The 57,671-nt window shown below is 62.0% G+C and carries 43 protein-coding genes (2 of these 43 cut by a window edge); 11 read left to right on the top strand and 32 right to left on the bottom strand.

The window, feature by feature from the left end; all coding sequences use genetic code 11:
* Window positions 1-479, top strand: partial view of a DNA polymerase IV gene (gene dinB / locus PQQ95_RS25760; RefSeq protein ID WP_408442247.1) — the final stretch only. Its footprint begins 688 nt before the window's first position; 479 of the gene's 1,167 nt are visible here — the last part of the coding sequence; the start codon falls outside the window, past its left edge; its stop codon occupies window positions 477-479.
* On the opposite strand, the gene PQQ95_RS25755 is transcribed toward dinB, so the two are convergent.
* From PQQ95_RS25755 to PQQ95_RS25730, 6 genes are all read right to left on the bottom strand, one after another.
* The gene (locus tag PQQ95_RS25755; RefSeq protein ID WP_408442244.1) at window positions 476-1,900 is read right to left on the bottom strand and encodes a heavy metal sensor histidine kinase; all 1,425 of its coding nucleotides are present in this window, start codon (window positions 1,898-1,900) and stop codon (window positions 476-478) included. The genes dinB and PQQ95_RS25755 overlap by 4 nt on opposite strands.
* Entirely contained in the window at window positions 1,897-2,583 is a 687-nt protein-coding gene (locus tag PQQ95_RS25750; RefSeq protein WP_091802526.1) for a heavy metal response regulator transcription factor, read from the bottom strand. The genes PQQ95_RS25755 and PQQ95_RS25750 overlap by 4 nt, the downstream gene beginning before the upstream one ends.
* Before the next feature lie 78 nt (window positions 2,584-2,661).
* On the bottom strand, window positions 2,662-4,197 hold the full coding sequence (locus PQQ95_RS25745; RefSeq protein ID WP_408442350.1) for an efflux transporter outer membrane subunit: 1,536 nt from the start codon (window positions 4,195-4,197) through the stop codon (window positions 2,662-2,664).
* A complete protein-coding gene (locus PQQ95_RS25740; protein WP_408442241.1) occupies window positions 4,197-5,420 on the bottom strand; it encodes an efflux RND transporter periplasmic adaptor subunit in 1,224 nt (407 codons plus the stop codon). The genes PQQ95_RS25745 and PQQ95_RS25740 overlap by 1 nt, the downstream gene beginning before the upstream one ends.
* A gap of 48 nt (window positions 5,421-5,468) precedes the next feature.
* Window positions 5,469-8,693 (bottom strand): efflux RND transporter permease subunit, encoded by a 3,225-nt coding sequence (locus PQQ95_RS25735; RefSeq protein WP_408442238.1) that lies wholly within the window; start codon window positions 8,691-8,693, stop codon window positions 5,469-5,471.
* 318 nt (window positions 8,694-9,011) lie between these two features.
* The gene (locus PQQ95_RS25730) at window positions 9,012-9,446 is read right to left on the bottom strand and encodes a VOC family protein (RefSeq protein WP_408442235.1); all 435 of its coding nucleotides are present in this window, start codon (window positions 9,444-9,446) and stop codon (window positions 9,012-9,014) included.
* 168 nt (window positions 9,447-9,614) lie between these two features.
* Between PQQ95_RS25730 and PQQ95_RS25725 the strand changes: the two genes are divergently transcribed.
* The 3 genes from PQQ95_RS25725 to PQQ95_RS25715 all read left to right on the top strand — a co-directional run bounded on the left by PQQ95_RS25725 (window position 9,615) and on the right by PQQ95_RS25715 (window position 11,851).
* Window positions 9,615-10,490 (top strand): LysR family transcriptional regulator, encoded by an 876-nt coding sequence (locus PQQ95_RS25725; RefSeq protein ID WP_408442347.1) that lies wholly within the window; start codon window positions 9,615-9,617, stop codon window positions 10,488-10,490.
* Between the two features lie 293 nt (window positions 10,491-10,783).
* Entirely contained in the window at window positions 10,784-11,422 is a 639-nt protein-coding gene (locus tag PQQ95_RS25720) for a LysE family translocator (protein WP_408442232.1), read from the top strand.
* 69 nt (window positions 11,423-11,491) lie between these two features.
* Window positions 11,492-11,851 (top strand): hypothetical protein, encoded by a 360-nt coding sequence (locus PQQ95_RS25715; RefSeq protein ID WP_408442229.1) that lies wholly within the window; start codon window positions 11,492-11,494, stop codon window positions 11,849-11,851.
* Between the two features lie 29 nt (window positions 11,852-11,880).
* Here PQQ95_RS25715 and PQQ95_RS25710 read toward each other — a convergent pair whose 3' ends face one another.
* Complete coding sequence (locus tag PQQ95_RS25710) at window positions 11,881-13,593, bottom strand: SulP family inorganic anion transporter (protein WP_408442227.1); 1,713 nt, start codon at window positions 13,591-13,593, stop codon at window positions 11,881-11,883.
* 475 nt (window positions 13,594-14,068) lie between these two features.
* Here PQQ95_RS25710 and PQQ95_RS25705 point away from each other — a divergent pair, with 475 nt between their 5' ends.
* The gene (locus PQQ95_RS25705; RefSeq protein WP_408442225.1) at window positions 14,069-14,434 is read left to right on the top strand and encodes an antibiotic biosynthesis monooxygenase family protein; all 366 of its coding nucleotides are present in this window, start codon (window positions 14,069-14,071) and stop codon (window positions 14,432-14,434) included.
* Window positions 14,435-14,444: 10 nt separating this feature from the next.
* Here PQQ95_RS25705 and PQQ95_RS25700 read toward each other — a convergent pair whose 3' ends face one another.
* The 3 genes from PQQ95_RS25700 to PQQ95_RS25690 all read right to left on the bottom strand — a co-directional run bounded on the left by PQQ95_RS25700 (window position 14,445) and on the right by PQQ95_RS25690 (window position 18,257).
* On the bottom strand, window positions 14,445-15,761 hold the full coding sequence (locus PQQ95_RS25700) for an MFS transporter (protein WP_408442223.1): 1,317 nt from the start codon (window positions 15,759-15,761) through the stop codon (window positions 14,445-14,447).
* Window positions 15,762-15,774: 13 nt separating this feature from the next.
* A complete protein-coding gene (locus tag PQQ95_RS25695) occupies window positions 15,775-16,944 on the bottom strand; it encodes a porin (RefSeq protein ID WP_408442220.1) in 1,170 nt (389 codons plus the stop codon).
* A 125-nt stretch (window positions 16,945-17,069) separates the two neighbouring features.
* Window positions 17,070-18,257 carry a M20 aminoacylase family protein gene (locus tag PQQ95_RS25690; RefSeq protein WP_408442218.1) on the bottom strand — a complete coding sequence of 396 codons (1,188 nt, stop codon included), beginning with the start codon at window positions 18,255-18,257 and terminating at the stop codon, window positions 17,070-17,072.
* A 127-nt stretch (window positions 18,258-18,384) separates the two neighbouring features.
* Here PQQ95_RS25690 and PQQ95_RS25685 point away from each other — a divergent pair, with 127 nt between their 5' ends.
* The 4 genes from PQQ95_RS25685 to PQQ95_RS25670 all read left to right on the top strand — a co-directional run bounded on the left by PQQ95_RS25685 (window position 18,385) and on the right by PQQ95_RS25670 (window position 22,157).
* Window positions 18,385-19,293: a LysR family transcriptional regulator gene (locus PQQ95_RS25685; RefSeq protein ID WP_408442215.1), complete on the top strand. Its 909-nt coding sequence runs from the start codon at window positions 18,385-18,387 to the stop codon at window positions 19,291-19,293.
* 244 nt (window positions 19,294-19,537) lie between these two features.
* Entirely contained in the window at window positions 19,538-19,876 is a 339-nt protein-coding gene (locus PQQ95_RS25680; RefSeq protein WP_408442214.1) for a helix-turn-helix domain-containing protein, read from the top strand.
* Window positions 19,863-21,119: a type II toxin-antitoxin system HipA family toxin gene (locus PQQ95_RS25675; protein ID WP_408442211.1), complete on the top strand. Its 1,257-nt coding sequence runs from the start codon at window positions 19,863-19,865 to the stop codon at window positions 21,117-21,119. Before PQQ95_RS25680 ends, PQQ95_RS25675 begins: the two co-directional genes overlap by 14 nt.
* A 180-nt stretch (window positions 21,120-21,299) precedes the next feature.
* Window positions 21,300-22,157, top strand: coding sequence for a PA4780 family RIO1-like protein kinase (locus PQQ95_RS25670; protein ID WP_408442209.1), 858 nt, complete (start codon window positions 21,300-21,302; stop codon window positions 22,155-22,157).
* Window positions 22,158-22,274: 117 nt separating this feature from the next.
* Here the strand turns inward: PQQ95_RS25670 and PQQ95_RS25665 are convergent, their stop codons facing one another.
* The 15 genes from PQQ95_RS25665 to PQQ95_RS25595 form a co-directional block, all read right to left on the bottom strand.
* A complete protein-coding gene (locus PQQ95_RS25665) occupies window positions 22,275-23,333 on the bottom strand; it encodes a LacI family DNA-binding transcriptional regulator (RefSeq protein ID WP_408442207.1) in 1,059 nt (352 codons plus the stop codon).
* Between the two features lie 48 nt (window positions 23,334-23,381).
* Window positions 23,382-24,560, bottom strand: a complete 1,179-nt coding sequence (locus PQQ95_RS25660) for an ABC transporter ATP-binding protein (RefSeq protein WP_408442204.1) — start codon at window positions 24,558-24,560, stop codon at window positions 23,382-23,384.
* Window positions 24,561-24,601: 41 nt separating this feature from the next.
* Complete coding sequence (locus tag PQQ95_RS25655; protein ID WP_408442202.1) at window positions 24,602-25,522, bottom strand: carbohydrate ABC transporter permease; 921 nt, start codon at window positions 25,520-25,522, stop codon at window positions 24,602-24,604.
* Window positions 25,522-26,463, bottom strand: coding sequence for a carbohydrate ABC transporter permease (locus PQQ95_RS25650; protein ID WP_408442199.1), 942 nt, complete (start codon window positions 26,461-26,463; stop codon window positions 25,522-25,524). The genes PQQ95_RS25655 and PQQ95_RS25650 overlap by 1 nt, the downstream gene beginning before the upstream one ends.
* Window positions 26,464-26,472: 9 nt before the next feature.
* A complete protein-coding gene (locus tag PQQ95_RS25645) occupies window positions 26,473-27,711 on the bottom strand; it encodes an ABC transporter substrate-binding protein (protein WP_408442196.1) in 1,239 nt (412 codons plus the stop codon).
* Between the two features lie 168 nt (window positions 27,712-27,879).
* A complete protein-coding gene (locus PQQ95_RS25640; protein WP_408442195.1) occupies window positions 27,880-29,289 on the bottom strand; it encodes a GH1 family beta-glucosidase in 1,410 nt (469 codons plus the stop codon).
* Between the two features lie 297 nt (window positions 29,290-29,586).
* Window positions 29,587-30,384, bottom strand: a complete 798-nt coding sequence (locus tag PQQ95_RS25635) for a YfaP family protein (protein ID WP_408442193.1) — start codon at window positions 30,382-30,384, stop codon at window positions 29,587-29,589.
* Between the two features lie 15 nt (window positions 30,385-30,399).
* On the bottom strand, window positions 30,400-32,265 hold the full coding sequence (locus tag PQQ95_RS25630) for a DUF2300 domain-containing protein (RefSeq protein WP_408442190.1): 1,866 nt from the start codon (window positions 32,263-32,265) through the stop codon (window positions 30,400-30,402).
* Between the two features lie 11 nt (window positions 32,266-32,276).
* Window positions 32,277-37,118 carry an alpha-2-macroglobulin family protein gene (locus tag PQQ95_RS25625; protein ID WP_408442187.1) on the bottom strand — a complete coding sequence of 1,614 codons (4,842 nt, stop codon included), beginning with the start codon at window positions 37,116-37,118 and terminating at the stop codon, window positions 32,277-32,279.
* A complete protein-coding gene (locus PQQ95_RS25620) occupies window positions 37,115-37,891 on the bottom strand; it encodes a DUF1175 domain-containing protein (protein WP_408442184.1) in 777 nt (258 codons plus the stop codon). Before PQQ95_RS25620 ends, PQQ95_RS25625 begins: the two co-directional genes overlap by 4 nt.
* A gap of 72 nt (window positions 37,892-37,963) precedes the next feature.
* Window positions 37,964-39,763 (bottom strand): DUF2138 domain-containing protein, encoded by a 1,800-nt coding sequence (locus PQQ95_RS25615; RefSeq protein WP_408442181.1) that lies wholly within the window; start codon window positions 39,761-39,763, stop codon window positions 37,964-37,966.
* Window positions 39,764-40,261: 498 nt separating this feature from the next.
* Window positions 40,262-41,470: an aminotransferase-like domain-containing protein gene (locus tag PQQ95_RS25610; RefSeq protein ID WP_408442180.1), complete on the bottom strand. Its 1,209-nt coding sequence runs from the start codon at window positions 41,468-41,470 to the stop codon at window positions 40,262-40,264.
* A gap of 123 nt (window positions 41,471-41,593) precedes the next feature.
* The gene (locus PQQ95_RS25605; protein WP_408442179.1) at window positions 41,594-42,766 is read right to left on the bottom strand and encodes an NAD(P)/FAD-dependent oxidoreductase; all 1,173 of its coding nucleotides are present in this window, start codon (window positions 42,764-42,766) and stop codon (window positions 41,594-41,596) included.
* Window positions 42,767-42,922: 156 nt separating this feature from the next.
* Entirely contained in the window at window positions 42,923-44,422 is a 1,500-nt protein-coding gene (gene amaB / locus PQQ95_RS25600; protein WP_408442177.1) for an L-piperidine-6-carboxylate dehydrogenase, read from the bottom strand.
* A gap of 277 nt (window positions 44,423-44,699) precedes the next feature.
* The gene (locus PQQ95_RS25595; protein ID WP_408442175.1) at window positions 44,700-45,542 is read right to left on the bottom strand and encodes an HTD2 family dehydratase; all 843 of its coding nucleotides are present in this window, start codon (window positions 45,540-45,542) and stop codon (window positions 44,700-44,702) included.
* 262 nt (window positions 45,543-45,804) lie between these two features.
* On the opposite strand from PQQ95_RS25595, the gene PQQ95_RS25590 reads away from it, so the two are divergent.
* Both PQQ95_RS25590 and PQQ95_RS25585 read left to right on the top strand, forming a co-directional pair.
* Window positions 45,805-46,623 (top strand): 2OG-Fe(II) oxygenase, encoded by an 819-nt coding sequence (locus PQQ95_RS25590; protein WP_408442172.1) that lies wholly within the window; start codon window positions 45,805-45,807, stop codon window positions 46,621-46,623.
* Window positions 46,624-47,111: 488 nt separating this feature from the next.
* Complete coding sequence (locus PQQ95_RS25585; protein WP_408442170.1) at window positions 47,112-49,037, top strand: FUSC family protein; 1,926 nt, start codon at window positions 47,112-47,114, stop codon at window positions 49,035-49,037.
* A 128-nt stretch (window positions 49,038-49,165) separates the two neighbouring features.
* On the opposite strand, the gene PQQ95_RS25580 is transcribed toward PQQ95_RS25585, so the two are convergent.
* The 7 genes from PQQ95_RS25580 to ftrA all read right to left on the bottom strand — a co-directional run.
* Window positions 49,166-49,438: a hypothetical protein gene (locus tag PQQ95_RS25580; protein WP_408442167.1), complete on the bottom strand. Its 273-nt coding sequence runs from the start codon at window positions 49,436-49,438 to the stop codon at window positions 49,166-49,168.
* Entirely contained in the window at window positions 49,438-51,825 is a 2,388-nt protein-coding gene (locus PQQ95_RS25575) for a DUF6531 domain-containing protein (protein WP_408442164.1), read from the bottom strand. The genes PQQ95_RS25580 and PQQ95_RS25575 overlap by 1 nt, the downstream gene beginning before the upstream one ends.
* A gap of 1,237 nt (window positions 51,826-53,062) precedes the next feature.
* Entirely contained in the window at window positions 53,063-53,437 is a 375-nt protein-coding gene (locus PQQ95_RS25570; RefSeq protein ID WP_408442161.1) for a DUF6984 family protein, read from the bottom strand.
* A gap of 199 nt (window positions 53,438-53,636) precedes the next feature.
* Entirely contained in the window at window positions 53,637-53,978 is a 342-nt protein-coding gene (locus PQQ95_RS25565; RefSeq protein WP_408442158.1) for a hypothetical protein, read from the bottom strand.
* Between the two features lie 710 nt (window positions 53,979-54,688).
* Entirely contained in the window at window positions 54,689-55,906 is a 1,218-nt protein-coding gene (locus tag PQQ95_RS25560; RefSeq protein ID WP_408442156.1) for a DUF2252 domain-containing protein, read from the bottom strand.
* Window positions 55,907-55,984: 78 nt separating this feature from the next.
* The gene (locus PQQ95_RS25555; protein ID WP_408442154.1) at window positions 55,985-56,935 is read right to left on the bottom strand and encodes a hypothetical protein; all 951 of its coding nucleotides are present in this window, start codon (window positions 56,933-56,935) and stop codon (window positions 55,985-55,987) included.
* A gap of 201 nt (window positions 56,936-57,136) precedes the next feature.
* Window positions 57,137-57,671, bottom strand: the 3' portion of a protein-coding gene (gene ftrA / locus PQQ95_RS25550; protein WP_408442151.1) for a transcriptional regulator FtrA. The gene runs 443 nt beyond the window's last position; 535 of the gene's 978 nt are visible here — the last part of the coding sequence; the start codon falls outside the window, past its right edge; it ends in the stop codon at window positions 57,137-57,139.

Genomic DNA, 57,671 nt, shown 5'->3' with positions numbered 1-57,671 from the left:
GTCTGCTGCAGGACCACTTCGGGCGCAGTTACTCGGCGTGGCTCATGCAAGTCGCGCAAGGCTACGACGAGCGGCCGGTGGTGGTCGAATCGGAGCCCAAGTCGATGAGCCGTGAGACGACCTTCGAACGCGATCTGCATCCACGTCATGACCGCCCGGCGCTGTCCAGTTCGTTTACCGGCTTGTGCGTGCGGGTCGCGGAAGATCTGGTGCGCAAGGGCTATGTGGGCCGCACCGTGGGCATCAAGCTGCGCTACGACGACTTCCGCACGGTCACGCGCGACCTGACGCTCGACGAACCGACCGCCGACGCCACCGAAATCCGGCGCGCCGCAACCGAGTGTCTAAGACGGGTGGAATTGAACCGCAAGCTGCGGCTGCTAGGCGTGCGCGTGAGCGCCTTGACGCCGGCCAACGCGCAACCGGCAAAGCAGCGCATACCGGTTCAGGCCGACTTGCCGTTTACCGGCGACGATTAACCCGCTGCTTCCGCAGGAACACCGGCATTCGCACGCACCGGCGGCAGGATAGTTTCCACACTCGACGCCGCGATCGAAAACGCAAACGTATTGATCCCGTTCGCGCTTTCCACCGACACCGTGCCGCGATGCATCTCGGCAATTGCCTTCACGATCGCGAGACCCAATCCGTGGTTTTCGCGGCTATTGGTGCGAGACGCTTCCGCGCGATAGAAGCGGTCGAACAGGTGTTCGAGCACGGCCGGCTCGATCGGCTCGCCCGGGTTGGCCACCGCTACGCGCAACTGATTGGCCACCTCCGAGATCGTCACCGTAATCGCCGCGCCAGGCGCGCAGTGCTGGATCGCGTTCATCAGCAGATTCGTGCAGGCGCGGCCGAACAGCGAGCGGTTCACCCGCGCCACCGCATCGCCGCGCAATTGCGCATGCACCCGCGCTTCTTCCAGCGGAATCTCCAGAAACTCCAGCGTATGCGCGACTTCCGCGGCGAGCGACACTTCGACGAGGCCCGTTGCGCGCTCACCCTGATCGGCGCGAGCGAGGAACAGCATGTCGTTGATGATCGCGCGCATCCGTTCGAACTCTTCGAGATTCGATTGCAGCGTATGGCGCAGATCGTCGACCGAACGGTTACGTGTCAGCGCCACTTCGGTCTGGCCGATCAGAATCGTCACCGGCGTACGCAGTTCATGGGCGACGTCCGCGTTGAACGATTCGAGGCGGCCGTATGCACCGTCCAGACGTTCGAGCGCACCGTTGAACGAGTTGGCCAGATCGTTCAACTCGGGTGGCAGCGAGGCCGTGTTCAGCCGCTGCGAGCGGTTATTCGGACTCACCGCGGACGCATCTCGCGTCAGGCGCGTCAACGGCGCGAGGCCGAGCCGCGTCACCGAGTAACTCAGCAGCAGCACGGCAAGACTGCCCAACGCGGACAGCGCGGCGAGCGCCGCGCCGAATACGCGCATGGTGCGGGTGTTCGGCGAACAGCTGGCGGCGACCTGCAATTGCACGGGTGGGCGGGCCCCGTAAGCCGGTATCGTGACCGCGATGGTCAGCATGTCCGCGCCGCCGCCGACCGGCGAAACCCTCGTGTAGCCGCCGGGCCAGCTCGACACCACGGGCCCTTCGATGGGCTTGCCATATTGGAAATACGGATCGGTGCTCGACACCGCATACACGGTGCTGCCGTCGTGCGGCATCATGTCGGTGAGTTTTTCGCGGGCCATGCGCCACTTCTCCGGCGTCACCGCATGATAGACGATGATGCGCGCGATCTCGGTGCGGTCGTCGAGCGACTCACGCAAATGGTGTTCGAGTTGCGTGCGCAACACCAGAAACAGGCCGGTGCCGACCAGCGTGAACACCAATAGCGCCACGAATGCGAACATCAACGCAAGGCGGCGCGCGATTGAACGGTTCATGATTGCTCTGCCTCTTCACGCACTTCGAGCACGTAGCCCATTCCGCGCACGGTGTGCAGCAGCTTCGAGGAAAACGGGCCGTCGAGCTTGGCGCGCAGCCGTTTGATCGCGGTTTCCACCACGTTCGTATGGCTGTCGAAGTTGACGTCCCACACGAGTTCGGTAATGGCGGTCTTCGACAGGATATCCCCTTGCCGGCGCGCCAGCACGCTCAGCAACTGGAATTCCTTGGCGGTCAGATCGAGGCGCACGCCGTCGCGGGTGGCGCGCCGGCCGATCAGATCGACGAACAGATCGCCGACGGAAATCAGCGTCGACTCCTGCGAACGCGTGCGGCGCGCCAGCGCGTGCAGCCGCTCGACCAGTTCGAGAAAGGAAAAGGGTTTGGTGAGGTAGTCGTCGGCGCCTTCGCGCAGACCGCGCACGCGGTCGTTCACGTGGTCGCGGGCGGTCAGCATGATGACCGGCGTCGACTTGCGCATGCGCAACGCCTTCAGCACGCTGAAGCCGTCGCGTTTGGGCAGCATGACGTCGAGGACGATGACGTCGTAATCGAATTCAGTGGCCAGATGCATGCCTTCCTCGCCGTCGAGCGCAACGTCGACAACCCAGCCCTGCTCTGTCAAGCCGGAGCGCAGGTAGTCCACCACCTTGTGCTCGTCTTCAACGATCAGCAATTTCATGCGCGTCCCCTTGTATCTGCATTATACGAAACGCCTCGTTTTCCTTTTTCCTGTCTGGCCGTGTCATTGTCGGGCGGCTCACTTCGCGGGAGCCATCGCCTCCTTCGTGTCCGCTGTATTCGAGGCATTGACGGACGGCTGCGCGCCCGCTACGTCCGTGCCGGCATCCCAGCCGCCGCCCAGCGCCTTCACCAGGGAAACCGAGAGGGTCATCTGCTGGCCGTGGATCTGCACGTCCTGACGCTCGCTGGTGAGCAGCGACTGCTGCGCGGTGATGACGTCGAGGTAGGCGACGAGGCCGCCCGAATAACGGTCGTTGGCAAGCGCCAGCAAATGCTGCGCATCGGTCACCGCCTCGTGCGACTGCTTCGACGCGCCGTCCAGTACCGACAGCCCTGTGATGCCGTCCTGCACCTGCTGGAACGCGTTGAGCACGGTCTGCCGGTAGGTCGCCTCGGTGGCCTTGTAGCCTTCGCTTGCGAACTGCACATTCGCCGCCCGGCGGCCGCCGTCGAACAACACCTGCCCGACTGCCGCGCCGAGCGTCCACATCAGGGTCGGCGCGCTCAACAAGCTTGCGAACTGCGTGCTTTCCCAACCGATGCTCGGCGTCAGCGTCAGGCTGGGGAAGAACGCCGCCTTGGCGACGCCGATCTGCGCATTGGCCGCGGCCATCGCGCGCTCCGCCGAGGCGATATCCGGACGGCGTTGCAATACGTCGCTCGGCAAACCCAGCGGAATCGACGGCACCTGCACGGCAAGCACCTTGGATTCGATGGTGAACTGCGGCGCGGGCACACCAACCAGCGCGGCAATCGCATGTTCAAACTGCGCGCGCTGATTCAACAGGAGTTGCGCCTGCACGCGCGTCGAATCGAGAAGCGATTTCTGCTGCAACACGTCGAGCCCGGACACCGAGCCGAGATCGTGCTCGGTCGTGACGTAATCGAGCGCCTTTTGCTGCAGTTTCACCGACTGATTCAGCACGTCGATCTCGGCGTCGAGTTCACGCAGTGAGAAATAGTCGGTGGCGAGATCGGTGGTGAGGACGAGCCGTGCGTTGGCGAGATCGTCAGCCGATTGCTGCGCGGAGGCCGCGGCGCCTTCCACTTCACGACGTATCCGGCCGAATAGATCGGTGTCGTAGTTGATCGTCGGACCGAGTTGCACGTTGTTCTGTACCGTCGACGTGGTCGGCGTGCCGTAGTTGGTCAGCGGGCGATCATGTGAAATCCTGAAGCGCGACCCGGACGCGCCCAGATCGACTTCAGGAATCTGCTGCGCGCTGGTGTTCGCCAGCGTCGCTTTGGCCTGCGCATAGTGCGCGCTCGCCGCAGCCAGTGTCTGATTCTGCGCGAGCGCCTGCGTTTCCAGCGTACCGAGCGTCGGATCGCCGAAGGCGCTCCACCAGTCCAGCGAAATCGGCGCGTGTGAAGGCGCCGCGACGCGCCAGTACGAATCAGTTTGCCACGTCGGCGGCACCTCGGCTTGCGGCCGCTGATAATCCGGACCGACCGTACACGCGCCCAGCAACGCCGCACTCGCGGTGGCCGCCAGCGTCACAAGGGACGTTAGCGTTGTTCGTGCCCGATAAGCGCCCGCCTGCTTCGCGATCACGACGCCCCCTTGCCGTTTTTCTGCGGCTGCGTGATCTGCACGTGATCGCCGTCCGCGATCGAATCGCTAGGGTTGATGATGACCTTGTCGTTCGCTTCGATCCCGCTTTCGATTTCCAGCGACTGCCCCAGGTCCTGCGCGATCACGATCTTGCGCAGCGCCACAGTGCCGTTCGCATCGACCACCGCGACTCGCGGACCTTCGGCGCGGAACAGCAACGCATTGCCCGGCACCATCAATTGCGCATGGGCCACCGCCGGCACCGACACCTGCACGTACGCACCAGGCCGCAGCTTGTCGTCGGGATTCGGCAGGGTCACTTCGACTTGCAGCGAGCGCGTCGGCACGTCGATCGCGCCGGAGATGTGCGTGATCGTGCCGTGGAACTGCTGACCCGGCAATTCAGCTTGCGTGACCACCACCTTCTGCCCGACCGACACGTTTTGCGCGTAGGCCTGCGGCAGTTGTACATAGACCCGCAACGGATCCGACTGCGCCAGCGCGAACAACGCACGGCTCGTGCCGCTGCCCGCGTCGATCAGATCGCCGACGTCGACATTGCGCTGCGTGACCACGCCCGCAAACGGCGCGACGATACGCTTGAACGATTCGAGTTGCTGCAGGCGTTTCACGTTGGCGTCGGCGGCGGCGAGATTGGCGACATCCTGTGTGTAGGTGCTGCGCCGCTCGTCGAGTTCCTGCTGCGAGACCGCATCGCGTTGCCGCAATTGCTGCCAGCGTTCCATCGAGCTTTTCGCAAGGCCCAGGCTCGAACTGGTTTGCTCGCGCTGGGCCAACGCCTGCGCGAGTTCCTGATCGATCTCAGGCGTATCCAGATCGGCGAGCAACTGCCCCTGCTTCACGCGCGTGCCGATATCGGCGTACCAGTGCAGCAGATAACCAGTGGAGCGCGCGTAGATCGGCGATTCGACAAAGCCGCGCAAGGTGCCTGGCAACAGGGTGTTGCCACCTCCTTCCGCTTGCGTCGGGCTCACCACGTTCACATACTGCGTGGCGTTCTGCCGGGTCGTCTCGGCGACCGAGCGGTTTTGCAGCACATTCGCGATCACCGTGCGCAACGCGCCCACGGCGAGCAGCGCCAGCACGATCCAGATAGCGATTTTGGCGCGCTTCCATTCGCGATGGCGCGGCGGCAAGACGTGGCCGCCTTCGGTCTCTCGCGCGGGAATCGCCAGCGATGCATGGGTTTTTTCGGTCATCTCAGTCAGCCATCTCAGTCAGCCGTAAATGTCGGCCGTCAATTAACGTTACGCGGGCTTGCCTTCGCCGCCATGGTCCGGCGCGTGGCCGTCGTTGCCGTGGCCGCCCGTGGTATTCGTGTCGTCATCGTCGCGGTGGCGCCGCGCGAGGCGGGTATGAATGCCTGCGAACACCAGCGGCACGAAAAACAGCGTGGACACGGTGGCGAACAGCAATCCACCGATCACCGCGCGGCCGAGTGGCGCGTTCTGCTCGGCGCCTTCACCGAGTCCGAGCGCCATCGGAATCATGCCGATGATCATCGCGAATGCCGTCATCAGCACTGGCCTGATCCGGCTCGCACCCGCTTCGAGCGCGGCGGTGAGCGGCGGCGCACCGCCGGAAAGCCGCTGACGCGCGAACGACACCATCAGAATACTGTTGGCGGTGGCGACGCCCATTGTCATGATCGCGCCCGTCAATGCCGGCACGCTCAGGTGCGTGCCGGTCAGGAACAGCATCCATACGATGCCCGCCAGTGCCGCGGGCAACGCGCTGATAATGATCAGCGGATCGACCCACGACTGGAAATTCACCACGATCAGCAGGTACACCAGCACGATAGCCATCGCCACGCCGAGCCCGAGACCGAAGAACGAACTGCGCATGGTCTGCACCTGCCCGCGCAAAGTGATCTGACTGCCGCGCGGCAGTGAGGCCCGCACGTTGTTCACCAGTTTGTCGACCTGAGTGGCCACGCTGCCCAGGTCGCGCTTTTCGACGCTCACATACAGGTCGATCACCGGCCTGATATTGTAGTGCGTGACCTCCGCGAACTGGGTCTGTGGCGAGACCCGCACGAGGTTGCCGAGCAGTTGCGTCGGCCCGTTGGCGGAACCCGAGACCGGCGTGCGCAACAGTTCATCGATCGAGGAGATCTGATACTGCGGCGTTTGCACCGCGACGTTGTATTCAACGCCGTTCTTGTTGTTGAACCAGAAACCCGGCGAAGTCTGCGAACTGCCCGATAGGGAAATGAGCACATTTTGCGCCACATTGCTCGCGCTCAGGTTGAGTTGTTGCAGGCGCGTGCGATCCATCTGAAGATTGATCGCCGGTTCGTCCAGTTTCTGCTGGATGTGGGTGTCGACGGTGCCGGGAATCATCCGCACCTGCTTCAGCAGCTTGCGCGCGACGTCGAAGTTACCCTGCTGATCCGCACCGGAAATCTGCACGTCCACGGCGGCGGGCAGGCCGAAGTTGAGAATCTGCGTGACGATGTCGGCCGGTTGAAAGAAGAACTCGACGCCCGGAAAGCGCTGCGGCAGGATCGCGCGCAGTTTGTCCATGTAGATTTGCGTCGGGTGATGGTCTTCATTAAGAGCCACCTGAATTTCGCCGTCGAGCGTGCCGATCGTGCCCGCGTTGCTATACGAAAGATTGATACCGCTATACGGCAAACCGAGGTTGTCGAGAATCGTGCCGAGTTCCTCGGGTGGCACGACCTCGCGAATCACCTTCTCGACTTCGTCCGCGAGACGTGCGGTTTCCTCGATGCGCGTGCCGGTCGGCGCACGCATGTGAAGACGAATGTCGCCTGCGTCGACGCTCGGAAAGAAGTCTTCGCCGAGCACGAAAACCAGACTCATCGACAGCACGCAGAAACCGAGAAACAGGCTGCCGAACATGCCGCGACGCACCAGCACGCTGCTCAGAATCATGATGTAGGTGGACCGCATGCGCTCGAAGCCGCTATCGAAACGCAGATAGACGCGCCGGAACAGACCCGGCCTGGCATTGGGCTTCGGTTTGTGCGCGTGGCCCATCAGCAGCATCGCCAGCGTCGGCACCAGCGTACGCGACAGAATGTACGAGGCAAGCATCGCGAACACCACCGCTTCGGCAAGCGGCACGAACAGATAACGCGCGACACCGGTCAGGAAGAACATCGGCACGAACACGATACAGATACACAGCGTCGAGACGAGCGCGGGTATCGCGATTTCGCCGGCGCCGTCGAGAATCGCATCGTGCAGATTCGTGCCCATATGCAGATGCCGTTCGATGTTCTCGATCGTCACCGTTGCATCGTCGACCAGAATCCCGACTGCCAGCGCAAGGCCGCCCAGCGTCATGATGTTGATGGTTTGCCCGAGCGCGTGCAGGGCGATCAGCGAGGACAGAATCGACAGCGGAATCGAAATCGCGATGATGCAGGTGCTGCGCCAGTTGCCGAGGAACAGCAGAATCATCGCCGCAGTCAGCGCGGCGGCAACGAGTGCCTCACGCACCACGCCCTGCACTGCCGCTTTCACGAATACCGACTGGTCGAACAGCGCTGTGATGTGCAGGTCCGGCGGCAACGCGGCGCGCGCGGAAGGCAGCAGACCTTGCAGCGTATTGACGATCGAAAGTGTCGACGCACTGCCGTTCTTCAGCACCGACATCAGCACGCCGCGGTGTCCGTCCTGCCGCACGATATTGGTCTGCGGCGAGAAGCCGTCGCGCACGTGCGCCACTTCGCGCAGATAAGTCGTCGCGCCATTGAGCGTGCGCACCGGAATGTCGTTGAGCCCTTCCACCGTGGCGGGCGAGCCATTCATATTGATCGTGTATTCCTTCGGCCCGATCTTGGCCGTGCCGGTCGGCAGAATCAGGTTTTGCGCATTGAACGCGCTAACGACATCCGAAGGCGTCAGCCCTTTGGCGAGCAATGCGCGCGTATCGAGGTCGACCGAGATCAGCCGCGATTTGCCGCCGTACGGATACGGCACAGCCGCCCCCGGAATCGTCACCAGCTGCGGGCGCAGGAAATTCAGCGCCGTGTCGTTGAGCGCCTGCTCGGAGAGCTTCGGGCTCGACAAGCCGAGCTGGATCACCGGAATGCTGGAGGCGGAATAGCTGATCACCAATGGCGGCGTCGCGCCCGGCGGCATCTGTTTGAGCTGTGCCTGTTCGACCGCCACGGTTTGCGCGATCGCAGTCTGGATGTTCGCGCTCGGCTGCAGGAACACCTTGAGAATCGTGATGCCCGCCAGCGATTGCGATTCGATGTGCTCGATGTCATTGACCGTGGTGGTCAGACTGCGCTCGTTGACGGACGTGATGCGGTTGGCCATATCTTCGGCCGACAAACCCGTGTAAGTCCAGATGATGCTGACCACCGGAATGTTGATTTCCGGCAGCACGTCGACCGGCGTGGTGAACAGCACGAATGGTGTCGCCAGCAAGATCAGAATGGCCATCACGATGAACGTGTATGGCCGCTTAAGCGCTACGTTGACGATCCACATGAAACGCGCCCGAGAGAATGCTGATAAGGAATTGGAGAATCGGGCCTATGCTAGATCGATAGCGCCAACGCCTGCATGGCGCCAAAATGGCTAAATTGTCAGGAAGGCTAATGTAAGGATAGACGGCGCTTCGGACGCACGCAACATCACGCGGAGCAAACGTTTGATGAGGTGGAGATAGGCGATTTTAAGGGGGTGATTAAAGGCATGTCTCGCCGGACTCAGGCGAGACATGCCTTTAGATTTTATTGCGCAATGCTAATACCTTACACGCGGATTTGCTTCGCGCGGATACCTTGCACGGCTAGTGCGCCAACATCACTTCGCAAACAACGACGACATATCCGCAAACGCCTTGAATTCCAGCGCGTTACCCGACGGATCGAGAAAGAACATCGTCGCCTGTTCGCCGACCTCGCCCTTGAAGCGCACATGCGGTTCGATGATGAAATCGATACCGGCCTTTTGCAGCTTGTCCGCGGCGGCCTGCCATTGTTCCATCGAAAGCACCGCGCCGAAGTGGCGCACCGGCACCGCGTCGCCGTCGACCTTGCTGGTTTGCCGGTGGCCGATTTCCTCTGGCGCGAGGTGCGCGACGATCTGATGGCCGTAGAAGTTGAAGTCGACCCAGTCCGGGGAACTGCGCCCTTCGGGACAGCCGAGCAGCTCGCCATAGAACTCGCGGGCAGCGGCAAGACTATGCACGGGGAACGCCAGATGGAACGGCGGCAAAACGGTATCGGCAACGCTCATGATGGAAAAACTCGCAGAAAGGAAAGTGGGTTCGTGTACCGGCCTCATGACACGATCAATGAAGCGCTCCATGAAGGTTCACGCGTGGGGCAAATTTTAACCATGACTAAAAATGGTGAGAAACGATATATATTTGACCTGACCAACACCAAATTCGATCAATCGATTGTGCTCAACGAACTCAGAACGTTTATCGCCGTCAGTCAGTACGGCACGTTTTCCGGCGCAGGCGCGCGCATCGGCCTGACGCAATCCGCCGTCAGCGCGCAAATGCAGCGGCTCGAAGAGGAACTCGGTTTCCCGCTGTTCGATCGTACTGGCCGGTCCGCCACCCTCAACGACGCCGGCCGCGAAACGCTCGCGCTCGCCGAAGAAATGATGATGCTCTATGCACGGCTCTCGGAACGCGGCGCGGGCGCGGCCGAAAGCGGCATGCTGAGGGTGGGCGCAATTGCGTCCGCGCAGGTGTCGTTTCTCGCCGATGCGCTGGCCCGCTTTCGCGACGACCGCCCCGGCTGGCGGATTCGCGTCGTGCCCGGCGTGTCGCTGGGGCTGCTCGGGCAGGTCGACTCGGGCGAGCTCGATCTCGCCGTCATTATCAAACCGCCGTTTGCACTGCCGTCTGAACTCGAATGGCGCACGCTCGTCACCGAACCGTTCGTGCTGCTGGTGCCCAAGGCGCTTGCGCGTGGCAAACGGCCCTGGCGCGAGCTGCTCAGGAGCGAACCGTTCATCCGCTACGACCGCACATCGTTCGGCGGCCGACTGGTGGACCGTTTCCTGCGGCGCGCGCGGCTGAATGTGCATGACGTGATCGAGCTGGACGAGTTGCAGGCTATCGCGCAACTGGTCGCGCGCGGTATCGGCGTGGCGCTGATTCCGAATACGGCGGGACTCGGCAAGTGGCCCGCTAACGTCGCCGCGCTCGAACTCGGTGACGCGACGTTTCACCGTGAAATCGGACTCGTGCAGCGTCCGCGGCATAGCCGGCAGGCGGTGGCGGGAGCGCTGGCGGATTGCATCGGAATAGCCGCGGGGCGCTGAGTTGGCTGAGTTGGCTGAGTTGGCTGAGTTGGCTGAGTTGGCTGAGTTGGCTGAGTTGGCTGAGTTGGCTGAGTTGGCTGAGTTGGCTGAGTTGGCTGAGTGCCCGGCCTGAGTTGCCCTGCGTTGCCTGAGCGCCTCGTTAAACGCGCGATTGTGCCGCCGCACAGGCCATCAACTGTATCTGTGAGATTCGCACACGGACGAGCAGAATCGTTGTTCGCGCATCGATCCACGCGATTCGTCTGTGCCGCAGCGAGCGGCGCAGTTTGCCCGCCGCCGAGATTTACACGCCCATGACCGCCAGCTCCCTCCTCACCGCCGATATCCTGTTCGCCTATAGCGCCTACTTTGTCGGCACGGCGAGTCCGGGGCCGAGTAATCTCGCGATCATGTCGCTCGCCATGAGCGCCGGCAGAAAATCCGCGCTGACCTTCGCGCTCGGCGTGGTGTCCGGTTCCTTCTTCTGGGCGTTGCTGGCGTCGCTAGGTTTGTCGGCGGTGCTCGCCACTTACTCGGAATGTCTGGTGGCGATCAGGATTGCCGGCGGACTTTATCTGCTGTGGCTCGGCTTCAAATCCGCGCGTTCGGCATTCAGCGCGGAGCAACTGCCCACGACTACCGCACGCGAAGGCGAACCGCTCAAACGGCTCTATCTGCGTGGCCTGCTGCTGCATCTCACCAATCCGAAAGCAATTCTGGTGTGGCTCTCGATCGTTTCGCTGGCTATGTCGCCGGCAAACGGCGCGTCGCACACCGCACCGGTGGTGCTCGGCTGCATGGTGATTGGCGTATCCGTGTTCAGCAGCTACGCAGTGCTGTTTTCAACCGCCTCCGCACGGCGCGTTTACGTCGCGATCCGTCGCTGGCTGGACGGGTCGCTCGCGATCATGTTCGGCATTGCGGGGATCAAGCTGCTGACGTCGAAAAGCTAGCCACACCTGCTGGGTGCGCCCGCTCTGCGATACTGTCACCCTGATAACCCGAGCGGGCACACGAACACGATGAGCGGTGGCAATAACCTGAATCCGGCAGCGAAGCGCTTGCCCATGCAAAAACGGCTTTATCTGGCGGGCGCCGTCGTGTTGCTCGCCGGCCTGGTCGCCGCGGCGATCATCTATGCCATGGCGCCGGCGCCAGACAGCGCCGTCTCCATGTACAGCATCGCAGACCCACGCTATCAGATCGAATTGCAGCGTATCGGCGGCAACGCGGCGGTGGTGATGGCGCAGCTTCATCAGTGGTTCGATGGTCTTTGGCACGGTACCGCGCTCGCCTATACGGTGGCCGCGCTTGGCGCCCTGCTCGCGGGCGCCTGCTTTTTTATAGGCTACTTCTTTGCCGACGAAGAGTCGCAGGTCTGAAGCAACTCGTCGCATCCGCTCAAACAGCCCTACGTTGCTTCTTTCACATGTTTGCCAGGCTGCTCCACGCCCGCGGTGCTTAGCGCTTCATGCAGCGTGCTGAAGATACGCCGCGTTTCGACGATCGGCGTGATTCCATGCCGGTCCATATCAGAGCGCAAATACTGGTTCACGCGCGCGAAAATCACGTCGATGCCACTGCGCTTTAGCGACTCGCACAACTCGCCCACCGATCGCGCCGCCGAATAATCGAGGTCGGTGATCGCGCTCGCGTCGATCACCAACCAGCGCACCGCGCTCGGCGCGCGGTCGATCAGGCGGCGAATGTCTTCGACGAAAAAGTGGTCGTTCGCATAGAACAGATCGGCGCCAAAGCGATAAACGATCAGCCCCGGCGAGGTCTGAAGTCCGGGCGCGGCCGGCACCGGCACCCAGATGCTGTCGTCACCGGGAGCGAGAATCATGGTGTGCGGCCGATAACTGTGCCGCACATGCCGCAGCAGCGATAACGCCACCGCCACCAGAATGCCGTGCTCGACACCGATCAACACCACGGCCGCCGCGGTGAACACAGCCAGCGTGAATTCGCCGGGACTTTCGCGACGAATCGAAAACAGCGTCTTCAGATTGATCAGGCCGATGGCAATCGTAAACACGATGCTGGCCAGAATGCAGTGCGGCAGGTACTGCAAAAATCGGCTGAAAAACAGCAGCACTACCACGACCACCGCTGCGAATACGATCTGCGCGAACTGGCTGCGCGTACCGGCGCGATCGGCCATGGCGGTTTGCGTCGGACTGCCGTTCACCACGAAGGCGCCGGAAAACGCCGCGGCGGCATTGGCAGCAGCAATACCCAGCAAGTCGGCATTGGTATCGACGGCTTCGTGATATCGCTCGGCGAATACGCGACTCGCGGCGGCGCTTTGCGCGACGATCATCACAAAGCACGAGGCGGCGACCGGCAGCAGATCGAGCATCTGCGGCCACGTGACCGACGGCATGCGCAGCGGCGGCAGCCCGCCCGCCACCGGCCCCAATATTGAAATGCCGTGGGCCGCGAAACCGTAAATATCGCTTGCGGCAATACCCGCCACCACCGCGATCAACGGCACCGGCACGCCTGGCAAAAAGCGCTTGCAGACCAGAATGGAGACCACGACCAGCGCAGAAATGACGAGCGTAGGCAGATTGATCTGCGCCGATTCGCGCACCACGAGCGCGAGTTGGTCGACGCTGCTCGCGGCATGTCCCGGAACGCCGAACATGTCGCCCAGCATAGCGATGCCAACCTGCACGCCGACGCCGGCGAGAAAACCGACCAGCACCGTACGCGAGAGAAAGTCAGCGAGAAAACCGAGCTTGAAGATCCGCGCGATGAGCAGAAGCGCAGCCGTCAGCAAAGCGACCATCCCCGCGAGCGCCGCATATTCCGCGCTCGAAGCCGGCGCCATGGTCGAGAGGCGGCTCGCGAAAATGGTGGCCGTGGCGGAGTCGGCAGCCACGACGAGGTGCCGCGAGGCGCCGAAGAACGCAAACGCGATAAGCGGCAGAAAGACGGTGTAAAGACCGGTAACGGCCGGCATACCGGCAATGCGCGCATAGCCGAGCACTTGCGGAATATCCATCGACGCAAGCTGCACGCCGGCTAGTGCATCGCGCGCCGCCGCGGCACGGCTCAAAGGAAGCACGCCTTTCAATACGCCAAGGCGTGCAGTGATGTTTGCCAGAAAATCTCGCATGCGCGATAGTGCCCCAATCTTAGGTTATCGCGCATCGTGCCGTGACTCGGCCTGTCAAAGCAAGGGTTGAGGCTTTAATCGGCTGGAGAAAATGGTTAAAACCAGCAATGGCTCGAACACTATCGCCGAAACCGGCCCTTCTTGGGTCTACCGCCTGAATTGCCCTGTCAGCGGATCCACGTGCCGCGCGAAACCGAACAGCGCGGCGATGCAAATCGGACAGGCGATGATGAACGCTGCCAACATCTCGCACCCCGTAACAAATTGTTACCGCCAAGTTTAAGCGATTGCCGTGCGAAATGAATGAGGGAAAACGCAATACACTGTTGCGGACTATTACAACGTCATTACTGCCGCGGGCCGAACGGGTCGTGAAAATGCACCTGAAAACACGGCACATAATGTGAAAAAATACGCGTCGAACGCCACGCGCCATGATGCGCAAACGTTCGCGCATCTATAAATCGGTCATGCCATGTACATCTCCACTTTCATCTTCGCGACACGGCAATTAGACGAACGGTTCTACCGGCTCGACGAGACCATCGCCACTGCTGCCAAGGCCATTCCCGGCTATCTCGGCGAAGAGACGTGGGAAAACGCGTCGACTGGACTGACGTCGAATGTGTACTACTGGGCGTCGCTCGACGCATTGCAGGCGTTGATGCAGCACCCCGCGCATCTGGAAGCGAAAGCGGAGCAGGCAAACTGGCTCGATGGCTATCAGGTGATCATCTCCGAGGTGCTGCGTACTTACGGCGATGCAGGTTTTGCGCATCCCGCAGCGGCCCATCCGGTACAAGACGGACTGGCTGCTCGAGTCACATCGTCCGCACCATGAAAGTACGGCTCTATTTCGCCTCCTTGAACAGCACCACGCCGGCGAAACTCACCAGCCCGCACGCCCGCACGTACCACGCCGGTGCGTAAAAACTACCGGAGATACGCCATAACGCGCTGACGATCAACTGCGCGAAACCGCCGAAAATCGTCACACCCAACGCGTAGATGATGCCGAGCGAAGTCGCCCGTACTTCGGGTTTGAACGCTTCGAGAATCAACACGAAGGCGGCTGGACTCGAGAGCGTCATCAAGCCGATCAGCACGAACACGACCAGCACCACCGTGTAGATCGACGGCCAGGTTTTGATCGCGTGAAACGCCGGCAGCAACACGATCAGCGACACGACCGACGCCGCATACAGCAACGTCTTGCGACGCGGCATGTGGTCTGCGAGACGGCCGGCGAACGGCGAGCCGATCAGCAGCACGAGGCCCGCCGTGCAACCAGCCAGCAACGACACCGCAGCGGGCATGCCGGTCGTCAGCGTCAGGAACGATGGCAGGAAAAACACGATCACGTACATCGACGACGTGCCGCCGATCACCAGCATGGTGCCTGCCACGATCTGCCGCCATTCGATGCGAGCCTTCGGCCGGGCCGCATCAGGTGAGACCGTTTTCGCTGCATGCGCGGCAGGCAAGGTCTCGTCCAGATGTTTGCGCAGATAGAAACCGAGCGGACCGATCAGGAGCCCAATCAGAAACGGCACGCGCCATCCCCATGCAAGCAATGCCTCGTGCGACAGGCTGCGCGAAAGCGTCGCCGCCACCAGCGCGCCGATCAGCGCCGCGCCGCCCTGCGAGGCCATCTGCCAGCTCACCAGCGAACCGCGCCGCCCCGCGCTGCCCGACTCCATGAGCAAGGTGGTCGCCGCGCCCACTTCGCCGCCCGCCGAAAAACCCTGCAGCAAACGGCCCAGCACGATGATCGCCGGCGCCGCCAGACCGATCGTCGCGTAAGTCGGCGCGAGGCCGATCATGCCGGTGCCGAGCGCCATCAGCGACACGGTGAGCACGAGGGCCTGCTTGCGGCCCGCGCGGTCGGCATACGCGCCGATCACGATACTGCCGAGCGGCCGCACCACGAAGCCGACGCCGAAAGTCGCAAGCGACATCATCAGCGCACCGAGCTCGCTGCCGACCGGAAAGAACAGCTTGCCGATCAGCGCGGCGAAAAAGCTATACACCGTGAAGTCGAAAAACTCCAGACCGTTGCCGAGCGCCGCGGCGAAGATGGTCCGGCGCAACGTGCGCGGCTCTATCGCGTGGGTCGCGCCGGTCGCGTCTGCCGCTACGGCGCCAGCGTTGTGTTGGATTGCATTCATAGGGGAATCGCGCCTAGAAGTTGTGATACATGCCCAGCGACACCGTGACCGGCGTCGTGCCGAGTTCCGGTGCGGTACTGCCGGTCTGCGTCGGCAGCGGATTATTGTTCAGCAGTACGGTGGAGATGCCGAAGTTGCGGATGAAACCAGCGCGCGCATAGAGTCCCGTGCGTTTGGAGAGGGTGTAGTCGTAGCCGAGCATCACGCCGAATGCCGAATCTTTCGCGGGATTCTTCGCCGAGTCGTGCACGCCGGACGTATCGCGATACACGACAGAAGCGCGGAACGCATTGCGCCCAACCGGCCAGATCGTGCCGAGCGTATAGACGCGCGCGATGCCGTCGTTGGCGAGCTTCGGTGCGTACTGGTCGAACGCACCGGACAATACGATCCTGCCGGTGTCGACCACCACGCCCAGGCCGTACAGGTCGTTGCGCACGGTGCTCGTACCGTTCGCTCCCCACACCTGGTTGTAGGTGCCGGTCAAATAGGTCGTGCCGTCATACCACTGCAACAGCGCACCCTGCGCTGCCGCGGTCGGCGACTGCCCGGCCACGTTGCTCGGCGCGTACATCAGTTCCGTGCTGAAACCCGCAAAGCTCGGCGACAGATACGTGATCGCGTTGTTCACCCGCGCGGCCAGTTGCGTCGCGCCCGCGCCAAGGTCGCTGTTGTAGCCGACGCCCTTCGGCGTCTGCACGACAGCGGTGCCGAGCCACGTATAAGCCGAATTGGTGCCCACCGTGCCGAACACGTCGACAAAAAGCGGCAAGCCCGTGCCGATCTGCTTGCCGAAGCGCACGCGTCCATACGTCGACGAGTTCAGTCCCACCCACGCTTCGCGATTGAAGAACGACGTGCTGTCCTGCATGGCGCCGTTATTGGCGAGAAAGCCGCTTTCCAGGTTGAACTCGGCGCGCAGACCACCGCCCAGATCTTCCCGTCCGAAGAAACCCAATTTCGAGGTCCATTCGCCGCCGCTCTGCGTCTGCACCAGTGACTTGCCGCCCACGGTCTGATAGTTGATACCCATATCGACCGACCCGTACAGCGCCACGCCTTCGCGCAGGCTGCCGTTGAACTCCGGCAGCGCGGCCAGCAAGGTCGCCTGATACGGTTCGGCGTGCGCCGTGCCAGTCCCGAGCGCCAGCAGTGCCGCGCTCATCGCGATGCATTTCTTCATGGGTCTCCCTACTCCTCGCGTGCGTTTGATGAATTGATGTCTGGAAATGAAAGTGCAAAAAGGAACTGCCAACGGACCCGGCGCCGCGGCCGCCGGATCGAAACCTCGCAGACCGATCAGGCCAATCAGGCCGCGCTCAGATAACGCTCGGTGAGTCCGACGAAATAAGCGGCCCCCCAGCTGATCGCCGCGTCGTTGAAGTCGTATTCCGGGTTGTGGACCGCGCACCCGCCTGTCGAATCGACGCCGTTGCCGAGCACCACGTAGCAGCCCGGCACTACTTCCGTCATCCACGAGAAGTCTTCGCTGCCCATCACTGCATCGGGCATCAGCGTGTAGCCCTGCGGGCCCGCGAGGGCTTCGATGGTTTCGATCGCGAGGTCGGCCGCGCCGCGATGATTGACGAGCGGGCGCGAGATCTGCCGGTAGTCGACAACGGCCGTAGCGCCGTAGCTTTGCGCCTGCAATTGGGCGATGCTGCGGATCCGCGCTTCGACCTTGTCGCGCGTGTCCGAATCGAGCGCGCGCACCGAGAGCTTCAGCGTCGCGGTTTCGGGGATCACGTTGGGGGCGGTGCCGGCGTGGATCGTCCCGACCGTCACCACGGCCGCGTGAGTCGGCTCGATGTTGCGCGCGACGATCGATTGCAAGGCCAGCACGATGTTGGCCGCCGCAACGATCGGATCGCAGCCCAACTGCGGCATCGCGCCATGCGTGCCCTTGCCCGTCACGGTGATCGTCACCGAATCGGACGAGGCCATCATGCAGCCGTGACGCAGCGCGAAATGACCGACCGGCAGGCCGGGCGCGTTGTGCAACGCGAACACCTGGTCGCAGGGAAAGCGCGTGAAGAGACCGTCCGCGATCATCTTCGAGGCGCCGCCCAGTCCCTCTTCCGCGGGCTGGAAGATCACGTTCAGCGTGCCGTCGAATTCGCCCCGGGTCGCGAGGCGGTGCGCGGCGGCCAGCAGGATCGCGGTGTGACCGTCGTGGCCGCACGCATGCATGGTCTGCGCGACGGTGCTCGCGTACGGCAGGCCGGTGGCTTCCTGGATCGGCAGTGCGTCCATATCGGCGCGCAGGCCGATCGTGCGGCTCGACGCGCCGCGCCGCAATTGGCCGACCACACCTGTGCCGCCCACACCCGTCGTCACGTCATAGCCCCATTCGGCGAGCTTGCGCGCGACCAGTTCGGCGGTGCGCGTTTCAGCGAAGCCGAGTTCGGGATGGGCGTGGATGTCGTGGCGAATCGAAATGAATTCGTGCTCGGTCTCGCGCAGTTCGGCGAGAAGCTGGGGAAAAGACTGCGCCATTCGTTGTGCTCCGATGAGTAAGCCGGCTGTCGTTTCGCAACCGTCGAAGCACAGCGTAAAGATCGGGCCCGAAAACAAAAAAGCACAAATTTTGATGCGCATAACCACCAGTGCTATATTCCGCATCATGAAAATTCATCATCTGCGAGCGCTGGTGGCTATTGCTTCGACCGGCAGCATCAACGGCGCGGCAAAAGCGTTGTATGTGACGCAACCGGCCATCACGAAGGCGGTGCGGGAACTGGAGACCGAGTTCGGCGTGCGCCTGCTGGAGCGCAACCAGTGGGGCGTGGTGCCGACGGCCGAAGGCGCGGCGCTGGTCAGCCGGGCGCGCACCGTGGTACGCGAGATGGAGCGCGCCGAGGAAGATATGGCGCACCTGAAAGGGTTGCGCGACGGCAACCTGGTGATCGGCATCACGCCGATTGCCGGCACGACGGGGCTCACCGAAGCCTTCGTCGAATTTCGCAAACGCTGGCCGAAGGTGACGGTGGAATTCCGCGAACTGGGTTTCAACCAGTTGCACGAACAACTCCGCAATCGCACGCTGGATCTGGCATTCGCCGCATTCGCGCGGCCCGTGAGCGATCTGGGCAGTGTGAAGCGGATGGTCTCGTTCGAGACCGTATTCGTGACGCGCGCGCAGAGTCCTTACGCGGACGCGGCGTCGCTCGAGGCCGTGCAGGAAGCCGAGTGGATTCACACTGACGTGACGGACACCTACCCGGGTTTTCTCCGCGCGATGTTCGAATGCGCTGGACTCACGCCACCCCAGCGAATCACGCGCTGCACGTCGTACGCGCTGTTTTACAGCCTGACGGTCAGCACCGACGCGATCTTCGCATGGACCACGCATTCGCTCGCGGAGACCTCGCTCGGGCAGAGCTTCGTGCGCCTCGCGCTGCCCGTCGCGCCGCCGCCGTTGCAGTTGTATCTGCTGTCGCCGCAGGAATCGCAGCTGACGCGGCCGGCGGAGTATTTCGTCCACTGCATCGAGCAGGCGATCGGGCCGTTGTTGAAGAGGCCGGTGGCGTAGGGTGCGAGTTTTGAGACGTTGCGCCGATCATTGACCATCTTATTTTGTACGATACTTTAGGCTAAATGAATAAAATTGCCTTAAGTATCGTACAAATCGCAGAGATTTTTGCGCCAACCCTATACTTCAGAGGTTCCTGATTCAGGATGTTTGTCCGATACTTTTGACATATTCTGGATATTTGCCTAATCTATCGGACATGCCTCGTACCTTTCAACGCCCCTTTCCGTCGGTCGAGAAGCAGATGCGTGCGCTCGGCGAACGGCTAAAACTCGCCCGTCTGCGGCGTGAACTCCCAACCGTTCTGTTCGCCGAAAGGTTGGGCATTTCGCGCGACACGCTGAGCCGCCTCGAAAAAGGCGATCCGAATATTGCGCTCGGCACCTATATGCGGGCGCTTCGCGTGCTGGGCCTGGACAAAGACATGGACGGCGTCGCTCGCGACGACGAACTCGGCCGCAAGTTGCAGGATCTCAAGTTGCCGGGCCAGCGAAAACCGCGCACGAACACGCGCGGCGCCGCGCCTCTCAAAACCGGGCAACCAACAAAAAAACACCCAAAGAAATCAGATGGTCAGCAATAAACCTCGAGATGCGTTCAAGGTATTTCTCGACGCAACCGAACTGAGCGACCTGCAACAGGTCGGCACCTTGTATCGCCAGACTGCGCGCACCGACTTGCCGGCATCGTTTGCCTATGCGAAGAGCTGGGTAGAAGGGCGTAACGCATTCATGCTCGACCCGCGCCTCGAGTTATGGACCGACGAGCAATATCCGCCGGCGAAGTCTGCCGCATTCGGCGTATTCATGGACTCGGCGCCGGACCGCTGGGGGCGCGTGCTGATGGAGCGCCGCGAGGCCGCAGCGGCAGATCGAGAAGACCGGCCCATGCGTAGTCTGCAGGAGATCGATTTTCTACTTGGCGTGCACGACCTGACACGCGTCGGCGCGCTGCGGTTTCAGGACGTGGACGGACATTTTCTCGACAACAGCGCCGACGCCGCACCGCCGGTCACCGATCTCGCGACCCTGGCGTATATCAGCCTGCGCATTGAAGAGGCGGATATCGAAAAACTGCCCGAGTACGAGCAGTGGCTTGCGATGCTGATCGCACCTGGCACCTCGCTCGGCGGCGCGCGCCCGAAAGCCAACTTCACCAGCCTCGGCAATGATCTCTGGATCGCCAAGTTCCCCGCGAAAGACGACCGTTATGACATCGGCGCGTGGGAATACATCGCTCACCGGCTGGCGAGGAACGCCGGCATCTGGGTGCCGCGGTCCGAACTCAAGTATGTCGGCACACGTTATGGCACGTTCTGCGTCGAACGATTCGATCGCCGCGAAGGCAGCCGGCGCATGTACACCTCAGCCATGACCCTGCTCGAACGTCAGGATGGCGAATCGGGAGCCAGCTACCTGGACATTGCCGAGTACCTCGCCGACAACGGCGCACAAGGTCATATCGACGAAGATCTCGCCCAACTCTTCAGAAGAGTCGTCTTCAACGTACTCGTGGGAAACCGGGACGATCACCTACGCAATCACGGCTTCATTCGCGCGGCCTCGGGCTGGCGGCTCTCGCCAGCGTTCGATATGAATCCCAACCCGGGCAAGCGGGAACACGCGCTCACCCTGGACGGTATCAGCGCCCTGCCGGATCTTGAAACCGCGATCGACACCGCTGAGTTTTATCGGCTCGACGACGCAGAAGCGCGCCGCATCACTGCGGAAGTTCAAGACGCCGTCAACACGTGGCGGGAAGAAGCCGCCGCGCTGAATCTACCGCGCCCCGAAATACAGCGAATGGAGTCTGTATTTCAGGCGTGAGGGCTTCGCGTAGCCGCCACAGGTCCAAGGCGTGCCAGTCGCATCCGGCACCTGAACGCTTGCGTTCGGGCACTTGTCGCCACACCCTTTATAATCCGGCATGATCCGAATCCCGCACCACCTCCCCTCGCAATCGGCCGCATACGGCCGATCAGCCCTCCACCGCGCTCCGGTGGTCGCATGAAAACACCTAAACGTCTGCTCCCGCTCGTAGAAGAGGGCCTGATCGACGAAGTCATCTCGCAGTTGATGAGCGGCAAGGAAGCCACCGTCTACGTGGTCCGCAGCGGCGAATCCACGCGCTGCGCGAAAGTCTATAAGGACGCCAAACAGCGCAGTTTCCGCCAGGCCGCGTCCTATCAGCAGGGCCGCAAGGTCAAGAACAGCCGCCAGCAGCGCGCCATGGAAAAAGGCAGCCGCTACGGCCGCGAAGTGCAGGAACAGGCGTGGCAGAACGCGGAAGTCGATGCGCTGTTCCAGCTCGCCAACGCCGGCGTGCGCGTGCCGCAGCCCTTTATCTGCACCGACGGCGTGTTGCTGATGGAATTGGTGACCGATGCGGACGGCAACGTCGCGCCGCGTCTGAACGATGTCGAGATGACCGAAGCACGCGCGCTCGAACTGCACGCGCTGCTGCTCAACCAGGTGGTGCGCATGCTGTGCGCCGGCATGATTCACGGCGACCTGTCCGAATACAACATCCTGCTCGCAACGGACGGCCCGGTGATCATCGACCTGCCGCAAGCCGTGAATGCCGCCGGCAACCTGGAAGCGCCGGCCATGCTGGAGCGCGACGTGAACAACCTCGCCACGTATTTCGGCCGTTTCGCGCCCGCGTTGCTCGATACGCACTACGGCAAGGAAATCTGGTCGCTGTACGAAGCGGGCGCCTTGCACGTGGATAGCAAATTGACCGGCCGTGTCGAACTCGACACCACGCCGATCGATCTCGAAGGCGTGCTACAGGAACTCGAAGACACGCGCCTCGACGAAGAAGCGCGTCTGCGCTACGAACAGTCGCTGCGCAGCGGGACGTAAGCGGCCGCTTAGCGAACGCCTGACGGGCCCCTAAGCTGGGCCGAAGCAGCGACCACGCAATGCACAAACGGTCGATAAGCGCGCCCCGGCGCACCTGCGCGCCGCTTCGCAAACAAGCTACGAAGCAACGCGGCAACCGGCCGCCTTGATCCTGGCCGACGAAGCCGTACCCGGCGCCGGCCCCACCGATTCCCGCATCGTCACGCTCACCGGAAATTCGCGGATGATCTCCCACGAAGTCCGGTAGCACTGATTGACCAGCCAGCGCACCGCGTTCTGCGTCAACTCCGCCGTCGGGATATGCACCGAGGTGAGTCCAGGCGCGGCATAAGCGGCCGAATAATCGTCGTCGTAGCCGATCACCGAGACTTCATGCGGTACGGCAATGCCCGCCTGATGGAAGCGCGCCAGCGCACTCACCGCCATCGTGTCGTTCGCGCAAAAGAGGCCGGTGAAGCGCCGCTTCGAATCGAGCAGCTTCTGCGCGGCAACGTAGCCGCCTTCCGGCGAGAAATCCGATTCGATCAGCGTGACGTTCTCGCGTGCAATGCCCTCGCGCGCCAATTCAGCAAAGAAGCCTTCGAGCCGGATCTGATTGTCCGAGGCGCTGAACGGCCCGGAAATCACCGCGATATCCCGATGCCCATGATCGAGCAGCGTGCGTGCCGCCAGTTCACCGCCGCGCCGATGATCCGCGCAGAACGACGCCTCCGGCAACTGATCGAACGCGCGATTCAGAAACACCATCTTCGGATGCATGCGATGCAGCATGTCCAGATCCTCGTCGTGCAGATCGTGGCTGATCACCACCACGCCATCGCAATCGCGGCCGATCAGAAAACGCACCGCCTCGATAGCCTGCTCGCGCGGCGACACTTCTCCGCAACCGGTCGCCACCACCACATGACGGCGCACCGCGCGCAGTTCGGTATCGGTCTGCTTGAGAATCGTGCCGTAGTAGGAGCCAAAAAAGGTCGGCACGAAAATGCCGATGATGCCGAGCGATTGCGTCGCCATCGCGCGGCCGATGGACGACGGTCGGAAATTCAGCGTTTCGATCGCGGCCTTCACACGCGCGGCGGCATCGGCTGAAATGGGTCCCTTACCGGAAATGGCTCGTGAGGCAGTCGACATGCCGACGCCGGCCAGTGCCGCGACATCCTTGAGTGTTGCCACGCGGTTCTCCGTCAAGCCTGTTGTATTCAACGACGCTGCATCCTGTCACTACAGACGCGCGCCGCCGTCTTCCTCGAACAGAGAAATATGCGCCCTATCGAACGAGAACGTCGCGGCATCGCCTATCGCCACCGGTGTCTTCGTCTGGTCGATCGACGCGATTTGCACTCCATGATAGTCGAGCCAGATGACACGGTGGTTGCCCATCGGCTCGATCAGTGAAATGTTCGCGCGTTCGCTCATTTCCGTACGCAAACCGTCGCCCACATGCACGTCTTCGGCCCGTACGCCGAGTATGCAAGACAGACGATCCGCCGGCAGCTTTTTGAAAGGATAGTGCGACACATCGAGCTGCAAATGCGCCGTGCAAAAGTGTAGCGCGCCGTCGCGCGGCTCAAGCGTGCCTTTGAGCACATTCATCGCGGGCGAGCCCAGAAACGTCGCGACAAACAGATTGTTCGGCCGCGCATAGACTTCGGCCGGCGTGCCGAACTGCTGGATCACGCCACCGCGCATGACCGCCATGCGCGTGGCGAGCGTCATGGCTTCGACCTGATCGTGCGTCACATAGATCATCGTCGCGCCCAGACGCTGGTGCAGTTGCTTGAGCTCGCGACGCAATTCGGTGCGCAATTTGGCGTCGAGATTCGAGAGCGGTTCGTCGAACAGGAATACGTCGGCCTCGCGCACGATCGCACGGCCGATCGCCACGCGCTGCCGTTGGCCACCGGAGAGTTGCGCGGGTTTGCGCTTGAGCAGCGGGCCGAGTTGCAGCATCTCGGAGGCCCGCGCCACACGCCGCTCGATTTCCGCCTTCGGCGTGCCGTTGATACGCAACGCAAACGACAGATTGCGCTCGACGCTCATGGTCGGATACAACGCATAAGACTGGAACACCAGCGCGATACGGCGATCTTTCGGATCGGCCCAGGTCATGTCAACGCCCGCAATCTCGATGCTGCCGTCGGTCACGTCGATCAGGCCCGCGATGCTGTGCAGCAAGGTGGATTTGCCGCAGCCCGAGGGGCCGAGCAGCACCACGAACTCACCCGCGCGCACGTCGAGATCGAGATTCTCGATCACCGTATTCGCGCCCAGCTGGATCTTCAGGTTGCGCACCGATACATTGGCCGGATTCGACAGACCCGCTGCATCCGCCACGTGGCCGAGGTTCGCCGCATCTGCCGGGTTAGTCACGTCTGCCGAGTTTTCCAGCGTATTTGCCATCGCGTTTTCCACGTTCACCCGATTTGTCATGCCCTATCGCCCTATCCCTTGACGGCGCCGGACGCAATGCCGCGCACAAACCAGCGGCCCGAAATGAAGTAGACCGCAAGCGGCACCATCGAGGTCAGAATGGTCGCCGCCATATTGACGTTATAGAGCTTCTCGCCAGTCGTCGTATTGATGATGTTGTTCAATTGCACCGTCATCGGCAGGTTTTTTGTGCCGGCGAACACGAGGCCGAGAATGAAGTCGTTCCAGATGCCCGTCACCTGCATGATGACCGCGACGACGATGATCGGCGTGGACATCGGCAGCATCAGTTGCAAAAAGATGCGCCAGAAACCGCCGCCGTCGATGCGCGCCGCCTTGAACAGCTCCTGCGGAATCGACGCGTAATAGTTGCGAAACAGCAGCGTCATCACCGGCATGCCGAAGATCGTGTGAATCACCACAATACCCGGCAGCGAACTGAACAGATGCACGCTCGCTAGCACGCGCACGAGCGGATAGACCATCACCTGCACCGGAATGAAGGCGCCCATCAACAGCACACCGAATAGCAGCCCGGCGCCGCGCGGCCGCCAGAACGACAGCGCGTAGCCGTTCACCGCGCCGATCATGATCGACAACACCGTGCTCGGCACGACGATACGCACCGAATTCCAGAAACCGACCCGGATGCCGTTGCAATCGAGCCCCGTGCAGGCGGATTGCCACGCGGCGCTCCATGCGTCGAGGGTGAAATGCGCAGGGAATGCGAGCAGATTGCCGAGGCGAATCTCGCTCATCGGTTTCACCGACGTGACGAGCATCACGTACAACGGCAACAGAAAGAACAACGCGGCGGTGAGCAGAAACGCGTAAACGCCCAGACGTGCAGGCGTAAACGTACGGCGCGCACGGCGGCGCCGGCGGCTACGGCTCGGCGAGCCGCCTTTCAGTGGCGGACTGAGCGTGTTCATCACACCTCCTTGCGCAACGCAGCGCGGCTGCGGGCATAGAAGAACGGCGCGAGAATCGCCAGCACCGTGGCGAGCAGCACGATCGACGCGGCCGACGCGAGGCCGATGTTCGCGCGGCCAAACAGGTAGTCCATGATGAACTTCGCCGGCACTTCGCTCGCGGTGCCGGGGCCGCCTTGCGTCATCGCGACCACGGCGTCGTAAAGCTTCACGACCATCACGAAGAGCAGCACGAAAGCGGTGGACATGGACGGTCCGAGCATCGGCACGACAATGCTCGCATACACGCGCCAACGCGGAATCCCGTCGATACGCGCGGCTTTCCACAGTTCGTCGTCGATACCGCGCAGGCCGGCCAGCAGCAGCGCCATCACGAGACCGGATGCCTGCCACACCGTCGCGATGACGATGGTGTAGATCACCCAGTCCTGATCGACGATCCAGTCGAAGCGCGCATGCGCGAAACCGAGCTTGTGCAACACGGCTTGCGCACCCAGCTCAGGATTCAGAATCCACTGCCAGACCAGACCCGTAGCGACGAAGGACATCGCATACGGATAGAGAAACACCGTGCGCAACGCGCCTTCGGCCACCACGCGCTGATCGATGAAAATCGCCAGCAGCAGGCCGATCACCATGCACGCCACAATGAAGCACGCGCCGTAGATCACGATGTTTTGCAGCGACAGCAGCCAGCGGTCGTTATTGAAGAGCCGCGCGTACTGCGTGAGACCCGCGAAGTCGCCGGAAGGAAACGTGCGCGAGTTGCTGAGGGACACGCGCGCGGTCCAGACCATCGTGCCGAGATACGCGAACACGACGGTCAGGACCATCGGCAGCAAGGCCAGCCATGCCGCTATTGGCCAACGCTTTTTTAGCGGCTTTTTCAGCGGCTTCTTGCGTGGTTTGGAACCGGCAGCCTGCAGCTTGAGCGCGTGCATGGCGAGCGCCTAGCTCTTCAACGCACTGGCAAACGCCTTCTGCGCGTCGTCGACCGACTGGTTCTTGTTCCAGAAGTTCGTGATGACGTCGATCAACGCGCCCTGCGTGTCAGGCGATAGCAGCATCTCCGGGTTCGGCAACTGACGCGACTTGTCCTTCATGATCGCCATGCCCTCCTTCGCGCAGATGTCGAGACTGCTCACATCCACATCGGGGCGAATCGGAATCGAGCCCTTCTTCGCGCTGAATGCAACTTGCGCGGCCGGCGAGGTCATCACCGTGGCAAGCAGATTCTGCGCCTTGATTGCGTTGGCATTGTCGGTTTTCGGGAAGACGAATACGTCGCCCGCGACCAGATACGGCGAGTGCGGACCGAAACCCGGGAAGCAGCCGAAGTCTTTGCCGGCAGTCTGATTGGCCGCGGAGAATTCGCCCTTGGCCCAGTCGCCCATGATCTGCACACCGGCCTTGCCGGAGATCACCAGTGCGGTGGCGTCGTTCCAGTTGCGGCCAGGCGAGCCTGCATCGACGAAATCATGCAAGCGCTTGAACTGCGCGAGCACCTTCTTGAACGCATCCGACTTGACCGCGTTCTGGTCGCGATCGCGGTACACCTTCAGATAGAGATCGGGACCGCCGACGTCGGCGAATACGGCGTCGAACGTGATCTTTTCCTGCCACGGCTGACCACCGAGCGCGAGCGGGATCACGCCCGCGGCTTTCAGCTTGCCGAGATCGGCGAGGAATTCATCGTAGCTCTTCGGCTCGGCGGCAATGCCGGCCTTCTGGAACACGGGCTTCGAGTAGAAGAACCAGGCCGGCATGTGAATATCGACTGGCGCGGCGTAGTAATGTCCCTTCACCCTGATGCTGTCGAGAATCGATTGCGGGAACACGCCGTTCCAGTTTTCTTTCGCGGCGACGTCATCGACGTTGTTCAGCAGGCCCTGATCGATCAGGTCGTGAAACTGTTTGGAGGTATTGAACTGCGCGGCGGTGGGTGGATCGCCGCCGACGATCCGGTTGATCGCGGTGGAGCGCGCCTGATCGGCGCCGGCGACCGCGTTGTCGACCCACTGGCCACCGGCCTTGTTATACGCATCGGCGAACTGGCGGATCGCAGCCGACTCGCCGCCCGAGGTCCACCAATGAATCACGTTGGCTTTCAGCGGCTCCGCATGCGCGACGACGCCGTACAACGCCAGTGCCGCAACCACGCTCGCCGTGACCATTTTTCTGCTGTTCATTCCGTCTCCTGTGTCGACCGGAGTTAGCGCTTCAGCGCTTACTCCGGTCCCATGCAAAACGGTCGATCAGAGTTGGCGCTTCAGCGCTTACTCCAATCCCCTGCAACATAGCTGCGCCAGACTTTGCGCCCGTGTTTCAAGTCGACATACAAACCAGCTTCACCGCCGTCAAACCCGTGCCTTACGCTCCTTCAAAAATTTCGCCACCAGCTCCGCGCTGCGTTTAACCGTGCGTTTCTGCGTACTGTAGTCGACATGTACGACACCAAAGCGACGCTCATACCCAAACGCCCACTCAAAGTTGTCCATCAGCGACCATAGAAAGTAACCGCGAATATCCACACCAGCCTTGATCGCCTGATCAACCGCCGCGAGATGGCGCTTGAGGAATGCAATGCGCTGCGTATCGTCAACCTGCCCGTCGATCACCTGATCGTCCGAGGCCATGCCGTTCTCGGTGATGTAGATCGGCGGCAGGTTCGGATACGTGCTGTTGAAACCCGTCAGCAGATCGCGCAAGCCGTCGGGATACACCTCCCAACCCATCTGCGTGCGCTCGACGCCTTCGAGCGGCACGTCCCGGAATCCATGCGCGCCGTCGCTCGCAACATTGGTGCGGAAATAATAGTTGATGCCGAGAAAATCGAGCGGCGCGGACATGGTCTGCATGTCGCCGTCGAGCACCAATGGCTCGGTGCCCGGCCACAACTCGAACAGGTCCTGCGGATACGTGCCCTTGAGGAGCGGATCGAGAATCCACGCATTGTGCTGGACTTCGAACAGATGCGCGGCACGCTGGTCCGCGTCGCTGTCGCTATTGGCCGTCCCGCGGCCGATGTTGGCGACAATCCCTTTCTGCGAGGCCGGATCGTTGGCGCGCAATACCGGAATCGCGAGGCCGTGTGCGAGCAGCAGATGATGCATCGCCTGCGTCGCAAAACGGCCGTTGGCGAGGCCCGGGGCATGGTGGCCGTTGCCGTAGCCGAGATAGGCCGAGCACCATGGCTCGTTGAGCGTCGCCCATGCATCGACCGTGCCGGCCAGTTCGCGGCTCATCAGGTCGGCGTAGTCGGCGAAACGGTAAGCGGTGTCGCGGTTGAGCCAGCCGCCGCGATCTTCCAGATGCTGCGGCAGGTCCCAGTGATAGAGCGTCACGAAGGTCGTGATGCCCTTCTCCTTCAGGCGGTTCAGGAGACGCTTGTAGAAGTCGAGCCCTTTTCGGTTCGGCACGCCGGCCGCGTCCATCACGCGCGGCCATGCGATCGAAAGCCGATAGCCTTCGAGGCCGAGCGAGGCCAGCATATCGATGTCCGCTTCCCAGCGATGATAGTGATCGCAGGCAACGGCGCCGGTGTCGCCGGCCAGCACCTTGCCGGGTTTCGCCGAGAAGATGTCCCAGATCGATGGCAGACGGCCGTCTTCATTCACCGCGCCTTCGATCTGATACGAAGCCGTGGCCGCGCCAAGGAGAAAGTTTTTGTGCCACAGCGAAGAGTCCGCGGGCGGCGTGAAGGGATCGGCGCGGGCGGCGAAGTCGCCGGATAGTGCGTCGGATACAGCGGATGCGTCGTTTGCCACGGATTCTCTCCTGCGCTGAGGTCGTTGAACCGGGTACGGCAAAACTCGATGTGGAAGCTGCCCGGAAGTCACCTGGCAGCTTGAGTGGAAGCGCTTCCACAAGGACCAGCGAACGATAGCAGTGGCCGATTGAACGCAGCAATCAGGGTTTGTCTGGAGAGGGAACTGGCATGCACGGCACTGGGATGCGCCGTGCATCGAGGTAGTGTCTGAACCGCTGTCGAAACGCAGCTGCATGCCAGGCGTCGTATTGCCGATGACATGGCGCCTCACCGGCAACAGATAGAAGCACTGACTTTATGGCATCACAAATGTTTTCACGAGCGTCAGTTCGCCCGGCTTACGCATCGGCACCCGAATGGTTTCGCTCTTCTCGTTCGGCGTGTTCTCGTTCGTGATGATCGTCACCTGCGCGACGGTCATATCGCTGCCGCTATTCCCGTTACCGTAGTAATTCACATAGACCAGATACGTGCCCTTCAAAGGCGCCGCCGACGAGTAAATCTCAGGCCCATAGCCGGTCGTCACATCCACGTCGAGCGCGCCGCCGTTCGGCGCGACACGGTCGCCATACCAGGTATGCACGCCGTCCGGCGACACCACGTGCAAGTCCAGATCGGTGCCGTCGGTATCCCATGCGAGCAGCACGCGCAACCTGGGTTGCGTCTTGCCGCTATAGGCGTCGTAAAACTGCACGCGCTTGCGCGAGCCGTCCGGCGCCCGCAGTTCCACGCTGTTGCTGCCGGACGGAAACGCGTAAGGCCGCGAAAACTTGCCGTCTTCCTCCACCCGCTGCGGCAACGGCGTGCCGTCGACCACCAGCGTGCCCACCGTAGTGCCCTTCTTCTTCGGCGTGTTGCGAATCTGCCCTTCGATCAGCGCAAACTTCGACTGTCCTTCCGGCGTCGATACCGACACCGCCGGGTAGTGCACGTCCTGCGTATAACGTTCGCTATCGCCGCTGGTGTTGCGCCAGCCGTTCAACGGCGCGCCGACGTCGATATCGCTCGCGTGCGCCACGGCCGCGGCCTGCAGGCAGGCGACGGCGAGCATCATCCAGCCCGCCCTCACCCACCCCGTCGTCTTGACCTTCATCGTCACTGCTCCTGTTCATTGGATCGGATTGTCGGTACGGATCAGCGTGCGCGCCGTACGTTCGACGAATTCTTCATCGAGGCCACGCGGATGGTGCTGGAACGCGAGGTGAATATATTCATGCGCCAGCGCGATACGGTCCTCTTCGCTCTGCAAGCGGTACACGTACACGCGATTGCGCTGCGCATCGGCATACGGCCGCCCTTCACGCACCGCGCACACGGCCGGCAGATCGGGCGTCTCGTAGCCCGCCGCGCCGTCCATGCGCCGCGCCCACAACGGCGCGTTGTGTTGCAGCCATTGCTGGGCGCCGGCCACCTGGACGCAATCGCCGGACAACGGGCTTTCGAACGACGTCAAGGTTGCTTGCGGCCAGGTGCGCGACAAAATGGTGTCGAAAGTGAGGCCGGTTTGCGCGGACGCTTTCGCGGCGAGCCAGCTCATCTGACCGGGCGCGGCCTTGTCATGGTGATACTGAACCGGCACGCCGGTGAGCACCAGCGCGTCGGTCAGATCCGCGGCACGACGCGCGGCGGCGGTCGGCATGCGCGGCAGGACGCGCTGCGTGCTGCTGCTGTCGTCGATACGAAAGCAGCCGTGATCGTGATTGCCATGCTGCACGACGTAGGAGCGCGCCGCCACCGCCAACGCCTTGGCCGCTTCCGGCTGGCTCGTGTCGCCTTCCCGCTCGACCACCCGCGCGACGTAGTCGTTCATGCCGAAACGGCCGACCACTTGCGGCGCACCGGCAGCGTCGCGATCGAGCCGCAGTTCGCCATGGCTTTCCACACGCGCCCAATTGCCGTTGACGAAGCCGATCCGGAACTCACCACGCAGCGGACCCTCCGGCACCTCGGCCGCGCCCTTGTCGCCCAGCACCTCGCGAATCGGATAACGGCTGAAGAAATCGACCAGCACGCACGCGTTGTCGTCCGGCACGGCGACCTGGGTGAGCAACGGTGCGATGCGCGGCGCGGCGGCGGCCAGCACGCGTGCGCTGCCGCCGGGGCCGCCGAGCCACACCGGCGTGCCGTCCGCGAGCCAGCCTGCCGCGCCGCCGATCGAGGCACCCGGCCGCGCGGGATCCGGCATCGTCCAGGTCTTGGCGCGCAGCAGACTGCCATATAGCGACACGGTGCCTTCGCCGCGCCCGCTCGTCAGCACCGACACCAGCGTACTCGCCGCCGCTTCGCGCGGCCGTGCCGGCATCGCCTGCAAGGCCGCGAGCAAATCGGTCACCGGCACGCGGCGCGCCGGCGTCATCGCATGAAGGTCGCGCAGCCACGCAGGTGCATGCGCGGCGGTCCAATACTTGCGCCAGTCGGCTGAATCGAGTTGCAGGCGCGCGGGTTCGAAAAAGCGTCCGCACGATTGCACCAGCGCATGTTCGCGGTCGATGCGACCGCCCGTCATGCAGCAATACACCTCTTCAGGATCGCCGCCACGGCAGGCGTAATCCGGCGTGGCGATATGGCGATCGACCAGATAACCGTAGACGAACAGCTTCCACACGCTGCCGAGCGGCGTCTCGAACGTCGCCGGCAAGGGGCGCGCAGACTGCGGTGAAAGCCCTTGCGCGACGCCGCCGGCGTTAAACTGCCAAAGCTGCGATTGACCGTCACGCAACCAGGCGAAGCGCAGTATTGACGCTGAGGATGCAGCAGACGACGAGGTTGGCGCTGGGGTCGACGCATTTAGCGATGAACCCGCCGCCAACTTTGACGACGCGATCGGCAACGACGTTGCCCCCGCAGCCAGTGACGCAGTCGACGCTGCCATCACCGCACCCGCACCACTCAAAACACATCCGGCTCCCACGGCGAGCGCAACCCGCAGCATAGCTGCCAGGGAGTCGCGCGAGGGTCGAAGAGCGGAGAGCATAACCATCTCGCTTACTGGATACGCAAGGTCGTCACGCGATCGCTCTTGCCGCCTTCGAACGCCTTGGCGTCCGGCTGATACATGCGGAAGTAGCGTGCGGGCGGCAACGCGAACGTGCCCGGCAATGCAAAGCGCACCAGTTGCCGCAGCGTCACCGGACGATCGAGCAACGGCACCGGCTGGTGATAGGCCAGCTCACCCATCTCGTACGACGCGGCACGCACGAACGGCTGCGGACCGCTGGTCCCTTCCTTGCCGCCCGGCAGCCCGTCAATCGACACACCCCAGCTGGTCGCCTCGACATCGCCGCCCGGCGGCAGCGGCACGTCGAGCAGGCCATAGTGGTAAGCGTTGCCGGAGCGCGGCGTGAGCGTGACTTCGTCGACATACAGCGCATTGCCGTCGATTGCATCGCCCTGTTTGACGAGGCGCGCGGTAAATGCCGAGCGACCCAGTTGGCTCTCGGCGTCGCCCGCCTTCTTCGGATCGACCTTCACTTCGAGCGGTTCCAGCTTATAGAAACGACGTTCGACGGTGATATTCAGCCGGCTGTCCTCGCTCGTATGACTGCGGAACGAAACCAGCGCGTTCACGTCGGTGCGCGCGGCGCCTGCATCGAGCGTGGTTGGCAATCCCGCAAGAGGACTTCCTTCGGAACGCGCAGCACCGGTCCACTTCCACAGCGGCGTGCCGGTTGGCGTCACGGTGCGTGTCCAGCCCGCACCTTGCAACGACGGCAGCGAGGCCGGCGCCGTGTCGCCACCGAGCGCTTTGCGCAGCCACAGCAACGTCAACGCACGATCGAGCGTGGGGTAGTCGGCGCTGCTCTTCGCGAGCAACGCGGAAGCATCGATCGCCGCGCCGCCATTATCGCCATTAGCGCCCGTCATATAAAGCAGACTTTGCACAAGCGGTGCGGGATCGTTAGCCAATGCCGTGCGCGCAGCACTCGCCGCGGCATCGAAGCCGTCCGGCAGTTGAGCACTCGCACTGCGCGCCATGTTGGCGACCAGCAGCGTTGCCATCTGCTTGCCACGCGGCGAATCGGCTTGCGCGAACACGATGCTGTCCGACGCGCCATACGTGCCGTTGCGCGCAGGGGCCCCAGCGTTGCCTGAAGGATTGCCCGCAGCCGCCGCATCACTCTGCAAATCCGCCGCGACACCCGACACCGGCGTCGCGACCGGCAGGCCCATCTGCTGCATCAGCCACAGCGCCAACGCGCGATGCAGCAGCGGTTCTTTCGCGCCGGCATCGCGATAGACGTCCATCGCATGCTGCCAGTTGTCGGCGGGCAGCGCAATGCCGAGGCTGCGGCTCGCGAGCCAGTCCGCGTAGTACGCGTAGGCGGTAATCAGCGAACTGCCGCCGGTCGTATCGCCCCACCAGCCGAACGTGCCGCCGACGCCCGCCAGCATCGCCAGACGTTGCCGCTGATTACGCAACAGCGCTTCGAGTCCCTGTGTCGCACTCGCATTGTCGCCGCGGCCGATGGCGTCGTGAGCGAGCGCCAAAGGAATCAGGCGGCTCGAGGTCTGCTCGGCGCAACCGTACGGATAGTTGATCAGATCGTCGGCGACACGCGCGAATTGGCTCGCGGCGCTGCCGATGAAACGCACGCTGACGTCCTGCGCATCTGGCGGCAGATTGAGTGGCTTGTTCGAGCCGTCGAGCGCTACGGTGTTTTGATGCAGATCGAGCCAGCCGCTCGCATCGAGCTGAATGGTGGTCTGCAAGCGATCCACCTCCTTGCCCGCCCGGCGCAAGCTCGCGTTGATCACCCCCGCCTTCAACGCGCCGGTCGGCAGACGAAGGTAGTTCGCGCCGCGCTTGAGCGTGACCTTCTGGTTCAACGAGAGACCGCCGCCATCGACCACCCACTCCGCGTCCATATCCGCATCGGTCTGATTGAACGCGATCATGTCAATGGCCGGCTGATCGTTGACGCGGAAATGCGAAGGCCCGCTCCACTTGAGATACAGCGCCTTGTCCGAACGCACATACGCGGTACGTTGACCGACCATGCCGTCCGGCGCCGCCGCGCGCACGGTGACGCGCCAGCGGGCCAGCGAGTCCGGCATCCTGAAGGTCATGGTGGCGTGACCGTTCGCGTCGGTCTTCAGCGTGCCTTCCCACGCAGCCGTGTCCTGATCATCGCGACGCGGCCGTTCGAGCACCTTCACGCCGCGCTCGTTGTAGTTGGCGCGTTGCGGGCCGCCCGGTGCGCCCTTCAACGGCGAGCGCGCGAGGTCGTACGTAATGAACGAGAGACTCGACGAGGTCCGCACATTGTTGCGACGCGGATGATAGAAAAAGTCGACGATGTTCGGCGCGATTTCCGGCTGCAGCACGTAGACCATTTCATCGACCACGCTCACCGTCAGATTCGCCGCTTCCGGCTTGCCGTTCAGCGTGCTGTCGAAGTTGAGCGTGACCGTATCGCCCGGACCGTACACCGGTTTGTCGCTCTTCACGTTCAGTTCGATCTGCGGCTGCGCGACCACGATGCCCGCGTTCTGGAACACGTATTCGCCGGCGTGCACGTACAGCACCGAGAACGTCATGTTCGGCGCGAATGCTTCGCTGACCTTGATGCGCGCCTTCCATTGCGAAGGCGCCACGCGTTGCAGTTGCAGCCAGTCGCCGCCGGCCGTCAGCAACGCGCGATGCTCGACGTTGTCGCGCTCCAGCGTCAGGAGCGCGTCGTCGACCGGCATCGGGAAAGTAATCAGCGCCTCGGCGGTATCGCCGATCCTGTACCGGTCGCGATCGAACACGATCTCGACGCTGCCCGGAATTGCCTTCAGACCGTCACCCGCCACCCAATGGCTCGTGGCAGCGAGCAGATTGCCCGTGTCGTCCTTGACCGACAGCGTGTACGAACCCGGTTCGTCGAGTTGCACCGGGAACGACAGCTTGCCGCCCGCCGTTGCGTCTTTGATTGTGCCTTCGCCATGAGTCTGCGATTCAAGACGTGTCCACTCCCACTTGACCGGCGCATGCGAAGACGGATCGATCGTACCGAGCGCTTGCAGGTCGAAATTGACCACTTCCTTCGGTTGCGAAAACGACTTGGCCGTTGACAGACGATAAGGTGTCGCGCCGCGCGCGATCAATACCTCGCGCGTCACACGCACCTTGTAGGCCGCACCGTCCTGCGCGAACAGCGTCAACGCATAGCGGCTCGGTTCTTTCGCGGCGGGCAACGTGAGGTTTGCGTTGCCGTCGCTATCGGTCGTGAGTTCCTGCTGTTCCAGCTTGACCGGAAACAACCCTGCATAGCGCAATTCACCGTCGACGATTGTCACTTTCTGTGCGCGCAGCGTGACCGAAATCTTGCTGTCGCGCACCGGTTTGCCATCCGGATAGCGCAACTGGATCTTGCCCTTCAACTGCTCACCCGTCGCATAGTCCGCTTTATCCATCGACAGGTTGACGTCGAAATGCGGCTTCACATATTCGGCGACGCGAAATGCGCTGCCGTATACATCGCCGTTGTAATCGAAGCGCAGCGTATAGCCGCCGGCGGTGGCATCGGCGGGCAGCGTGAAAGACGCATCCGCGCCCGTGTCGGAAGCAAAATGCACCTTGCTGGTCGCCACCGGTGCGCCGTTCGGGTCGAGCACGTCGAGCTTGATATCGGCTTCTGCAGGCGCGGTGGATTGCGTCGCGTTCTGGAACGTGCGGCCGATGAACTTCACATGCACCGCGTCGCCGGGCCGGTACATCGGACGATCGGTCACCGCGTAGATCTTGGTGTTGTAGATCTCGCTGTCGTAGTAGAAATTCTCCGAAACGAACACGCCGCCTTGCGGATCGGTGCCGAGCACATAGCTGCGCTCAGGGCTCACGTGTTGCAACACCAGCGCGCCGTCGCTGCCGGTGGCGCCGCTTTGCAGCACGCCTACGCCGTCGGTCCAGTTCACGTCGGTATTCGCCACCGGTTTGCCGTTATCGCGCCGCGTGGTCCACACCAGCATGCCGCTCGATGCCGCTTTCACGACCGCGACCGTGTCCGACACGAACAGCAACGTATGCGCGCGATAGTTGCCGATCACCGCTTCGACGATATACAGCCCCGGCGGCAGCTTGCCCACCGGAATCATCACGTTGCCCGAACTCGCTTCGATAAAGTTACTGCTGCTGCCTTCGAGATTCACGCCCTTCGGCGGCTCGATCACCTTCGCGTCCCAGATCGGATAGCGAAAGCGCGCGACCATGTCATAGCCTTTCAGCGGCGCGAACTGCGAGTTCTGCTGGAATTGCGTCTGCTTGCCGGTCTGCTCGCCGAGCTTGAATTGCGGCGCGGCTTCGGTCGCCTTGCTGCGCGTCGCGAACGACAACACACGCTGCCAGGCGCGGCGTGCTTCGGTGAACCAGCGGTCCCACAGATAAGCCAGCGTATTCGCGAGGCCCTCGCCCTGATAATTCGGCGCGACGTTCAGGCGATGCAGATTCTTCTGCGCCTTCAAAAAGTCCAACGGCTTGGGCACGCGATACACGACGATATCCGCCCCGCCGTACGCTTGCAGCGCGTCCTTGAACTCGCGGCCGGGCGCTTCGAGCCGCACCTGCGCCAACTGATCGCTGCCGAAGCTCGCATCCGAGAGCAGGAAGAACGGCTGGCCGTCGACCTTCTGCGACGCGTAGTTACTCGATGGCGCCGTTTGCAGCGTCGGATTCGCGGCAATGTTGGCGTCGGCGGCACTGCTCGAAGCGGCGTCGTCGGCATAGGCCGTTGGTGCGATGGCGAGCGCCATGGCCGCGAAGAGCGCGACTACGGTGAGGCCCGCGCGACGTTTCAGGTTGCCGAGCCAGGCGCGCGACGCAGTGACGGAATTCATTCGGGTCATGGTGTCAGAAAGTCCAAACGAAACACGCCAACGAAATTCGGATTGCCGTCGAGCGGCTGCCAGCGGGAATCTTTCCATTGCATCAGATCGGAGACGGCCACGGCGCGCAGACCGGTATCGGTCGGCGTAACGGTGCCTGTGTGATAAGCGATGTAGCGATCCAGCCAGATCATCAGATGCTGGTCGTCGCCCTGGTCGAAGAACAACAGATCGCCGGGCAGCGCCTGGTTCACGTCTTTCGAAATAAAACGGCTATTGCGTTGAATCAGTGCGATCGCCGATGCGTACGCGCCGGTGGAACCGTCGAGCCGGGTCCAGCGATTCGCGATTCCGCGTTGCGATGCGGACAACTGCAACTCGGGCGGCATGCTGCTGGTGTCCGCGAGACTGGTCATGCCGTTCGCGCGCAGCCATCTGGTGTCATGCGGCTTGAGCGTCTCGCCGACGGCGAAGCGCACGAGGCCCGCGCAGTCGCGCTGAGTCCAGCGCGGCGTCGGGCCGCGGCGCATTTGCTGGTCGACGATACGCACGAACCACGCGCGAAATGCAGCGGATTGCTGCGGCGAGAGCGCGTCCGGGTCGGGCGATGCGGCGGTGCTGGTGAGCGCGTTCGCGTACGGCGCGAGGCTGGCCATCACGAGCGCGGACGCGGCGCGCGCGAGCCACGTGCGGCGCGACGTGCGGGCCGTATCGACCCTACGCGACGTAGCGCCCGTGGCGGGCGTCTCGAAGGCGTCCACGACCCCATGCACACCGGGCGCGGGCTCGGACATATCCTCACGTGCCTGCGCCTGCCTGCACGCATTCGCCGTGAATGCCACGTCGGGAACGCCAAGGCTGCGCACTTAGTCGCCCTCGGTGCCGGGCTGATCCGCCGGTGCATCTGCCACACCGGCGTCCGCACCGCCACTGGCACCCGCCTTCGCGCGATCGAACCACCACTCCACCGGTACCCAACCCGTCGAAGCCGGCAGGTTCTGCGGCAGCGTCAACGAAACCGGCGGGTAGTGTGCGAGCGCGTGCAGCTTCGGCACGAGATGGGTGCGCGACGCATTGCGAAACACCGCTTCCTGATCGGCGGGCAACGCCGCGCCCGCTTCGCGTTCGATCAACGCAGCCGCGGACGAAGGCGTCAGCGTGAGAATCGTGCGCGGCAGACGCTGCGGCGCGAGCGTATCGGCAAGCGCCGGATAGCGCTTGTCGAGCACGGCGAGCGTGTCGTCGACCAGACGTGAATCAGGAGAGAAAATCAGATAACCATGCGCCAGTGCGAGCGTGACCGGGAAATAGCGCTCTGCCGACAACTGCGATGCGAACGACGCTTTACTGGACAACGCAGTACCGGACAACGCACTGACCGGCCGTTGCCACACGGTAATGCCCGTGCCCTGGTCATGCTTCGTGACCGGCAAGCGGCGATAGCCCGAATCGGTGTCACCGGATTGGGCGGCCTTCGCCTCATACGCGCCGATCACCTCGCCGAAGGTCTTGCCGAGCGCGGTCTTAAGCGCTGCAATGCTCGCCGCGTCCTCCGCCTTCACGCGCGCGACGAACACCGGCGCGACCAGTGTGGACTTCGCATACCAGCAGACGGCCGCGGGGCCGGTGAGTTGATCGCCGATTGCAGCCGCGCCATCCGCGCCCACATCGGCCACCTTGCCCAACAAACCCGACGCTTCTTTCCAGTCTGCCGGCAAGCTCGTGCACGCCGCCGGATTAGCCGGCAACGCGCGCCACAAGTCGGCGCTATTCCACGCCCGCGGTAACTTGCCCGGCTCGATCAAAGCGGAGGTCTGCCAGTTCGCCGCAGCGCCGCCGTTCGGCGAAAAATCGAATCGCAGTGCGTCGATACCGGAGAAAAATGCCTGATAGCCGAACGACAAATAATTGGCCGACACCACCAGCCGGTGTCCCTTCGGCGCATCGCCCGGCGCGTCCAGCTGATCCAGCTGATAGGCACGCGCCGCGTCGTCACGGCCGGAAGAAAGCATCTCTGACACGGCATCGGCCCGCTCGCCCAGCAAGCTGCCTTTCGCGTCGAGCAGCACGCCCGGAGCGGACATCACGACAAGGCGGTCGTCTTTCGTTGCGAACAAAATCGTGCGGCCAACCGCCAGCTTCAACGCATAGACCGGCACGTCGCCGGAGAGTTTGGCGACCTGGCTCAACTGCGCGTCGCTCGCGGCGACGTTGCCGAAGCCTTGCAGCAGCTTCGCCAGACCGTTACGGTGAATCGACATCACCCAGTAACCGAGGCGGCCATCCGGCGAGCGCCACAGCAGCACGTGCGCGGGTTCGTCGAATACGCGGCGGATCAGTTCGTCACGCCAGTCGAGTTGATGTTCGAACGCGAGACGACGCAGCGCGCCTTCCGTGGACAGCCGCGTATCGCTCGATTCGTAATAGTCAACGAAGTCCTGAGTCAGCACGTCGTGCAACAGCGGCACACGCAGGATGTCGCGCGGCAGACGCGAGACCGCTTCGCTGTCGATCACCGCATCCGGGTGATGAATATCGAGCACGATTTCGCTGGTCCCGGCGGCTTTGCGATGCGCAAATGGACGCCACACCGCCTGAATGACGATGCCGGCCACGACCAGAAGACCGACCACCAGGATTGCAATCTTTTTTCGCGACATCTTCATCTGATTTTTTCTGGTTCGATGCGACGGTATTAACGTGGACGGCCGATGAATTAACTCATCGAAATCATTCGCCGAAGCCAGCGATCATAACCGATATTTTTAGCCCAAAGCCAGCGGCACTCCCCATTTAACATTCAGCCATGTTTCAGGAGTTTGACCGAAATATTGGACGAGTGGGATTAAATCATTAGAACGCCCATCCACTTGAGGTAGCGGATTGAAATTAAACCTTAAGCAGGCGAAGGAGCAGCAGCATACAAGGCGGCGCATGCGACTGCTGCCGCCCTGAACAGGTGCAGAACAAGGAAGAGCCTGTGAGCATAGTCATAGTCCAGTTCGGCCGTGTGCGGGCTTACGCTGCTTTACCGGATCGGGATGGTTATGCTAAATGCCCGCGATTTAGCGTCTGCATAAAAAACCCGGCTACGCACTATGTGCTCACCGGGTTATTTCAGGCATTGCTCTTACCGCTTTACCGCCAATGCCACGTTAGCGTGATCAAAAGCGTGCGAGCGCCTGCTTCATTCTCTGGACGCCGGTTTCGATTTCGGCTACGCCGGGCGCTGCGAATGACAGGCGCAGTGCCGTCAGATCGATATTATCTTTATAGAATGCGACGCCAGGCACGAACATGACGTTGCGTTCAATACAGGCACGCAGTGTATCGGATGCATTCTGGCCACCCTTCAATTGCGCCCACACGAACATGCCGCCGTCAGGACGATGAAACGCAATGGCGTCACTCAAATGCGCATCGAGCGCGTCGCACAGCGTGCGGCATTTCACGGCGTAGGCGTCGATGATCCGCGGCAGATGACGCTCCAGCGCGCCGCTCGCGAGGTATTCGGCGGCGATCGCCTGAGTCCATGGCGAACTGCACAGGTCGACGGTCTGCTTGGCAACCACACAACGGCGCAGAATTTCCGCATGCGCGACCATCCAGCCGACCCGCAAACCCGGCGCAACGATCTTCGACAGACTCGAAAAATGCACGACCCAGTCGCGTGAACCGGGCACCTGATCGCTTAACGCCAGCAGCGATGGCAACGTCGCGCCGCTGAAACGCAGATCGCCATAGGGGTCGTCTTCGACGATCAGAAAATGGTGACGCGCCGCCAGCTTCAGCAACGCCATGCGGCGTTCGAGCGACAAGGTCGCGCCAGTCGGATTGGCAAAGGTCGGCACGGTGTAGAGCAACTTTGGCGGCCGCGCCAATCTGCCTGCTTCGGCGCCCGTTTCGAGCAACGCGGCGAGCGCGGCGACATCGAGTCCGTCCTGATCGACCGGCACGGTCACCACCTCGGCCTCCTGCAGCTTCAACGCCTGCAAGGTCGCCGGATAGGCGGGCTGCTCGACCAGCACCACGTCGCCGGGCGCGACCATCACGCGCAGCAGCAGATCGAAGCCCTGCTGCGATCCGGTCGTCACGAGCAATTCCGGCGCCGTGCAAGGCGTGCCGCGCCGTGTCATCAAATGCGCGAGTTGTTCCTTGAGGACGGCGAGACCGTCTGTCGGGCCATATTGCAGACAGAGCGTGGTCTGCTGCGACGCACGCGCTGCCGCCGCATCCAGACCTTCGCGATCGAACAGATCGCTCGCCGGGTAGCCGCCGGCAAACGAAATCATGCCGGGTTGCGCCAGATACCTGAACAGCTCGCGGATCGGCGAACCGGTCGGCGCTTCGAATGCGGGATTGAACGTGAACATGATGACGGGCCGTTTATCTTGTCGATGGAAGAACCGCGTCGATTGTGGCCGTCGTCCGGGTGGGCGGCAAACGATATCTACGCACCACGTATTGCGTTTTCCGCATCACCTCGAACGTGTGGGCTAAACCACGTTCTTCTCCACGATCGGCCGGTTTTCGAGTACGCGAGTGAAGCCTAGCGAGCCGAGATCAAGCGTCGTGTAGCGGCCATGCAGAATCAATTCGCTGATGCCGCGGCCGGTTGCCGGGCCCTGTTGCAAACCGTGCCCGCTAAAACCGTTGGCAAAAATGCAGTTATCGACGTCCGGGTGGTAGCCGATGATCGCGTTCTGATCGAGCACGTTGTATTCGTAGTAGCCGGACCAGCAGTTCTGCACGCGCAGCGCCTCGAATTGCGGCACGCGATGCGCGAGCGTCGGCCAGATCACGTCGTCGAATAGTGCGTGATCGACTTGGTCGAGCGGTAAATCGTCGGGATCGTTATCCGCTGAGGGTGACGTACCGCAGATGAACGCGTTGCCCTCAGGCCGGAAATACACACCGCTCGGATCGATCAGCAAAGGACACTGCTCGAGCCGTGCAGGCGATGTGACATTGAAGATGCTTCGGCGCCGTGCAAATACCGGAAGATCGATGCCGGCCATCTGCGCGACGTTGCGCGACCAGGCGCCCGCCGCGTTCACCACCACGTCGCAGGCGTAGCGTTCGCCATTCGCGGTTTGCACTTGCGTCACGTGTTTGCCGTCACGATGCAGCGCGGTGACGTCGGCGGCAATGTAGCGCGCGCCGAGCGCCTGTGCTTTCTTGCGCAGCGCCTGCACGAGGCCGTAACCGTCGAACCAGCCCTCCCCGCTTTCACCATAAGCGCCGGCAATGAGGTCTTCGGTATTAAGCCAGGGCAAGCGCGCTTGCAACGCGTCTTTGTCGAGCAAACTGATATCGGCGCCAAGACGCTTTTGTAGCGCGTGATTCTCACGCAGCGTCGCCTCACCGGCGGGCGTAGCGAGAAACAGATAGCCGCCTTCGTGCAGATCGATCGACGGTTTCGCGCCGTCGATTTCGAGCCGCTCGCCGATCGCGCGTAGAAACTCGATGCCGAACAGCGACATCTGAATGGAAAGCGGCGTAGAGAATTGTTGGCGAATGGATGCCGCCGATAACGCCGACGACGAACGCGCATACGTCGGATCGCGTTCGATCACCGTGACGTTGACCGACGGATCAGTAAGCCGCAAAAAATACGCAATCGAGCTGCCGATCACCCCACCGCCGACGATCACGACTTTGGAACTCACGTCTTACTCCACGAGTAGCGTGGCCGCTCTGCAACGGCTGGCGGCGCAATTGGAATGCTGGAAGAAGGTGTGAACAGCGGCGCGTGAATGCGCCGCTGCTTTCTGCTGAATGCTCTACCGCTCAATTGCTTTTTTGCCGTACGGCCGCTGGCCGGATCAGCCGATATTGAAGTCGATACCCTGCGCGAGCGGCAACGCCGACGAGTAGTTGACCGTGTTGGTTGCGCGGCGCATGTAGGCCTTCCACGCATCCGAACCCGACTCACGACCGCCGCCGGTTTCCTTCTCGCCACCGAACGCGCCGCCGATTTCCGCACCGCTCGGCCCGATGTTCACGTTGGCGATGCCGCAGTCGCTGCCCGAGTCGGACAGGAAGCGTTCAGCTTCGCGCAGATCCGTCGTGAACACGCACGACGACAAACCGTGCACCGCCGCGTTGTTCGCTTCGACCGCGTCCGCGAAATCCGAATAGCGCAACACGTACAGAATCGGCGCGAAGGTTTCCTTCAGCACCACGGCCGTTTGCGACGGCATTTCGACGATGGCCGGGCGCACGTAATAACCGCCTTCATGGCCCTTCACCTCGACGCGCTCGCCGCCGAACACCTTGCCGCCCTCGGCCGTAGCCTGCTGCAGCGCTTCCTGCATGCGAGCGTACGATTGCTTGTCGATCAGCGGTCCCATCAGCGTGCCCTTTTCGAGCGGATTGCCGATCGGCACCTTGCTGTACAGCTGCTTCAGACGTTCGATGGTCTTGTCGTACACGCTCTCGTGCACGAACAGACGCCGCAGCGACGTGCAACGCTGCCCCGCCGTACCGACTGCCGAGAACAGGATGCCGCGCATCGCGAGTTCGTGATCCGCCGTTTGCGCGACGATCCCCGCGTTGTTGCCGCCGAGCTCGAGGAGCGAGCGGCCAAAGCGCTTCGCCACTTCAACGCCGACCGTGCGGCCCATTTCCGTGCTGCCCGTTGCGCTGACGATCGACGCACGCGGGTCGGCCACCAGTTTCGCGCCGACATCGCGGCCACCGTTGATCAATGCGGTCAGGCCGGCCGGTGCATCGCCGAATTCCTTCAAGGCATCGCTGAGAATCTGGTTGACGGCAAGCGCGGTCAACGGCGTCTTCTCCGACGGCTTCCAGATCACCGCATTGCCGCACACCAGCGCCAGCGCCGCATTCCACGACCACACCGCCGCCGGGAAATTGAATGCCGAAATCACGACGCACGTGCCCATGGGATGCCAGGTTTCAGCCATGCGATGGCCCGGGCGTTCCGAGGCGATCGTCAGACCGTACAACTGGCGCGACAGGCCGACCGCGAAGTCGCAAATGTCGATCATTTCCTGCACTTCGCCCAGCCCTTCCTGCAGGATCTTGCCGGTTTCGAGCGTGATGATGCTGCCAAGCGCCTGCTTCTTTTCACGCAGACGATTGCCGAGCAGTCGCACCAGTTCGCCGCGGCGCGGCGCCGGGACGTTGCGCCAGGCCGTGTAGGCCTCTTTCGCATTGGCGAGGGCCGCGTCGACTTCCGCCACCGTGTTGCTGGCCACACGGCCGATGAGTTCGCCGGTAATCGGCGAATGAACCGCGATGTCGCCGGCCTGCGCCGCGTGGGCGATGCCGAGGTCGGCGAGGATGGTGGAAGCGTCCATGAGAATCCCTTTAATTTCCGATGCGAAACAAGAGTAAGTTCGGAAACTATACACGCGGGATTTTATGGCGGCAAGGGGATTTGCCCGGACTGCCTGACTGACCGGGCTGGAGGGGCTTGTGAGCTTGATACGTCGCGGGGATGGCGCGGCGTCTGGGCGTGCCGCGGGTCGCCGTCGCCGACGTCCGGGCAACGCGGCGCGGCCTGCCCGATCGTTTCTTATTGGAAATTATTCGGTCCGGCCTCGAGTTTCGAGTTTCGCGTTTCGAACCAAACGCTCAAGCAAGCGCCGCTGTTGCCCGCATCGTCAGATAACCTTCATGGTCCTTGGCCCAAAGGTCGATGGTCTTGCCGTCGGCGGACGGTTTGCCGCATACCGCGAAAGGCTGACCCGCAAAGGTCGGCCTCACCGCCTTGAACGCGAAACTTTGCAGCGTCGCATCCGGTTGCTCACGACGCACCAGATCGACCAGAAGCGTCGCGATCAGCGGCCCGTGCACGATCAGTCCCGGGTAGCCTTCCACCTCGGTCACGTACGGGTAGTCGTAGTGAATGCGATGGCTGTTGAAGGTCAGCGCGGAGTAGCGGAACAACATCACGGCGTCCGCATCGATCGTGCGGCTCCACGTTTCGCCCTCGGGGGCGAGCGCCGCTTGCGGTGGTCGGGCGCCCTCCTGTGGCGCATCGCGATAGACAATGTCGTGCTCTTCTTCGAGCCTCAGTTCGCCGTCGACCTCGATCGCGTGCTGCACCGTCACGAACATGAGACGACCCGAGCGGCCAGTCTTGTCTTCGATATTGGCGATGGTCGACATGCGTTTCGCATGCTCGCCGATTTTGAGCGGCGCATGGAACGTCAGGCGGCCACCGGCCCACATGCGGCGCGGCAACGGCACCGGCGGCAGAAAGTCGCCGCGTTTCGGATGACCGTCCGGACCGACCTCGGACAGTGGCGCGATCGGCAGAAAGTACAGCCAGTGCCAGAGCGGCGGCACCGTATCGCCACGTTCTTCCCGGTCGAGGGTGGCAGCCATTGCCTGCAGCGGAAAAACGGTGATGTCGTCTTCGGTCACCGCCTCCTTGTTCAGCCAGTCGTCGAGTTTCTCCAGCGAAGCAGACATGGGCACAGTCTCCAGGCACATTGATTGGACAAGTAGGGTTTTACTATGAACCTCGCGGCAGGTTTCGCGAAGTTTGCATTTTCGAACCAGGCCTTCGCTTTTACTTAAGATGCCCCGCGCGCCCACGTGGCGGATTGGAGCGGCCCGGCGCGGCGCGCGCCATAACGATACGGGAATTGGAGAGCAAGAGTCGGAGTGCGGGACCGTCGGCGCGTCCTTACACTGAGTCATCGTTCGATGAATCGCCTTACGGAAAATGCTCATGAATACGGTCGCGAAGGATCTGCAGTCCCTGACGCTGGAACTGGAGCCGGGTTTCGAACCCAGACTGAAACACGCCGGCGCACGCGAGGCAGGCTCCAGCACCATCACCGGCTCGCTTACGCAGCGCATCGACGCGATCGACTGGTTCGATGTCGAGGAAGAACTGAATGGCTACGGCTGCGCGATGCTGCGCAATCTGCTCGGTGCGCAAGAATGCGATGCGCTGACCGCGCTTTATCCGCGCGACGATCTGTATCGCAGCCGCGTCGTGATGGCGCGGCACGGTTTTGGTCGCGGTGAGTACAAGTACTTCGCGTATCCGCTGCCGCAATTGGTGGCGGAGTTGCGCGCCGAACTCTATCCGCACCTCGCGCCGATCGCGAATCGCTGGAACGAAGTGATGAATATCGACGTCCGCCATCCCACCGCGCACGGCGAATTTATCGAACGCTGTCATGCCGCCGGTCAGTTGCGTCCCACGCCCCTGATTCTTCAATACGCCAGGGACGACTACAACTGCCTGCATCAGGATCTATACGGCGAGCACGTGTTTCCGCTTCAGGTCGCGATTCTGCTCTCCGAGCCGGGCGAGGACTTCACGGGAGGCGAATTTGTCATGACGGAACAGCGTCCGCGCATGCAGTCGCGCACGGAAGTCGTGCCGCTCCGCAAGGGCGACGCCGTGGTGTTTGCGGTTCATCACCGGCCGGTGCAGGGCACGCGCGGCGTATATCGGGTGAATTTGCGGCACGGCGTGAGTCGCCTGAGGTCGGGCCACCGGCACACGCTCGGGGTGATTTTCCACGACGCGACCTGATTGCGCGGTCCGCACAGTATCCGTCCATCTCAACGGGACGGGACACGCCGCCAGGCCACGGACAGTTCCGTCTTGCCCTCACCTTCGGCTGAGAGGAAGTCCCTCGGTCCACCCGACGAGGTAACCGACCGGCTTCCTCGACGCAGCCGTACCCGACCCGCGATCCTTACCGGCAGGGTTATCAGGCGCCGTGCAGTCCCAGCCCCACCGCGCCGACACTGCTGCGCCGCCGCAAAAATTCGACAAGCGCAATTTTGACCCGGTATCATCCGGGAAAACCCGAATCCGCCGCATGCGCTGCGCCACCCTTTGCAGCGCGTGCGGCGTGCCTGTTCGTGGGTTATCGCCCGTCGTCGGACGGGGCTTTCAGCCGGTGATCCCGGCACGGCAGCCCCATTCGGCGATACGAAGGTGGCGGGCTCGCACGCCCGCCCTGTCGCAATCGGCCAAAAGCCGATGGCGGCCATTTAGCCTGGATATCATCGATCATGATTGCTGTCGCGTTTTCGCGCGTCGCCGACCGCCTGCTGGTTGCGGACCCGGGACTCGTGCGTCTCCATACCGCTTTGCGCGTTGCGCTGGCCTGTCTGCTAACCGGCATCGCCAGCATCGCGTGGACCGTCTTTCATCACCAGCCGATTACCCTCGCCGCGCCCGGCATCCTCTTCGCGATGGTGGCGCCCTTGTTCGTGCGCGATGCACAGCGGCCTGCGTGGTTCGGCACACTGTTCTGTCTTTATCTCTGCGCCGGCGCGTGCTTTGCCGCAGCGAGCGTGCTGAGCCGCTATCCGCTCGCCGGGGATGCCGGTTTTCTGGCCGTGATGTTCGTCGGCATGCTGGTCCAGGCGTGCGGTCCGCGCGCGCTGGGTTGCGCGATGCTGGGCGTGGTGTGCTTCTACCTTGGGCTGTACCTGCATCCTTCGTCCTTGCATCTTGGGCAATCGATCTTGCTGTCTGTGTTCGGCCCGCTGATGGTCGTGCTGGCCGGCCGTGCAATCGTGCCGATGCGCGCGGCCGCCAGCTTTCGGCTCGCCATTCACACCGTGACGTTGCGCGCCTCGCGAGTACTCGCCGCACCGGGCGCGACGCATCTGTCGGCACTGAACGAAGCCGCGCTCTCGCTTGAAGAACAACTGGCGCTGCTGAATCCGCCCGATGCCGCAACGATTCGTGAGCGGATCGTCGAAGTTGAAGTCGCAGCGGGACAACTCGCGTTTGCTTCGGCAACGGCATATGGCGGCGCTCATGCAAGTGCCGACGTGCTGCGTCGCGCGATTGTGCGGCTCAAGGCGATGGCGCATCGGAGTGGTGTGCGCGGTGCATCGCCTTTGCCGGTTAGCGCGGCGAGCGCTCAGTCCGCGGTTCGATGGTTTGCCGACTTGCGCACCAGGCTCTGCTGGTTGCCCGCTACGCGCGCCACAACGGCTGCCTTTCTCGCGATGCTGATTGGCCACTCGCTGTCTCCCGAGCGCTGGTTCTGGGCGGTCATCACGACGTTCGTGGTGTTTCTCGGCACGCGCTCACGCGCTGACACGGTTTATCGCGGCGCTCAGCGTCTCGCGGGGACGCTGGGAGGTGCGGTGGTCAGCATGGTGCTGGTCGCGCCGTTGCACGACTCGCCCGTGTTGCTCGTGGCTGCCATGGTGCTGTGCGTGTTCGGCTGGGCATACTACATCCTGAGTGCGTATGCGCCGGGGGTGTTTTTCATTACCGTGCTCGTCGGGCTCGTGTACGGCGAGCTGGGTTTCGCAATGGGACCGCTGGTCGAGTTGCGGATCGAGGAAGTGCTAGTGGGTTGCCTCGTGTCGTTTGCGGTTGCGATTCTGATGATGCCGCTTGCGGCGACCCGGCACGTCGAGACGAGGCTTGGCGCTGTGCTTGGCGCACTGCGCGAAGTGGTGAGGCTGGCAGGCTCTACTGCTCAAGCTCAAACATCCGGGACGGCGCCGGTTATGCGCCAGCTCGATCGCACCTGGCATGATCTGCGGATCGCGCTGAAACCGCTGCAAACACAGCGCGTGGTAGTGTGGAATCCCGATATCGAACTGGCCACCGGTTCGCTGCTGTGTTGTTTGCACTGGGCACGGGTATTGATGAGTGATCCTTCGCGACGCGGCGCGTCATCGCAAGATGTGGCGCTGAATGCGGCGGATGTGGGCGCTGCGCATGTGGAAGCAATCGTTGCGCGGCTGGATTCGTTGATCGCCCGGTATAGCGGTGATGTGGTGGAGTCTGCACGTGACGGGTTGGACGACCGTGCGCCGGTGAGTGCCGCCGTTGGTATCGATCCGGAAAAGGTGCCGGCGCTCGCTCAACTCGACGACGCCGTCGCCCAGTTGTTCGATCGGCTGACACAGCCGGTTGCCAGAACGCGGAGCGTGTTCAATTGGGCGCTTAGGGGGAGGAGCGCGTAGGCGGTGGGGAGGTTGGATTTTGTCTGCTTATGGTGTTGGGAAGATTGATGTGTGCGATTCACACATCTAAACATATCGTTGTGACTTGACCGAACATCATTCGGTCAAGTCATCAAACCTCTGACCACTTACTCTTCTGACGGTCTATCGGTTGGCGCCTCCGTAAAAGTCATGTATTGCTTGATGTCTGGCTGACCTAGCGCGATCGTGTTCAGTAATCCAACTCCAAGCTGTCGCGCGAATTCATCGTCCAGCTTGAAATCTTGTTCATCGGCCATCACGACGCCCATTCTCCCGGCGACGAGCGGGGCAAGATCGTTTGGATCAACGGTGTACACGATTAGTTGCTGTAGATTTTCGTCGTAGGTCAAAACCACGGAATACGGCGGATGTTTAGCCATCAATACCCTCTGCACTCTTGATATCTTTCGAACGCTTTTGCTCTGCACAAAGCGAGAAAACGCTTATTCCTCGGACCGGCAAGCGTAGTGCACACGTCCTGATCGTATTCGAATTGGTCGTGGCACTTACTTTCGTGATCTTCTCGACCGCCGCACTTTACCATTCCACCGTCTCCGCTTCCGGTTCCAAAAAGCGTGCTATAAAGCGTCGCTCTCTTCGCAGAACTGGTCAGATCCGGTACAAGCACAGGATACGGGACCTGCGCCTGATCGCCCAGCATCAGTTCCGTGGACTCACTCCACGTCGGCAGTGTTTCGCCCAGTTCGTCTCCGAATAGCTTACCTGTCGGCTTCGCCTTCCACGCCATGTAGCATTCAACGCAGATTTTTGGAACGAAAGCGTCAGCATCGGACTTGAGCCCTGTGAGATTCGCAGACGGCGCAACAGGATCGTTACCGAGTTCCCAGTTGCTCAGCCACACCCCGAGTTCGGCATCGCTGATTGACTGCGGAGCACCACCATTCGTTGATACTGTCGCTGTACGCGTCGATACCGGGCCACTTGCAGCGTAGTCGTAACGCACCACCAGCGTGCGTGCGAGTCCGCCGTTCACCGCCCCTGCTTTCTCTTCGTACCTGAAAACAGACACGCGTCCGCGCACGTCGTAACTGACAGTGGCCTGACCGCTGTTGCCCGCTATAACCGTTGCACGATTCGCGGCATCCCGACTGAGCGTTCGCATGGCCCAGCCCGACACGGCATCCCGTGTCGTTGCAATATTGCCTCTTGCGTCGTACGTGTAGGTCCAGTCTTCGGTCTTCGCACCATTCCGGATGACCGTCGCGGCCATAAGACGGCCCACACCGTCGTACTGTGCGCCGACCGTCATCTGGTCGCCGGTTCCCGTCGCCTGAAGCCCCTGCTCGCCAGTCAGGTCGGTCGTCCCCTGTTCGGCATAGCCGGTAACATTGCCTTGCGAGTCGTAAACAAATGCACGCACCTTACCTGGCGTAACGACCAGATGCGGGCGCAGCGAACTGGCATCGCTGTACTCAATCGTCGTTACCGTCGTTTTTCCTGCGGCGGTCGCAACCGCCTTTGTTGGCCGGTTGGCGCTGTCCCACGTGTACTTCGTGCCCCCGTCAGGCGTTGTTTTCTGCGTCAGATTTCCTGCGGCATCCCACGCACGGGATACCGTTCCATCCGGCGTGGCGACTGAACCCGGGCGCCACGCGTCAGGAAAACTGAAGCTATATGTACTTGTGCCGTACATATCGCTGAGCGTCGTCTTTCCCGACACGTCGTAGCTGAATGAGGCATTACGCGTCGTGTCGGGATAACTGACCGACATCACCCGTGCGTTCGCGTCGTAGGTCCAGGTTGCTGTCTTCGATCCGGATTCGTCCTTTACGCCCGTCAGTGCATTGGGAAAGCGGGCGTCCTCGTACAGATACTGACGGATGGTGCCGTCGGGATGGGTTACAGAAGCAAGATTCCCCTTGCCGTCGTACGCATACCGTGTGACATTGCCGGATGGATCCACCATCGCAACGATGCGGTCGCTGTCGTCATACTGAAGATTGATCCTCAGAGAGTCCGGCCCGACGTTATCGACAGCAAACTCGAGAATCGACGACATCCGCCCCCTGGAATCAAACAGGAACTTGCGCAGCGTGCCCGTACGGGTCGTTTCAGAGTACAAGCCGAACTTGGTCGAGTAGGCTTCCGTCGTACCCAGGAGTTCATCCTTCAGGTAGTAGTAACCGTCGTTGCCATTGGTCAGCGAGAAGCCGCGATTTCCCAGCATGGTCCACGCATTGCCGTTCCACCTGAATGTCAGCGGTCGCTGGTTACCCCGATAGATGACGATCTGCGGCGTGCTCGCGTTGAGCGCCGTCACATCAATCCTGCGTTGCCAGTTGTTGACCCAGTTGCTCCCCATCGCCGTCTGCGTGGTGTCATAACGCCTCGACAGATAGGTCCGTCCAAAAGTAAGCGGGAGCGTATCGCCACTCGCAAAGTCGGTCTCGGAGAGCGTGACAATGCCCTCTGCCGGCAATACCGGATCCGATACCGGACAGGTATCTTCTGGCGAAGGCGGGACTGGTGCACCGGCGCAATAATCCTGTATCCAGTCCTGGGCATTCGGACAGTTGTAGTAATTCATGCTGCTGAACGGGTCGCCCGGACCTCTGGACATGGGTGACGTGCCAGCCACCTGGATAGCGCAGGTGCGGGTCCCGGGAATCCCAAGGGACTTCTGATACGTCTGCATGCATTGGGTGTAATCCGCTGCATTGACGTGAGCAGCGCTCAGCAGCAGGGAGAATGCGGCGGACAGGTGGACGAGGCGCCGCACGATGCTGTGGTGTTTCCACGCTTTCATGGTTCTCCTTTAATTGTTGGTTTTGCCTTTGAAGGCGCGACCACTCTTAAAGAAATTGGCACTCCCGCCCATCCGACAAATCCTAAATTTATGGAGTCTTGTGTTGGGACAAAGCAATGTGCCCAGCCTCTGACAACGCGCGTAGGAAAGTGCGCAGCCCAGAGTCAGGACCAACGGACATGGACATAGGCAACGGGACAGTGGAACAAGTGACCTGCAAACAAAAGGGCGACCGGAGTCGCCCTGAAGGTTGTTGCAAATGCGCGGGTGATAGGGGCGCGCACAAAACTTAACTGCAAGGCCGCCACCGCAAGCGCGACATTCTGGCCTCTAGTTGTCCACAGAATTTGTTGGCAAGGCGGTGGATAAATCTCTCCCCGCAGCGCTTAACCCCGTGCCATAAGGCTTTGCGGGCAATGTGGGTGGAAATTGAGCGCTCCGCACACGCCGCCAAACATCGTTCCCCCACGTTTCCCCACACACTGCGGTGCGGGGAAACTGCTTTTCCCCTCAACGGGAAAGGGCTGACATATTAGGCATGTGTTTTGTAAAGCACTCAAGCTAACGGCGATTCAGGTGCCGCCTCTACAAGTCACTTGTTGAGGCAGAAAGCTGACGGGTTGGTTGTGCACGCTGCGGTGCACACACGATGGGGAACGCGAGGAACATTCCCCACGATGCGTGATGATCGGGCTACAACTCCCGGCGCTCTCCGTCTTCTGTGACAGGCCAGGGCGCACGACAGCACGGGTCTTCAAGCACCGGAATGTTATTGAACGAGCACCCGTCGTATGCGACGCCAGCATGCCGCATACGCAGTTCATCGCATAACATGCGCTTGTGCTCGGGATGAAGAACCAGCTCAACAGGTTCCTCGCCCCGATGCTCTTTCAAATACCGGTAAAGCCCATCCGTGATAAAGGCGCAGGCGCACATGCCTGGATGGAAACTCATCGTCATAAATCACACCCCATGATTTTTGCGGGTCGCGCTGCCGCTTCTGCCGGTACCAGCATGATCGCCTTCGGCGCATGCTTTCGCGCGTGGCACAGGTCATGGTCAAGCTGCATCCCCAGCCACAGGTCAGCGCGCCGCACCGTTCGATGTGCAGGACGGGCGCCCGTAATGCTCGATTCAAGGTGCCTCTGTCAAAGAGGACGAGCACGACCTGATCACGTTTATGGCGTCACGTGCATCCGCAAAGAGGCCCGACTGCGCGCCCCTTTAAAGCACTGCCTCAGCGTTTCTGAATCGGCAAAGGTTTGGGGACTATCTTCAGTGTTGTCCAGTTGGGACCCTGAAGACCTCCATCGCCCCACCGCAAGAATTCAAGTTCCAATAGCCGATTACCCGGGTCAGCGAATAACAGAACACAAACTTCTGCGCCGTCAGCATCGTCCACCCGCCCTTCAAATGGGAAAGTATGTTGCCCAATATGATTGGGACGTTGGTAACCTTCAATATGAAAAAGAACTAGCGACCCATCCTCAAGGGTCGGCTCCGCACGAGCTTTTTCCAGATCTGACAGGAGTCTGTCCCTGTCTTCCACAGTAAGTCGGGACGCGATACCGCGAACAAAATCCCTCTCATGTTCAGTCAGTTCACGAGTCATTATTTGATCACAAAAATTGTTCCAACAGTTACGTGTCCGTCCGCGTGCGTGTATGCCCTGAACTCGACAGGTAGTCCGTCCACGGTGATCTGTTGAATCGTATTCGTATTGGGAAGCATATCTGACCTCATTGCGTTGATCTCATCAGCCACTTGCGGCTCGGCGCGATCGAGATCAAGTCCATCCCGTACTGCTCGCTTTACATAATGATCGCTTTTGAAGGCAATGTCTGCGGCATCGCTAGCGCCTGTCGGCTTGCACTGCTTTGCTTCCGTGGCCCCTGCTGGATGCCTTGCTTGCTGGCCCACATCGGGTCTTTTGCAAGCTGGAATACGAGCCAGGCAAATCGTGCACCCGCAGCAATTGCGCATTCGGGACACACCGGCCCCAGTGCCGCCTCCTGCGCGAACTGCAACCCCCTAACCATACCGAGCAGGTTAAGCGATGGACCTGCGGGCATAATTCCAGATTCGAAATTCTCAAGCCACTTATCAATCTCTGCATCGCTGATAGACAGGTCAGGGCCAAGGTTCGTCGACACCGTACCCGCCCGGGACATCAGTGTTCCATCCGCCGCGTAGGTGTAGCTGACCTTCAGCGCATTTTTAACGTTTCCATTGAGCGGACTCGCGTCTTCAAAATACTGAAAACCAACCAGTTGCCCACGCGCGTCGTAATAGGGGTTGGCCGTAAATCCTGTGCTGCTAAACTGGATCGCCCGGTACGCCGAATCCCGGAGTGCAATAATGAGTACTTTGCCGGATTTCTTGTCGAAGAATATCGCGCACGCCTGCTAGGGTTCTGAGCTTCATGCAATCGCCCTCCGTCGGGACAAAGCAATATCCCCAGCCTCTGACAACGCGCGCAGGAAAGTGCGCAGCTAAGAGTCAGGACCAGCGAACATGGGCATAGGCAACGGGATAGCGGAACAAGTGACTTGCAAACAAAAGGGCGACCGGAGTCGCCCTGAAGGTTGTTGCAAATGCGCGGGTGATAGGGGCGCGCAAGCGCGACGCGCTAGCCTCTAGTTGTCCACATAATTTGTTGGCAACGCTGTGGATAACACCACCATAACCACCCCAAACCCTTGATCTAAATACATTCTGCCAAGCCGATGCAGCAGTGGTCTGCCCGACAAACGGCAATGGCCGTGTTCTAACTGGCGTAGTCCAATACAGGCTAGAAGAAACCGGCGCCCGCAGTCCAGGAAAACCAGACGCCGTCCAACGATTTACCCAACGCGCCGCACCGTCAAGGCTTCTTCGCCGGCAGCTCGAACGCGCCGCCGTCATAAGCCTCGCAATACGCTTTCCAGTCGGCGTTCACCTGCGCCTCGCATTGCGTCGCGAGTTCGATCAACGGCAATTGCCAGTCCTTGCGATTGCCGAACGCGATCAGTTCGTCCGCAATCGACGACTTCTGCCGGCCGCTGCTGCGCAGTTGCGCCCACGCACTCAATTGGGCCATGCTGTTGACCACTTCTTCGAGCCGCGGCAAGTCGCCGTCCCAGTCGCTCAACGCCACGCGGTCTTCCGAAGGCTGCAAGCTGCGTAGCACATACGAGCACTGATTGAAGTCGACCGCGTGCAGGAACGCCTGCGAAACCGCCTGATTACGCCGCTGAATTTCAACCACACGCTGCGCCTCGCTCTGCCACTTCGGCTGCGGCGTGCGCACATGCGGCGTCACCGATGAAGGCAGCGCCTCTTTCAGATCGAGCAGATAGTTGCCGTCCGGTGAACCCTTGCCTTCGACGAGAATCGCATAGCGATCCACGCCCAGGCTGCCGGTGCCGGCAATCCGCCGCGCCACGTCGACGATGCGATAGAAGTCGGGATTGGGCTGCCCGGCTGCGAACTTGTGCATGAATTCGGTGACGGTGGCGCGCATCTTGTCGCTAACCGGCAGCGCTTTCTTGCCGTCCACTTTGAGCACGCGGGTCTTGCCCTTGAGCGTGGTGCGCCGGTCCAGATGCGCGGCGCGCGTACGGCTCGCCAATGCGTCGAACAGCTCACGCACCAGACCGGTGGATGTCTCCGCTTCGATCCAGCGCGATTTGCCAAAGGCGAGCGCCGCGCTATAGGCATCGACCGCGGTGTGGCAGAGCGCGAGTGCCTGCGCGCGGCTCAGCTTGAGGTCGCTCGCACCGACCAGCACGCTCGAGAGGAGCCGCACCAGTTCGTAAAGACTCGGTGCGAGGCAGGCTTCGTCGAAATCGTTGTTGTCGAAATAGACGAGGCGATTGTCGCCCTTGTAGCTGCCGAAATTTTCCACGTGCATATCGCCGCAAATCCACACCGGCGGCGCTTCGTCGAGCACCTTGTCGTGCGGCAGGCGCGCGTAAAACAGATGGCAGGTGCCACGCAGAAACACGAACGGCGAGCCGCGCATCAGCTTGTATTTCATCGCAAGCCGTTCAGGATCCCGGCCCGTATTGAAGCTGGCGATGATCTGGGCAATATCAGCCATGTGTTTCTCCTTCATGCGGCTCAATGCGGATTCAGTAGGGGCTCAATGCGGGCGGATCGAATCCGCGAGTGCATGGAATCAGGAGCCGGTCATCAGATAGTAACGTCCGTCCGCGCTGACGTTGAAGCCGAAACCACACTCCGTCAGCGAACCGTGTGTCGTGACATCGAGCGTCTCCGGTGCGGAGAGCTTGAACTCGATCAGGCATTTTTCCGCGCGTTTGTCCGTGTGTTGGTCCGTGTGTTGGTCATAAGGCGCGAGGTTGGTGATTCTCGCGGTGGCGTCGAGCGGCGCACCGCCGGTACCCTCGGTCACCGGCACGCGCGCCACGCCGTCGTAGAAGCGCACGTAGGCCGACAGGCTGCCCATGTTCGCGCTCGGTTGACCGTCGGCGCCCACAGTCGGATACACGAAGTCACCATCGATCCGGTAGACGCCGCGCCGCCCTTTCACCGGCTTCACCTCAATGCTGTTCCACGCGCCGAAAAACATGTAGCTGGCAAAACGCGCACCGTTCGGCGGCACACCGGTCACCACCGCTTTGTCCGCAATCGCCTCGAGACGCTGACGCGCCGCCGCTACCGCGCGGCCGAGCAGCGCGTCGTTGGGATAGTCGTTGCCGCGGCTCACCGCGGTCCGGTAGTACGCGCGAGCGTCCGGCAGCGCGCCCAGCTTCAGTTGCACGTCGCCCTGATGGACCAGCGCCATCGCCACCCGAGCGCGCGCCGAACTGGTTGCTTTCGGCGAGTTCTCCTCGCCGGCCTGCATGGCGGTGGCCTCGGCGAGCTCGGCTTCCATCGCGACCAGTGTTTGCGCGTCCTTGAGACGCCCCGCTTCGAGCGCGGCCACACCCAGCGCCGCGCATGACGCGTTCGTGCGGCACGGCACGTCTTTACCCGCCAGCAGGTTGCGGCGATAGAGTTCAGCGCGCGAATCGGCCGCTTGCGCTTGCGCCGCAACGAGCACGGGCATGAGTGCCGCAATGGCGGCAGAGACGACAACGGCAGCAGCGACGGTTTTGACGTTCATGAGCAAGAGAAGACGGTGGCGACGAAGCGTTTCGAACACGTGCTTCAACTGGCCGTATGCGCCACACGTTTGACGTGGGTTGCCACGGATGCTGACAGAAAACCGGCGATTGCGCGAACCCTTATGATTTTGCGCCTCGGCAGGCGTTCGTCGGAAACTGTTCCTGTATGTGGGAACAGCAGGACGAAAAGCGGCGCGCCGCTATCCGGGTGCTTGCACTCCGGCCTGCACCCCGAACTTCTTACGATACGCCCCTGGGCTCGTCAATGCGATACGCCGGAAGTGCCGCCGCAGCGATTCCTCGGAACCGAACCCCGCCAGTTCCGCAACGCGCGCCATCGGCAACGGGCCCCGCGCTTCAAGCAGTTCTCGCGCGATCGCCACGCGTTCACGCACCAGCCATTCATAAGGTGCCATGCCGGTGGCGTCGTGGAACTGCCGCTGCAGCGTGCGCGGACTCATCGCCGCCCGTTCGGCCAGCGAGCGCAAGGTGTGCGGCAACGCGGGATGGCGGCGCACCCAGTCCATCAGCTTCGCGAGGCGCCCGCCTTCGTCTTGCGGCATAGGCCGAGGCACGAATTGCGCCTGACCGCCCTCGCGATGCGGCGGCACCACGAGCCGCTGTGCGACCCGGTTGGCGATTGCGCTGCCGTGATCGCGCCGCACCAGATGCAGCAGCATGTCGAGGCCTGCCGCCGATCCCGCCGAGGTGATGATCTGCCCTTCATCGACATAT

Origin of the sequence: Paraburkholderia caffeinilytica (assembly GCF_046030355.1) — a bacterium.
Taxonomy (GTDB): domain Bacteria; phylum Pseudomonadota; class Gammaproteobacteria; order Burkholderiales; family Burkholderiaceae; genus Paraburkholderia; species Paraburkholderia caffeinilytica_B.
The sequence above is the reverse complement of the archived record's forward strand: the minus strand, read 5'-3'. Positions and strand labels throughout refer to the sequence as shown.

Bases quoted from the DNA above. Each gene is read 5' to 3' on its own strand.
- PQQ95_RS25755 (WP_408442244.1), bottom strand. From the start codon at position 1,900: ATGAACCGTTCAATCGCGCGCCGCCTTGCGTTGATGTTCGCATTCGTG.
- PQQ95_RS25750 (WP_091802526.1), bottom strand. From the start codon at position 2,583: ATGAAATTGCTGATCGTTGAAGACGAGCACAAGGTGGTGGACTACCTG.
- PQQ95_RS25740 (WP_408442241.1), bottom strand. From the start codon at position 5,420: ATGACCGAAAAAACCCATGCATCGCTGGCGATTCCCGCGCGAGAGACC.
- PQQ95_RS25735 (WP_408442238.1), bottom strand. From the start codon at position 8,693: ATGTGGATCGTCAACGTAGCGCTTAAGCGGCCATACACGTTCATCGTG.
- PQQ95_RS25730 (WP_408442235.1), bottom strand. From the start codon at position 9,446: ATGAGCGTTGCCGATACCGTTTTGCCGCCGTTCCATCTGGCGTTCCCC.
- PQQ95_RS25720 (WP_408442232.1), top strand. From the start codon at position 10,784: ATGACCGCCAGCTCCCTCCTCACCGCCGATATCCTGTTCGCCTATAGC.
- PQQ95_RS25715 (WP_408442229.1), top strand. From the start codon at position 11,492: ATGAGCGGTGGCAATAACCTGAATCCGGCAGCGAAGCGCTTGCCCATG.
- PQQ95_RS25710 (WP_408442227.1), bottom strand. From the start codon at position 13,593: ATGCGAGATTTTCTGGCAAACATCACTGCACGCCTTGGCGTATTGAAA.
- PQQ95_RS25705 (WP_408442225.1), top strand. From the start codon at position 14,069: ATGTACATCTCCACTTTCATCTTCGCGACACGGCAATTAGACGAACGG.
- PQQ95_RS25700 (WP_408442223.1), bottom strand. From the start codon at position 15,761: ATGAATGCAATCCAACACAACGCTGGCGCCGTAGCGGCAGACGCGACC.
- PQQ95_RS25695 (WP_408442220.1), bottom strand. From the start codon at position 16,944: ATGAAGAAATGCATCGCGATGAGCGCGGCACTGCTGGCGCTCGGGACT.
- PQQ95_RS25690 (WP_408442218.1), bottom strand. From the start codon at position 18,257: ATGGCGCAGTCTTTTCCCCAGCTTCTCGCCGAACTGCGCGAGACCGAG.
- PQQ95_RS25685 (WP_408442215.1), top strand. From the start codon at position 18,385: ATGAAAATTCATCATCTGCGAGCGCTGGTGGCTATTGCTTCGACCGGC.
- PQQ95_RS25680 (WP_408442214.1), top strand. From the start codon at position 19,538: ATGCGTGCGCTCGGCGAACGGCTAAAACTCGCCCGTCTGCGGCGTGAA.
- PQQ95_RS25675 (WP_408442211.1), top strand. From the start codon at position 19,863: ATGGTCAGCAATAAACCTCGAGATGCGTTCAAGGTATTTCTCGACGCA.
- PQQ95_RS25670 (WP_408442209.1), top strand. From the start codon at position 21,300: ATGAAAACACCTAAACGTCTGCTCCCGCTCGTAGAAGAGGGCCTGATC.
- PQQ95_RS25660 (WP_408442204.1), bottom strand. From the start codon at position 24,560: ATGGCAAATACGCTGGAAAACTCGGCAGACGTGACTAACCCGGCAGAT.
- PQQ95_RS25655 (WP_408442202.1), bottom strand. From the start codon at position 25,522: ATGAACACGCTCAGTCCGCCACTGAAAGGCGGCTCGCCGAGCCGTAGC.
- PQQ95_RS25650 (WP_408442199.1), bottom strand. From the start codon at position 26,463: ATGCACGCGCTCAAGCTGCAGGCTGCCGGTTCCAAACCACGCAAGAAG.
- PQQ95_RS25645 (WP_408442196.1), bottom strand. From the start codon at position 27,711: ATGAACAGCAGAAAAATGGTCACGGCGAGCGTGGTTGCGGCACTGGCG.
- PQQ95_RS25635 (WP_408442193.1), bottom strand. From the start codon at position 30,384: ATGAAGGTCAAGACGACGGGGTGGGTGAGGGCGGGCTGGATGATGCTC.
- PQQ95_RS25630 (WP_408442190.1), bottom strand. From the start codon at position 32,265: ATGCTCTCCGCTCTTCGACCCTCGCGCGACTCCCTGGCAGCTATGCTG.
- PQQ95_RS25625 (WP_408442187.1), bottom strand. From the start codon at position 37,118: ATGACCCGAATGAATTCCGTCACTGCGTCGCGCGCCTGGCTCGGCAAC.
- PQQ95_RS25620 (WP_408442184.1), bottom strand. From the start codon at position 37,891: ATGTCCGAGCCCGCGCCCGGTGTGCATGGGGTCGTGGACGCCTTCGAG.
- PQQ95_RS25615 (WP_408442181.1), bottom strand. From the start codon at position 39,763: ATGAAGATGTCGCGAAAAAAGATTGCAATCCTGGTGGTCGGTCTTCTG.
- PQQ95_RS25610 (WP_408442180.1), bottom strand. From the start codon at position 41,470: ATGTTCACGTTCAATCCCGCATTCGAAGCGCCGACCGGTTCGCCGATC.
- amaB (WP_408442177.1), bottom strand. From the start codon at position 44,422: ATGGACGCTTCCACCATCCTCGCCGACCTCGGCATCGCCCACGCGGCG.
- PQQ95_RS25595 (WP_408442175.1), bottom strand. From the start codon at position 45,542: ATGTCTGCTTCGCTGGAGAAACTCGACGACTGGCTGAACAAGGAGGCG.
- PQQ95_RS25590 (WP_408442172.1), top strand. From the start codon at position 45,805: ATGAATACGGTCGCGAAGGATCTGCAGTCCCTGACGCTGGAACTGGAG.
- PQQ95_RS25585 (WP_408442170.1), top strand. From the start codon at position 47,112: ATGATTGCTGTCGCGTTTTCGCGCGTCGCCGACCGCCTGCTGGTTGCG.
- PQQ95_RS25580 (WP_408442167.1), bottom strand. From the start codon at position 49,438: ATGGCTAAACATCCGCCGTATTCCGTGGTTTTGACCTACGACGAAAAT.
- PQQ95_RS25575 (WP_408442164.1), bottom strand. From the start codon at position 51,825: ATGAAAGCGTGGAAACACCACAGCATCGTGCGGCGCCTCGTCCACCTG.
- PQQ95_RS25570 (WP_408442161.1), bottom strand. From the start codon at position 53,437: ATGACTCGTGAACTGACTGAACATGAGAGGGATTTTGTTCGCGGTATC.
- PQQ95_RS25560 (WP_408442156.1), bottom strand. From the start codon at position 55,906: ATGGCTGATATTGCCCAGATCATCGCCAGCTTCAATACGGGCCGGGAT.
- PQQ95_RS25555 (WP_408442154.1), bottom strand. From the start codon at position 56,935: ATGAACGTCAAAACCGTCGCTGCTGCCGTTGTCGTCTCTGCCGCCATT.